Raw genomic sequence first — 53,903 nt, 5'->3', positions numbered from 1 at the left:
CTTCGTTGGCGCCGAGGCGGAAGTCGTTGGATGCCGAGGCGATGGAGGCACGCAGCAGGTCGGCGTAGTCGTGCACGGCCTTGATGGTGTTGACGAAGAAGGTAAGGAACATGAGGTTCGTCTTCGGCGTCTTGCCGGGAGCCAGCAGGTTCACACCGGTGTCGGTGGCCAGGCTCCAGTTGTTGTGCTTGCCCGAGCCGTTGATACCGGCAAAAGGCTTCTCGTGCAGCAGCACGCGGAGGCCGTGGCGGGCGGCAACGCGGGTCATCACGTCCATGAGGAGCGTGTTGTGATCCACGGCGATATTGCACTCTTCGAAGATGGGCGCGCATTCAAACTGGGCGGGCGCTACCTCGTTGTGGCGGGTGCGCAACGGGATGCCGAGCCGGTACGACTCCTGCTCGTAGTCGCGCATAAAAGCATAGATGCGCTCGGGGATGGAGCCGAAGTAGTGGTCTTCGAGCTGCTGGCCCTTGGCGGGCGAGTGGCCGAACACGGTGCGGCCGCACAGCATCAGGTCGGGACGGGCGTTGAAGAGGCCTTCGTCCACTACGAAATACTCCTGCTCCCAGCCGAGGGTCGGCGTTACGCGGGTAACGTTCTTGTCGAAGTAGTTGCAAACGTCCACGGCCGCGCGGTTGATTGCCTCCAGGGCCTTTACCAGCGGGGCTTTATAGTCGAGCGATTCGCCGGTGTAGGAAATGAAAATCGTGGGGATGCAAAGGGTCTTACCCGTTCCGATATCCATGATAAAGGCGGGCGAGGAGGGATCCCAGGCGGTGTAGCCACGGGCCTCGAAGGTGGCACGGAGGCCGCCGTTGGGAAAGGAGGAGGCGTCGGGCTCCTGCTGGATGAGGGCATCGCCGTCGAAGGTCTCGATAGGAGTGCCGTCGCTCTTCAGCGTAAAGAAGGAGTCGTGCTTCTCAGCCGTAGTGCCGGTGAGGGGCTGAAACCAGTGGGTGAAGTGGGTCACGCCCTTGCTTTCGGCCCATGCGCGCACGCCGTTGGCGATCTGGTTGGCCATGCTGCGATCGATCTTCTGGCCATTCTTTACGGAGGCCATCAGGCTTTTGTAGGCTTCGTCGGCCAGGAATTGCCGGGCTACCGCGTGGGTAAACACGTTTTCGGCAAAAATGGCGGTCACTTTCGTGGTAGCGGATACTTCCGCTGCCTGGGCGTTGATTTTCTTCAATGCCTCAAATCGTAGCGATGACATAAATTGAAAGATTTTGTGCAAAAAAAAGGAAAGACCGGCAGAAATCGGTCAAATATTCAGCCAGTTGCACAAAAATTTTGCTCATCAGGACGAAAAAACAAGGTTTTTAGGAAAGGAGCTCCCGGAAAAATAATACATATATTTTATTTATATATGTTTTTTGGTGACACCTGGTAAACGAAGGGTAGCCAGGAGCGGGGTAACCAGCAGCGGCAGCAGCAGGCCCCGGTAGCGCACGAGCGCCCCCAGGAAATTGACCGTAAACCCGATCATCAGGAATACCGACAGGCTGAAGAAGAGGCAGAACGCAATAAAGGGAACGGGACGGCCCATGGGGCGGTGCCGGAAGATCCACCAGGCAAAGAGGGCCAGCAGGACATAGGTTTCGATGCAGGCAACCGCGATAAATTCATTGTATACATCGCCGGGCCAGGGGCGGAACAGCGTCAAAGCAAGGGCATGTGGCGTATTGGCCAGGAAGGAGGCTACCGTGGGCTTCAGGTGGGGCACGTCTACCCGCGAGCTGCCGATGAGGTTGAAAAAGTCTTCCTGCTTCTCAGCTACGATCCGGGGAAAGTCGAGTGCCGGGTGCAGGTAGCGCAGTCCGAAAAACAGCAGTGCATAGCCCGCGTAGAACGCCCCGAATACCAGGAAGGGATGCCGCCCGCTGCGGTGAGCGGCAATCCACGCCGCAAGTGCCGGCAGCAGGATCACCAGCATCGTGTTGCGGAAGAGCAGCAGCAGCAGCAGCGCGGCCAGGAGCCCGGCCACATATTTCGCCTTCCAGCCGTTTTTCAGCGCAGAGTACACCGCCAGCAGCGCGCCGGCAAAGGCGAGGGCGGCGGGAGCGTCGCGGAAGAGGCCGGAGGTCCAGAACAGGTAGGAGGGAAGCAGGAACGTACCCGCGATGACCGCCTTTTCAGCCCCGGGGTATACCTGCCGGAACACGCGGTAGAGCGCTGCCGAGCCCGCCATGGCCAGCATGGCGAAAAAGACGGTATTGACGGAATAATGCGCGCCGGTGAACAGGTTGAGCACGGCCAGGAGCTTTATGAAAAGCGTGCTGTGCAGGTCGTTCCACCACGACTCGCGGCTCGACAGAAAGCGCCCGTAGCCGTGCGGGTAGGGGTTGTGCAGCAGCTGGGCGAAAAACTGCCCGGGATGCTGCTTGAGCTGCGCAAATTCCTCCTGCCCGAAAAAATGCATCCACCACGAATCGGTGATGGTGCCCCGCCGCATATAGATAATGCCCACATATCCGTAGGCCAGGCTCGCGGCCGTTTTGATCAGAAAAAGTACCCGAAGCTGGAGCTTGCTGAGCCCGGAAGCACCGAAGAAACGGATACGCGGCAAAAGCCACAGGAAAACGCTGACATAGAATACGAACAGCAGGTACTTCAATCACACGATTTAGGGCTGCAATGTAAAAAATTAACCGGCTTGCCCCCGGATTTTGAAAAGACAATGGGCGTCGCCCGGTACATTTGTGCCCTCACCTCGAACACATGGAAATTACCGCCAAGACCGCCCAACAGCTACGCCTGACCGAAGAAGAATTCAACCTGATCTGCGAAAAGCTCGGACGCACACCCAACTTCAACGAGCTCTGCGCCTTCTCGGGCATGTGGAGTGAGCACTGCTCTTACAAAAACTCCATCAAGTGGCTCAAAACGCTCCCGCGCGAAGGTGGCCGCATGCTGGTAAAAGCCGGCGAGGAAAATGCCGGTCTTATGGATATCGGCGATGGCTACGGCGTTGTATTCAAAATTGAAAGCCACAACCACCCCTCCGCCATCGAGCCCTTCCAGGGCGCCGCCACCGGTGTCGGCGGCATCCACCGCGATATCTTCACCATGGGTGCCCGTCCCATCGCGGCGCTCAACTCGCTCCGCTTTGGCCGCCTCGAGGAAGAAAAGACCCAGCACCTGCTGGCCGGTGTGGTGCATGGCATCGGTCACTATGGCAACTGCTTCGGCGTGCCTACCGTGGGCGGCGAAATCTACTTCGAGCAATGTTATCATACCAACCCGCTCGTTAATGCTATGAGCGTGGGCATCGTGCCGGCCGGCAAAACCGTTTCGGCCACCGCCGAAGGCACCGGCAACCCGGTGATGTACGTGGGCTCGGCCACCGGCAAAGATGGTATCGGCGGCGCTTCGTTTGCTTCCGCCGACATCACCTCCGAAAGCGCCCAGGAGCTGCCCGCCGTGCAGGTAGGTGACCCCTTCCAGGAAAAAAAGCTGCTCGAGGCCTGCCTCGAGGTACTCGCTACCGGCGCCGTGGTGGGTATGCAGGATATGGGTGCCGCCGGCATCATCTGCTCCACCGCCGAGATGAGCGCCAAAGGCGAAGTAGGGATGCGCATCGACCTTGACAAAGTACCCATGCGCCAGCAGAACATGAAGGCCTGGGAACTGCTGCTTTCCGAAAGCCAGGAGCGGATGCTGCTGGTGGTGGAAAAAGGCCGCGAGGAAGAAGTGAATGCCGTCTTCCGCAAGTGGGACCTCGAAAGCGCCGTGATCGGCGAGGTGACCGACGACGGCCTCCTCAAATTCTATATGCACGGAACCCTCGAAGCCGAGATCCCCGCCCAGGAGCTCGTGCTGGGCGGTGGCGCTCCGCAATACAGCCGCGAGTACCGCGAGCCGAAATACCTGGAACAGATCAATGCCTTTAACCCGGAGTCGGTGCCGGTGCCGCAGGACCTGCGCGCCGTGGCACAGCAACTCATCGTTCTGCCCAGCATCGCCAGCAAGCGCTGGATCTACCACCAGTACGACTCGATGGTGGGTACCAACAACGCCTCCACCAACGCGCCTTCCGATGCGCCGGTGGTGGTGGTGAAGGAAACCGGCAAGGGCCTCGCCGTCACTGTTGACTGCAACAGCCGCTATGTGCATGCCGATCCCTATAAAGGCGCGCAGATCGCGGTGGCAGAGGCCGCGCGCAATATCGTATGCAGCGGTGGCCAGCCGCTGGGTGTGACCAACTGCCTCAACTTCGGCAACCCCTACGACCCGGAGGTTTATTACCAGTTTGTGAATGCCATCAAAGGCATGGGCGACGCCTGCCGGCGTTTCGAAACCCCGGTGACAGGGGGTAACGTTTCGTTTTATAACCAGAACCCCGATGGTCCCGTGTTTCCCACGCCTACGATCGGCATGGTGGGCCTTGTGGATGATCTTAAAAAGAAGATGTCGCTCGACTTCAAAAATGAAGGCGACCTGCTGTACATCGTCGGCAGCTCGCGCAACGACATCAGCTGCTCCGAGTACCTCCATAAGATCGTGGGAACGGAACTCAGCCCCGCGCCCCATTTCGACCTGGAAGAAGAATACGCCCTCCAGCAAAGCGTTGCGGGGCTTATCCGCGACGGGCTTATCGCTTCGGCGCACGACCTCAGCGAAGGCGGTCTTTTCGTGGCGCTCTGCGAGAGCGGCTTCACCCGCGGACTTGGCTTCGCGGTCAATACCAACAAAGCGCTGCGCGCCGATGCCTTCCTCTTCGGCGAGGCGCAGAGCCGCGTGCTGGTGAGCGTAAAACCCGCGCAGCAGGGAGCTTTTGAGGCCGCGCTGAAAGGTGTGTCATTTGAGGCGATCGGTGCTGTGACCAAAGGCGGCATCCAGGTGGACGGCCAGTTCTGGGGCAATATCTCCGAATGGAAGGAGCGCTACGATACCGCCATCGAGCGCATCCTGCACCCCGAGCCCGCCATCGCCGGTCCTACGGACCCGTTTTAACAAAACAGATTTTTTTACGAAAAGAGGGCCTGCGGCCCTCTTTTTTCGCGAAGGCAGGACTGCGCAACGGCACGATGAAGAAAAAATATAGATGATCACCATCTCTGAATGTCGTGCCTTCGTGCCGTTGCGCCGTCGCGATCAGCGGCCGCTTGCGGCCGTGACTCCACCGAACAGGCGGAATTATCCTGGTCTGCGCCTTTCTGCACAGATGTGGATAACCAACCCGTTTTCCCCGCGGCACGGCCCTTTTTTTGCCCCCGAAGAAAACCGGCGTAAATTTGCATGACCTCCCTGAAAGTCAACTTTCTTTCTACGCTGGTCGCGCAGCTTCTTTTCTAAAGCATTATTGAAACACGAGACAACTATCTGAACGATGGCTAAGTATATTTTTGTTACCGGCGGCGTTACTTCTTCTTTGGGCAAAGGCATCATTGCGGCTTCGCTGGCCAAGCTCCTGCAGGCCCGCGGCCTCCGCGTGACCATCCAGAAATTCGACCCCTATATCAATGTCGACCCGGGCACCCTCAACCCTTATGAGCACGGTGAATGCTTTGTAACCGAAGACGGCGCCGAAACCGACCTCGACCTCGGTCACTACGAGCGCTTTCTCAACATCTTCACCACCCAGGCCAATAACGTGACCACGGGCCGCATTTACCAGACCGTGATCAACAAGGAGCGCGAAGGCGCCTACCTCGGCAAAACGGTGCAGGTGATCCCGCACATCACCGACGAGATCAAACGCCGCATGCTGGCGCTGGGGCTGAAGAATGAATATGATATCGTGATCACCGAGCTGGGCGGAACGGTGGGCGACATCGAGTCGCTGCCCTATATCGAGGCTGTGCGCCAGCTGCAGTGGGACCTTCCGGAAGAAGACCTCCTGGTAGTGCACCTGACGCTGATCCCGTATCTCAAGGCGGCCAAGGAGCTCAAGACGAAGCCGACACAACACTCGGTGAAAATGCTGTCGGAGCAGGGCGTTTTCCCCGACGTGATCGTGTGCCGCACCGAGGAGCCGATCAACAACGATATCAAGCGCAAGATCGCGCAGTTCTGCAACGTCAAGGTGGAGGCGGTGATCGAAGCGCCCGACGCGAGCACCATTTACGAAGTGCCCCTGCTGATGCAGAATGAGAAGCTCGATGAGATCGTGCTGAAGAAGCTGCAGATCGCCAACGATAAAGAGCCCGAGCTCGAAAAATGGAAGGTTTTTCTCAACAAGCTGAAATACCCCAAGTCGCGCATCACCATCGGCCTTATCGGCAAGTACGTGGAGCTGCAGGATGCCTACAAATCCATTCTTGAGTCTTTCATCCACGCCGGCGCCATCAACGAGTGCAAGGTGCAGGTGGTGCCGATCCATTCCGAGTTTCTGCAGGAAGACAATATCTCCGAAAAGCTCGCCAACCTTGATGGCCTGCTGGTGGCGCCCGGCTTCGGGCACCGCGGCATCGAAGGCAAGATCACCGCGGTCAGGTATGCCCGTGAGAGCGGCCTGCCTTTCTTCGGTATCTGCCTCGGCATGCAGATGGCCGTGATCGAATACGGAAGAAACAAATTAGGCATCAAAGGCGCGCACAGCACCGAGATGGATCCCGAAGCCACCGACGCCGTCATCAACATGATGGAGGAGCAGAAGGCCGTAACCATGAAGGGCGGCACCATGCGTCTCGGCGCCTATCCCTGCACCATCACGCCGGGCACGCTGGCCCACCGCATCTATGGCAGCACCGAGATATCGGAGCGCCACCGCCACCGTTACGAGTTCAACAACGAGTTCCTGGAGCAATATGAAAAAGGCGGCATGGTGATGAGCGGCCGCAACCCGCAGACCGGTCTCGTAGAGATCGTGGAGCTGCCCGATCACCCTTTCTTCATCGGTGTGCAATATCACCCCGAGCTCAAAAGCACGGTGGAAAGCCCGCAGCCCATCTTCGTGCACTTCGTGGCCGCTGCGCGCAAGTACAACGAGGATCGCCAGAGCTCGAAGAACCCGCTGCTGCAGAGTGAGATGATTTGACCGGGGGAATATCGAATAGCGAACAAGGAATAGCGAATATCGAAATAAGGAGCGGCTGCCACAGGCATCCGCTCTTTGCTTTTGGGAGTGAGGTCTGCAGCGCAAGAATGCATCTAGGCAGGCAGCAGGCTTTCATACAACCTTAAATTCTCTTCGTCAAAACAAACAAAAACTACCTTTTCGATCTTCACATTTTCTTCCAGGAAGTCACGAACCGTTTCCACCGCGATCCGCGCCGCTTCTGCTTTCGGGAAGCGGTATACCCCCGTGCTGATATTCGGGAACGCGATGCTGCGGATCCCGTTTTCAACCGCCAGCCTTAACGAGTTGCGGTAGCAGGCTGCAAGCTTTTCGCGCTCGCCCGAATGGCCGCTGTTCCACACCGGGCCCACGGTGTGAATGACGTAGCGGGCGGGCAGCCGGCCACCCGAAGTGATCACGGCTTCGCCGGTGGGGCAGCCGCCCTGCCGGGCCACGATGGCGCGGCATTCTTCGAGTATCTGCGGACCGCCGGCGCGGTGGATGGCACCATCAACGCCGCCGCCGCCCATAAGGGAGGTGTTGGCGGCGTTCACGATGGCGTCAACGTTCATTTTGGTGATATCGCCCTGGACTACCTGTATGCTACCCATTTAAGGAAGGTACACCATGGCGTGCAACCCCTCCGCCAATATTGGCGGAGGGGTTGTCAACGTTGGCGGACGGGGCGCCATAGTTGGGGGAGGGCTTGTCTTCGTTGGTTTTGCCTCCGTCAATGTTGGATTTGTTTCTGTCAATGTTGGATTCGTCGTTGTCAACTTTGGCGGAGGGGGTGTCAATATTGGTTTTGCCGTTGTCATCGATGGTTTTGGCTCCGTCAATATTGGTTTTGACTTTGTCAACTTTGGAAACCGGGCGGTCAATGGAGGTTTTGGCCTTCCGTACCCGGTAGGTCCCGCTTACCAATTAACCAATAGACCAATGAACCAATCAACTGCCCTCCCCGGGCATCCACCGAAAACTCACCGGTTTTCCGCTTTCGGTCAGCCCCCTTGCGCGGGAACGCTTACCTTTGCCGCCTTTAAACGAGGTTCGAATGAATTTTGACCGGAATACGATAATTGGATTTGTAGCCCTGGCCGTGCTCTTCCTGGGTTATTTCCTGTATATGAACAAGGAGCAGCGCGCCTACGCCGAGCAAAAGGCCATTGAGCAGCGCAAGCAGGACTCTCTTGCTAAACTGAAAGGGCCCGATCCCGCCACTGCACGCCTCGATTCGCTCCGTGCCGACTCCGCGCAGAAAGCAGGGGCCGCCGGCGCGCAGATGGCGACCCAGATCGGTGGTCCGGAGCAGACTGTTACCGTTGAAAACAATGTGATCCGCGTGGTATTCACCAGCAAAGGCGGACAGCCCAAGTACGTGGAGCTCAAAAACTACAAGGCGCCGGACAGCTCGCTCGTACGCCTCTCGGCCGCTCCCGGCGACCGCATCGATTACCACCTCAACACCGGCGGTACCGGCCAGGCGGCGATCTCCAGCTTCAACTTTACCCCCGGCCAGGCGGCACCCGTAGCGGGCGGCCAGCGCATCGCCTTTACCCTCAACACCCCGCAGGGGCCGGTGGTGCACCAGTACACCCTGCACGAAGGCGACTATATGATCGACTTCGACCTGCAGGTGCCCCCGGCGGCGGTGCCCAACAACGCCCTGGATATCGTTTGGACCAATAAGGCCCAGCAGCTCCAGCGCGACCTGAGCTACGAGCGCCAGCAGTCGGCCATCACGTTCCTTGAAGACGGCGACTACGATAATTACAACGTCTTCAAAGAGGGACCCAAGACCCTTGATAAGGCCGTCAACTGGGTGGGAGTGAAGCAGCAGTTCTTCAGCACCAACCTGATTGCCAAAAAGAACTTCGCCTCCGCCAACCTCACCTGGACGCCCCCTTCCAGCGAAGTGAAGCCCGGCGACAAGACCGTTGTGACCGCTGAAACGACCCTGAAGCTCCCGCTTTCCAACGGCGCAGCGCCGCTGGCGATCTATTACGGTCCCAACGATTACAAGCTCCTGAAAAAGTACGGCTACGGCCTCGAAAGCCAGGTGAACCTGGGCTCGGGCATGTTTGCCTTCGTGAAATACCTCAACCGCTGGGTCATCATCCCGGTGTTCGACTTCTTCCGTACCATGACGTCGAACATGGGCATTGTGATCCTGCTGCTGACTCTCTTTATCCGCCTGCTCATTTCGCCGCTGACCTACAGCAGCTACCTGAGCGGCGCCAAGATGAAGGCGCTTCGCCCCGAGATCGAGAAGCTCAAGGAAAAGAACCAGGGCGACCAGCAGGCCCAGAGCATGGCCCAGATGCAGCTGTTCCGCGAGGCCGGCGTGAACCCGATGGGCGGCTGTCTGCCGGCGCTCTTCCAGATCCCGATCTTCTTTGCGCTGTATAACTTCTTCAACTCGGCCATTGCCCTCCGCGGCGAGCACTTCCTGTGGTCCAAGGACCTGTCGCAGTACGATGCGCCGATCCAGTTTGGCTTCCACATCCCGATGCTGGGCGATCACCTGAGCCTCTTTACCATCTTCGCGGTGGTCACCTCCCTGCTCATCTCGCTGTACAGCATGAGCATGACGCCCACGCAGGACAACCCGATGATGAAGTACATGCCCTACATCTTCCCGGTGATCATGCTCTTCATCTTCAATAAGCTGCCTTCGGCCCTGACCTGGTACTACACCGTATCCAACGTCATTACCCTGCTGCTGCAGTTTGTGATCCAGAACTATATCATCAACCACGACAAGATCCTGGTGCAGATCGAGGAGAACCGCAAGAAGCCCAAGAAGACGGGCGGATGGGCCGAGAAGATGCAGCAGATGCAGGACCAGCAAAAGCGGATGCAGGAGCTGCAGAACAAGAACAAGAAACCGTAAGGGTTCGCGCGGAAAACGCGGAAACCACGGAATAAAAGCCAAAGGCGTCGCGAATGCGACGCCTTTGGCGTCATTGCGAGCGAAGCGAAGCAAACTCCAGCGTTACGCACGGTGATTGTGGTTGAAAGAGGTCGCGCGTTGACGCTCCTATCATCCACGGTCTGTCTTCAGGTCAGGGAGTTTGCTTCGCTGCGCTCGCAATGACAGCTTCGCTGTCGGCTTCGCTTGCCACCGGGCTCCTACATTTTATTAACATTCTCTTTTCCCGCCACTTATCCTTCCCAAAAGCAACTAACTTGTATCCGTCTCTCGTCTATTGTTGGAGAACTACGAATATGAAAACCCTGTTTACGATTCCCATCCTGGCATTGCTGGCAACGGCCGCCCAGGCACAAAAAAAGCTTTCGGAAGCCACGATCTCCTATGATATCGTGATCAATACCGGCACCGAGCGCCCGCGTGCGGCCGATTACCTCGACGGCGCCACCAACGTAGTGTACCTGAAAGGCAATAAAAGCCGCACCGAGATGGTCAGCGCCCTCGGTACGGAGGCTACACTCATCGATAATGCCGCCAAAACGGTGTACAGCATCAAAGACCTCGGCGCCCAGAAGTATATCATCCGGATGACGCCGGAAAACTGGAAGGAGGTCAACCGCCGTTACGAAGACGTGAAGTTTGCCTTCACCAATGAAACGAAGACAATACTTGGTTATAAATGTCTGAAAGCGGTGGCTACGCCCTCCAGCGGCCCGAGCTTTGTGGTGTGGTATACCCCCGACCTGGTGCCGGAGAACTATAATTTCCAGTACATGAACCGCAACCTTCCCGGCCTGGCGATGGAATATGAGTCCAACCTTGGCTCGCTGAAGGTGACCTGTACTGTTTCGAAGATCAATTTCAACCCCGTACCCGCCGCTAAGTTCGACCTGCCCAAATCTGGCTTCCGCATGCTTACTTATGAGGAAAGCAAGGGCCAGTAAGTGCTTGACCTATACTATCCGAGGGGCCCCGCGCAAGCGGGGCTTTTTAGTAAATTTTTCGATCTCCGATCTCCGATGTCGGATTTGCTGGAAGCCCGAAAACGAAAAATCCCCTCGTCGGGGAATCAAATCGGAGATCAGACATCGGAGATTAACAAATTCTCTCAGTAGGGGTTGAACTTCACCTTGTCGAGCAGTACCGGCTTCTTCTTCAGCGGAACGATGTAGGTGGTGTTGCCGCGCTGGTAGGTAATGGTCGCATTAAGGTTAATGCGTACGCGGGGCTCGTCTTCCGTCAGCAGGCGGTCGGCCGAATAGGTAAGGCCGGAGCGAAGCGAAAAACGCTGTGTCGCGCTATAATGGGAGCGGATGGAAAAGCTGCGGTTGGCCGAAACGCCCAGCGCGGGGTTACCCTTGCCGTCTCCAAGAGTAGCAAAAGCACCTACAGAGAACACGACACAGAGTGCCGTCAGGATCTGTTTGCGCTTATTCAACCATATGGAGTTCGTCTTCGACATTGCTGTTGCAAAGATAACGAAAACTTTTAACATTTATTATTTTTTCCGGGGAAATTTGTTCCCTAAGCTCTGGCAGAGCCGCCGTTATGGCAGAGATAAAAACTTGGTCCCCTTTTAGCAATAAGCTATATTGTACCTGATACCTATCGAATGAATACAGACCCATTGGAAAACGACAAGGAAACACTGAAGGAGCTGTTGAAGCACTACGATAACCTGCGGGCCGGAAAGAGCTCTACGTTTCTCGAGGAAGACTCATTTGAAAAGATTATCGACTACTTTGACGACCTGGAGGATTTCCCGAAAGCCCTGGAGGCCGCCGAGATCTCGATCGAATATTTCCCTTTCTCCGCCTCCCTGCTCCTGCGCAAGGCCGACGTGCTGCTTTCGGTACGCAAGTACCAGGAAGCGCTCGACATTCTCGAAAAGGTGGAGCTGCTCGACGCTACCGATATCAACCTTTATATTCTTAAGACCGATACCTACCTCGCCCTCGACCAGCCCGAAAAGGCCGCCGAGCTGCTTGAAGAATCCATTGCCCTCTTTGAAGGCGAAGACAAAATGGAGCTCCTCTTCGAGCTGGCCGATGTGTACGACGACTACGAAGAATTTGAAAAGGTATTCGACTGCCTGAAGCTGGTGCTCCAGGAAGACCCGGTGAACGAAGAGGCGCTTTACAAGATCTGCTTCTGGGCCGACTTTACGGGCCGCTACGAAGAAAGCATCCGCCTCCACACCGCCATCATCGACGAGCAGCCCTACAGCGAGCTGGCCTGGTTCAACCTCGCCGCCGCCTACCAGGGACTCAAGCTCTACGAGAAGGCAATCGATGCCTACGAATACGCGCTGGTGATCGACGAGAAGTTCGACTTTGCCTACCGCAATATGGGCGATGCCTATATCCGCCTGCGGAAATACAAGGAAGCCATCGAAGCGCTCGAGAAGGTGCTGGAGCTGTCGAAGCCGGAAGACGTCATCTACGAAGCCATCGGGCATTGTTACGATAAGCTGCGCAACTGGGCACAGGCCCGCTTCCACTACCGCAAGGCCGTGCACCTCAACCAGGAGGATAGCCGCCTGCATTATAAAATCGCCTGCACCTATTATAACGAGCAGCAGTGGCAGTCGGCCGCCCGCCAGCTGGAGAACGCCCTGCGCCTCAACCGGCAGCAGAACGAGTACAACCTGTTGATGGGTGAATGCCAGCTGCAGCTCGGCGCCTTTAAAGAAGCGATCCATTTCTTTTCAACCGTGGTCGGCAACAAGCCGCGCAACAAGAGCGGCTGGGAAGCGCTGATCCGCTGCCTTTACCAGGCCGAGTTTTACGAGGAAGCCTACGAGCAAACGCTGGTGGCCCTCGATCAAACGGAGCGCAAGCCGCTGTTCTATTATTACCAGGCCGCGGTGTTGCTGGCCCTCGGCCGTACCAAGGAGGCCCTGCTGATCCTCGAAAATGCCATTCAGAAGGCGCCCAAGCTGCTCAACCGCTTCGTGGCCCTGAGCCCCGAGCATCTGCAAAACCAGCAGGTGGTAGAGGTGATTGCCCGGAACAAGCGTACCCGTAAGAAAGGGAGCGCGGACTCGTGAGCCGTCAGCCTTGAGTGGCTTACGCCAGATTTTTCAGAACGGATGCCATTGGCATCCGTTCTTGTAGCCACCCGCCGCGGGTTCACGGTTGGCGGCTGACGGCTCATGTCTTTGGCCGTCCCATTTCCAGTCTACCTTTTCTGTCGCCTTCCGGCGTACTTTCTTACTTTTGCGGCCAATTCCACCATCCACAAATTGCTTCGCATGAATTTCAACCTGACGCAGATCCCTGAGCGCAATAAAAAACCCCGCACTTCCGGCCTTACCATGGTGATGGACAAAGGCATGAGCAACGACGAAGTGAAAAACTTCCTGAGTGTTTCCGGCCCGCACGTAGACATTGTAAAGCTCGGATTCGGTACTTCCTTTGTTACTCCCAACCTCGAAGACAAGCTGAAGCTCTATGCCGATTACGGTATGCCGATCTATTTTGGCGGTACGCTTTTCGAGGCCTTCCTCATCCGCAACCAGTTTGAAGACTATATCTCTGTTTGTAAGAACTACGGCATCAAGTGGGTCGAAGTGAGCGATGGCTCCATCGAGATCCCGCATGCCGAGAAGTGCGGCTACATTGAAAAGCTGACCCAGCATGCCACCGTGCTGAGCGAAGTGGGCTCCAAAGACGCTGCCCATATCATTCCCCCGTATAAGTGGATCGAGCTGATGCGCGCCGAGCTCAATGCCGGCTCTACCTACGTGATCGCCGAAGCCCGCGAGGCCGGCAACGTAGGTATCTACCGCGGCTCCGGCGAGGTGCGCGAAGGTCTGGTTCAGGAGATCCTCACCCAGATCCCGGGCGAGAAGATCATCTGGGAAGCCCCGCAAAAGGCGCAGCAGCTTTATTTTATCGAGCTCCTGGGCTGCAATGTCAACCTCGGTAATATCGCACCCACCGAAGTGCTGCCCCTCGAGGCAATGCGCATCGGCCTGCGCGGCGATACGTTCCACCTGTACCTGAACAAGGAGAAGGCCTGATGCGGCGGTTCGGTCTTATCGGCCGGACGCTGGGCTATTCCTTTTCGAAGGGATACTTCACCGACAAATTTCAAAAAGAAGGACGCACGGACTGCGTGTACGAGAACTACGAGCTCGACACGGTCCGTGCGTTCCCGCTTTTGCTGGAGCGCCATCCCGATATCGCGGGACTCAACGTCACTATCCCGTACAAGAAAGAGATCCTCCAATATCTCGATACCCGCGACGCCGCGGTAGCGGCGATCGGTGCCTGCAACACCATCCGGGTGCGGAACGGCAGGCTCGAAGGCTTCAACACCGATGCCATCGGCTTCCGCGACTCGCTTCAGCCGCTGCTGCGCCCGGGTCACCGCCATGCGCTTGTGCTCGGCACCGGCGGCGCGGCGGCCGCCATCCACTACGTGCTGGGACAGCTGGGAATCAGCGTCACCCCGGTCTCCCGGCAGCGAAGCCCCGGGAATATGAGCTATGCCGATCTGGATGCGGAAACCATGGAGCGCTGCCGCGTCATCATCAACACCACCCCGCTCGGCACCTGGCCCGATGTGGGGAGCTGTCCGCCCATTCCTTATCAATTGCTCGGGGAGGGACACCTGTTATACGACCTTGTATACAACCCGGAAATAACCACTTTTTTGCGAAAAGGGCAGGAGCGGGGCGCCGCCATTAAAAACGGTTACGAGATGCTGTTGCTGCAGGCGGAGGCTTCGTGGCGAATTTGGAACGGCGAGTAGTTTGCTAGTTTGCTGGTCAATTAGTGTGCTGGTAGGTACCGGGTACTAGCACACTAACCCACTACCCCACTAACGCCGTTTTCGCCTCCTCCGGCACCGCCACCACTTTCCGGGCATCGTAATTAAAGCACACCATCCCGGTCTTTGCCAGTGCGATCAGCGTTTTTCCGGCGTCTTTTGTAACGCGGTAATACAGCTCGAAGCCGACGCGCGAGATCTCCGCGGCGCCCACTTCAAATTGCAGCTGGTCGCCAAAGAAGGCTTCTCCCTTGTATTCGATCGCCGAGTCGCTCATAATGAGCGCGACGCCGAAAAAACAAAGCTCCGTGGCTCCAAGCGATGCGAGGTACTGCATGCGGGCCTCGTGCATCAGCCCCAGCAGGGCATGGTTGCCCAGGTGGTTGCCGTAATTGAGGTCGGTAACCCGCACGGGAATGGTGGTGGAAAAAGGCAGCTTTTCGGGAAGCTCGATCCGGATACGGGGCATAGGGCTAACGGCTCGCTTTTTCAAGGTCCTGCAGGCGCTCGATGAGGCTGCCGAAATCAGTGGTAAGGGCCGCCGCCACTTTGTCCTGCACGGCACCGATGCTTACGCGGCAAAGACTTTGGGTAAAGCCCGAAGAGTTCTCGGCACAGTCTACCACCGGTGAAACTTTCTTGGAAAAACGCACCACGCTGCCATCGTTGTAGGCGCGCACGAGGTAGCGCTCGTCGTCTACATGGTGGGGATGGTTGCTTACCGATGCCACCGCCGCATTATCTGTAGCGCGAGGCGGAGCGATAGCTCTTGTGGCAGCTGTACGGTTATTACGTTCGGTGTGGGCTGCGGCATCTGCTTTTTCGACACGCGATTTTGCCACATCCGGCACGCTCACAGGAGCTTCCGGCTGCGCAACCGCGGCTTCATTGCCCGTGGATTCCGACGCTGGAGTTTCCGTGCGGCGAACGGGCGTATCCGTCCGGGCCAGCTGGCCGCCTGTATTATCGTTGAAAGGACGGTTGAAAAGGAGAGAGGCGCCCACGAGCAGGATGCCGATAAGGGCGGCTGCGGCGATATAGGGGGCAAAGGAGCGCCGGCGCTTCAATTCCACCACGGGAGCAACTTCCGGTTCGGCGGCTTCCAGTTGCCGGGCGATCCGGTCCCAGGCCGCGGGCGGCGGCGTGGCCTCGAAGTCGTGGAGCTTGCGGGCAAAGGGAGCTTGTTCCGCCCCGTCGAGGGCCGACTCAAGGCGGTCCCACAGCCCTGCGGGCGGCTGCGCCTCAAAATTTTTCAGCTTATCAATCCACTTCTGTTCCATTCGCTAGGGTAGCTGTGTTTTTTGTTCCAGGTGGGTGCGTACCAGGTCTTGCAGGATGGCTTTGGCCCGGGAAAGCTGCGACTTGCTCGTTCCTTCCGAAATGCCCAGCAGCTCCGAGATCTGCTTGTGCGTGTAGCCTTCCACCACGTACATGTTGAACACCGAGCGGTAACCCGGCGACAACTGCTGCACGAGGCCGATGATGTCCTTCTCGGCAAGGCTGTCGAGCACCGACAGGTAGTCCGACTGGATCGTTTCTTCCTCGCGCTCGGTTACCGGCGCCAGGTAGGTTTTCCGGCGGAAATGCTCGATGGCCGTATTCACGATGATGCGGCGGATCCAGCCTTCGAAGGAGCCTTCGCGGCGGAATGAACCGATCTTGCCAAAGACCTTTACAAATCCTTCCTGAAGGATATCTTCTGCTTCCTCGGCGGAGCCGGCATAGCGCAGGCAAACGCCGTACATCTTGGGCGCGAAGCGCTCGTACAGCTCACGCTGCGCTTTGCGGTCGCCCTGGAGGCACCCATCTATTAAGTCGCTTTCGGTGGTCATTTGGTTGCGTGCCGCGCCTGGGGCGCGTCTATTTTTTTGGCGGGTTGGTCAAAAATGCTACCAGTTTGTCGAGTGCCTTACGCCGGTGGCTGAAGCGGCCTTTTTCGGCCAGGGACATTTCGGCAAACGTGCGGCCGTCGCCGCCGTCGGGGATGAATACCGGGTCGTAGCCGAAGCCGCCGGTGCCCGATGGGCTTTCGGCGATGGTGCCGGTGCAGATCCCTTCAAACTCGTGGTAGGTGCCCTCCAAACATAAGCAAATAATGGTTCGGAAGCGGGCGGAGCGGTCGGCGCGTCCCTGCAGCTCGCGGAGCAGCTTTTCGGAATTGGCGGCCGGCGAGCGGTCGTCGCCGGCATAGCGGGCGCTTTTCACCCCGGGGGCGCCGCCGAGGGCGGCCACTTCCAGGCCGGTATCCTCGCTGAAGCAGTCGCCGCCGGTAAGGCGGTGGATGACCTCGGCCTTTTCGCGGGCATTGGCCTCGAGGGTGTCGTGCGGCTCGGGGATATCCTGGTCGATGCCGGCCTCGCGGAGCGGGCGGATGCTGAAGCCGGCGGGGAGCACGGCCCGCAGCTCGTCGACCTTATGGGCGTTGTTGGTAGCGAAAATGAGTTCCATAAGTATTTAGGCAAGCCAGGCCTGGAAGGCATTCCAGAAATTCTTTTTAACGGAGGCATCGGCGGTGGCCAGCTCGGCCACGGGCGGCGCGCAGAGGTAGCTGCGACCGGCCAGTTTCTGTACCTGGAAGTGCGGAAATACGGCCGGAAGGCCGAAGCGCTCCGGCGTAACCCCGAAAAGCAGTACGCGGCTGCTGTTGAGCCCGCTGACCAGCGCGGGGCCGTCGGTATGGCCGAGCCGTGCCCAGTTAACGATCGCGATTTCCGCGAGACCGGTGCCGGCGCGGTCCATGATTTTCGTTAAAACTTCGAGGTCGGCGTCGGCGATGAAAACATTTTCCGGGTCTTCGTTGACCATCAGGATGCCCTTGCCGTGCTGCCCGAGGAAGGGGGGCGGCGAGGCCGGTTCGGGGGCTGCAGTCCTTGCCGGTGGCGCTTCTTCGGGCGGCGGGGCGGCGTTCGCCGAAGGCAATTCCACCAGCGTTTTGCCGTAGAGCCCGACGAGCTGCGTATCCCGTAATTGTATATGGTTGAGGTCCATTAGAATATTTTGAAAAAGGAGGGTTGGTGGGGGTTTTTTCGTTTCTTTGCTGCGCTAAATTAAGCCTTCCCCCGGTGCCGGAAAAATGGCCCGGACGCCGGCCTTTCAGCACCGTGAAAAGCACTTAAGAAGGTAGAAAAAACGATTAACGATATGCTTGCTTCAACGACTATGGACATTACCATTCACAAGGCCGAGCACACCAAGCTCAACGACCTCAACTTAGAGAACATTCCCTTCGGAAAGTATTTCAGCGACCACATGCTGGAGGCCGACTACGAGAACGGGGAGTGGAAGAACATTGAGATCAAGCCCTACCAGCCCCTGCTGCTGAGCCCCTCGATCGCCGCCCTCCACTATGGCCAGGCTATTTTTGAAGGTGTTAAAGCCTATAAGGACGCCGAAGGCCATGCCTTCATCTTCCGCCCGCAGGACAACTTCCGCCGCTTCAACGTTTCGGCCGAGCGCATGCAGATGCCCGAAGTTCCCGAAGAGATCTTCATGGAAGGCATGAAGCAGCTCGTTGCCCTCGACAGCAACTGGATCCCCAACAAGGAAGACCACTCCCTTTATATCCGCCCGTTCATGTTCTCCTCGGATGAACTGATCGGCGTGCGCCCTTCGGAGAGCTATAAATTCATGATCCTCCTGAGCCCCACGGGTCCGTACTACAATGCCCCGATGCGTATCTATGTTGAGGAGCAGTACGTACGCGCCGTGCCCGGTGGTATCGGCTACGCCAAGGCCGCCGGCAACTACGGCGCTTCGATGTACGCCACCGCCCAGGCCAAGAAGAAAGGCTACGACCAGGTACTGTGGACCGATGCCTTCGAGCACAAGTACGTGCAGGAGATCGGCACCATGAACGTGATCTTCATCATCGGTAACAAAGCCGTGACACCGGATCTCGGCGCGGGCACCATCCTGGCCGGCGTAACGCGCGACAGCGCCCTCACCCTGCTGAAGGAAGCCGGTTTCGAGGTCGAAGAGCGCATGATCTCGGTGGACGAACTCATTGATGCCTACAAGGCCGGCCAGCTCCACGAGGTGTTCGGCACCGGTACCGCCGCTACCATTTCCTATATCAAGGAGCTGCGCTACAAGGATTTCGTAATGACCTTCAACACCGACGAGTGGAAGACCGCCCCGACCATCAAGAAGTGGCTCACCGACATCCGTGAAGGCCGCCGCGAGGACAAGTACGGCTGGATGACCCAGGTTAAGTAAGTACGCAGAAACCGCGGAAAACGATATCAGAAGACCGCCGCCCGGCGGTCTTCTGCATTAAAAGTGGGTGGGGAGAAGGGGCGGTTCAGCCAAGAAAACCAAAAAAAATCGGCGTTTTCCGGTGTTTTAGTGTGCAACCCCCAAAAAATCTGAGATCAGAGATCCGAGATTGAAAGATTTTTTCCCTACCTTTGCCGTCCCAAAATTGGGGTATAAACAGAAGTTCGTAATGCCTACTATTCAACAACTCGTTCGTAAAGGAAGAGAAATCATCCGCGCCAAGAGCAAATCCCGCGCTCTGGACAGCTGCCCGCAGCGTCGCGGCGTTTGCACCCGTGTATATACCACCACCCCCAAGAAGCCGAACTCGGCCCTGCGTAAGGTTGCCAAAGTGCGCCTGACCAACAAGGTGGAAGTTATCGCCTACATCCCCGGTGAAGGCCACAACCTCCAGGAGCACTCCATCGTGCTGATCCGCGGCGGTCGTGTTAAGGACCTTCCGGGTGTTCGTTACCACATCGTTCGTGGCTCCCTCGATACTGCCGGTGTTAAAGACCGCAAGAAGAGCCGCTCGAAGTACGGTACGAAGAAGGAAAAGGCCGGTGCGAAGCCCGCAGCCGGTGGTAAGAAGAAGTAAATAAAGTATTTAACCGATCAAGAAGCTCAGCACCACGCCTGAGAACCTGATGATCGAATAAAAGAACATCATGCGTAAAGCACAAGCCAAAAAACTCCCGTTAGCTCCGGACCCGCGTTATAACGACAAACTGGTCACCCGCTTTGTCAACAACCTCATGTGGGAAGGTAAGAAAAGCGTAGCCTTCGAAATCTTCTACGATGCCATGGAGAAAGTCTCCAAGACCACCGGTGAAGAAGGTTACGAGATCTGGAAGAAAGCCCTTCAGAATGTTACCCCCGCTGTTGAAGTACGCAGCCGCCGTATCGGTGGCGCCACTTTCCAGATCCCCTCTGAAGTGCGTCCCGACCGTAAGATCTCCCTTTCCATGAAGTGGCTGATCCGCTACAGCCGCGAGCGCAACGGCCGTTCCATGGCCGACAAGCTTGCCAACGAGATCGTTGCCGCTTCAAAAGGTGAAGGTGCCGCTTTCAAAAAGAAAGAAGATACCCACCGTATGGCCGAAGCCAACAAGGCCTTCGCCCACTTCAAAGTATAACGTAAGGCATTCGAAATACTACGAACAAAAGGCCCCGCTTCTGCGGGGCTTTTTTATTGCTGAAGAGAAATGCTCAATATTCAATGTTCAACGTACAAGGCTTAAGGTTTAGAGGCAGCCAACTTGAAAGTTGAATATTGAGCATTGAATATTGAACATTAGCCATTAAAAAGCCCCGCCATCGGCGGGGCTTTTTGTATCGCGTTTATCGCATGGATTACATGTTGTCCGAAGTGTCGTCCATACCGCCGCCGCCGATGTCGCCGGAAGTGCCGCCCGTGGCATCACCACCCAGGATGTCGGCATTGCTGCCCGTAACCACTTCGTCGGCCATCGGGCTGGAGGTGTTGGTGCGGGTATCCGAGAGGCCGTCGGTGTTCACGCTGCGTGTTTGCCCGGCGTCGTTGAAATGACCGGTGCCGCCGCTGCGGCCGCTAGAACCGCTTTGGGTGCGCTGGTTGGTGCGGGAGCCGGCGTTGTTGCGGGTACCGCCGCCACCTCCGGAGCTGCGGCGGGAAGCTGCAGCCTTCTGGGGAGCGCCTTTGGCAGCCGCAGCCGGTCCGCCTTTTTTAGCGGCGGCCTTTTTTGCGGGGGATGCTTTTTTAGCGGCCGCTTTCTTAGCAGGCGCAGCTTTTTTAGCAGGCGCAGCCTTTTTAGCGGGAGCGGCCTTTTTAGCGGCTTTTTTGGCCGGGGCGGCCTTTTTAGCGGCGGCTTTTTTTACGGGGGCTGCTTTTTTCGCGGCGGCTTTCTTTGCCGGTGCCGCTTTTTTCGGTGCTGCTTTTTTGGCTACAGCCTTCTTGATAGCTGCTTTTTTGGGCGCTGCTTTTTTAGCGGCCTTTTTGGGCGCCGCCTTCTTGGCTGCGGCTTTCTTCGGGGCTGCCTTTTTTGCGGCGGCTTTTTTCGGAGCCGCTTTCTTAGCGGGAGCGGCCTTCTTCGCAGCGGCCTTTTTGGGTGCCGCTTTGCGGGCCGGGGCGGCCTTCTTGGCGGCTTTTTTAGGAGCAGCTTTCTTGCTTGCTTTTGCCATGTTTAATGGGTTTTTGATGTGGGGTGAATCAATTTTCTGAACGAAAATTACAACAGTGTAAATGATTTGCAAAAATTATGCACACTGAAATGCCTAACCGATTTTAAGCAGGAAAAGCGTCGTTTTTGCCCCCTTTATTCTTAACAAACATTGTTTATCCACACGCGCGGTATTGCCCCAATTTCATTACCTTTGCGTGCCCGAACCGAACCCTTCCGGCAAGCCAACGGATGAGATCGGCCGGGACGCCCGCCCCGCAAGGGTTTGCGTAGAAAAAAGAAACAAAATTCGTTTAATCAAATACTCATGGCAGACTTAAAATTTCAACGCAACTTCGGTATTGCCGCGCACATCGACGCCGGCAAGACCACTACGACCGAGCGTATCCTGCGCTACACCGGTATGATCCACAAGATCGGTGAGGTGCACGACGGTGCCGCTACCACCGACTGGATGGAGCAGGAAAAAGAGCGCGGTATCACCATTACTTCGGCCGCCGTAAGCTGCCAGTGGAACTTCCCTACCGTAAAAGGTAAGGCGGATGCCAACACGAAGAAATACTATTTCAACATCATCGATACCCCGGGCCACGTGGACTTCACCGTAGAAGTGGAGCGCTCCATGCGCGTGCTCGACGGTCTGATCGCCCTGTTCTCCGCAGTGGACGGCGTTGAGCCCCAGTCGGAAACCGTATGGCGCCAGGCCAACCGCTACAACGTACCCCGCATCGGCTTCGTCAACAAGATGGACCGCTCGGGCGCCGACTTCCTCATGGTAGTGAAGCAGGTGCGTGAGATGCTGGGCTCCAAGGCGATTCCCCTGCAGCTCCCCATCGGCGCCGAAGATGATTTCAAAGGCGTGGTGGACCTGATCAAAATGAAAGGCATTATCTGGCACATGGAAACCGAAGGCATGACCTTCGACGAGATCGATGTGCCGGCTGACATGGTCGACGAAGCCAACGAATGGCGTGCTGCCCTCGTTGAGGCCGTTGCCGAATACGACGACAAGCTGATGGAAAAGTTCTTCGACGATCCGAACTCGATCACCGAAGACGAAATGCACGAAGCCATCCGCAAGGCTACGATCGACCTGTCGATCGTTCCGATGATGTGCGGTTCTTCGTTCAAGAACAAGGGTGTGCAGACCGCGCTCGACGCCGTTTGCCGCTACCTGCCTTCTCCCGTTGACATCGAGGCTGTAAAAGGCACCGATCCCAACACCGGTGAAGAGCTCATCCGCAGGCCCGATGCGAAAGAGCCGTTCGCGGCCCTCGCCTTCAAGATCATGACCGATCCCTTCGTAGGTCGTCTCGCGTTCTTCCGGGTTTATTCCGGCCACCTGGATGCCGGTTCCTACGTACTCAACGTGCGCAGCGGAAAGAAGGAGCGTATCTCCCGTATCATGAAGATGTTCGCCAACAAGCAGAACCCGATCGACTTCATCGAAGCCGGTGATATCGGTGCCGCCGTTGGTTTCAAAGAAATCAAGACCGGTGATACCCTCTGCCACGAAGATCACCCGATCACCCTCGAGAACATGTTCATTCCCGAGCCGGTAATCGCCATCGCCATCGAGCCGAAAACACAGGCCGACGTGGACAAGATGGGCCTGGCGATCTCCAAGCTCATTGAAGAAGATCCGACCCTCCGCGTAAATACCGACGAAGACACGGGCCAGACCATCCTGCGTGGCATGGGTGAGCTGCACCTCGAGATCATCGTTGACCGTATGCGCCGCGAATTCAAGGTGGAAGTAAACCAGGGCGCTCCCCAGGTTGCTTACAAAGAAGCCTTCACCAAGAACGTTGAGCACCGCGAGACGCTGAAGAAGCAGACCGGTGGTCGTGGTAAGTTCGCCGACATCATCTTCGAACTCGGTCCCATCGACGAGGAGTTTGCAAAAGAAAACCCCGACAAAAAGTACCAGTTCGTGAACGACCTGTTCGGTGGCTCGATCCCCCGCGAATTCGTTCCCTCGATCCAGAAAGGCTTTGAAAGCGCTATGGGTACGGGTGTTCTCGCCGGCTACCCGCTCGACAACATGAAGGTGCGCGTTTATGACGGTTCCTTCCACGCGGTTGACTCCGACGCCATGTCCTTCGAACTTTGCGCCAAGCAAGGTTTCCGCGAGGCCGGCAAGAAGTGTAAGCCCGTACTGCTCGAGCCCATCATGAAAGTAGAAGTGATCACGCCCGCCCAGTACATGGGTGACGTTACCGGTGACCTCAACCGCCGCCGCGGTATGATGGAAGGCATGGACAACCGTGCCGGCGCCGAGGTGATCAAGGCGAAAGTTCCGCTGAGCGAAATGTTCGGTTATGTAACCCAGCTCCGCTCGCTGTCTTCCGGCCGCGCCTCGTCTACCATGGAGTTCTCGCACTACGCCCCGGCACCGACCAACATCGCCGAGGAAGTAATCGCCAAGAACAAAGGCAAGATCAAGATCGAAGATTAATCAATCGTTTTTGCTTATAGTGAGTGAGCCCCCGTCCGCAAGGATGGGGGTTCTTTACATGTAGGGATGTCCGATCTCCGATGTCTGATTTGTTTGTCGATTTCGAAGATTGATCGATATGCCGGCGCCAGCCAAATCAGACATCGGACATCAGAGATCTTCACATTCCCTTATGATTTGGCACCATTATTGGTTTTGGCGGCCCAAACTACAAACCCGATGATGAAAACTACTCTGAACCGCCTGGCCGTTGCTACCCTTGTCACCACCTCCCTCATCGCCTGCAGTAAATCCGAGAAGTCAGCAAGTGCCGGTACCGGCGCCGGCCGCCTCGAAGTTTATCTCACCGATGCTCCCGCCAGCCTCGACTCCGTTTTTATCGACGTCCAGGACGTGCGGGTGAATTACTCTACCGATAGCACCAACGGCTGGCAAAGCCTCGGCAACGTGCGCGCCGGTGCCTATAATCTCCTGGCCCTCACCGCCGGCCACGATACGCTGCTGGGTGCCGCCGACCTCGCCAGCGGCCGCATCGAGCAGATCCGCCTCGTGCTCGGGCCCAACAACTACGTGGTGGCCGACGGGCAGCGCTACAGCCTCGAAACGCCCTCCGCGCAGCAGTCGGGACTCAAGCTGAATATTCACCAGGATGTAAACGAAGGCATTACCTACCGCCTCGTGATGGATTTCGACGCCGGGCGATCGATCCACCAGACCGGTAACGGCCGCTATATGCTGAAGCCGGTGATCCGCACGACGCTCCAGGCTGTCGGCGGCAGCCTCCGCGGCTATGTGCTGCCTTCGGCTGTTCGCACGGCGGTATATGCCGTTCGCGGCACCGACACCGCCGGCACCTTTACCAACAATGGCAGCTGGTCAATCAGCGGGCTCAGTGCCGGCACCTACAACCTGGCGTTCGTGCCTACCGATACGGCCTATGCGCCCGTCACCCGCATCGCCATCAATGTTACTACCAACAACGTAACCGTAGTGGATACGGTACGCCTGCGATAAGCTTACTTAGTAGGGTAGCATCCGCAACGGGCCGGTCATTATTGACCGGCCCTTTTTATTGCCGGGCTGCGTTCCCGACCCCGGAAGGAGGGCTTTCGCCGAAAAAGCCCGGTTTTTAGGCATTTATTTAAGAAAAAAAGCCAGTATCACTTGGAAAGATGCGCCGGGGCCGCTACCTTTGCACTCCCATTCCAAAAATGGCTATTTGAAATATGTCCCAGCGTATCAGAATCAAATTACAGTCTTACGACCATAATCTGGTTGATAAGTCGGCCGAGAAAATCGTGAAGACCGTACGCAGCACCGGCGCTGTAGTAACAGGACCGATTCCCCTGCCTACCCGCAAGAAGATCTTTACCGTACTGCGCTCGCCCCACGTGAACAAGAAGAGCCGCGAGCAGTTCCAACTGGCTACCCACAAGCGCCTGCTGGATATCTACACTTCCTCCTCGCGCACGGTTGACGCGCTGTCCAAGCTGGACCTGCCGTCGGGTGTTGAGGTAGAAATCAAAGCCTAACAGGGCCCGCCTTCGCCAAACGGTGTAAGGAACACGGGAACCAGGCAACGGGAACTTTCACAGGAAAGACCCGGTCCGAAAGGACAAACCAATTGAAATACGAATCATCTCTCAAAACTGGAACCGCATGCTTTGCGCTGCGGGGCCGGAGAAAAGAGCTCTGATCAATATACTGCAGATAGGAGGGAGGCCTGCCGAACTCAAATCTGTTATTACATATAAACAAGCCCTTCGAGGTTTGTTTGCCGGCGGTACTTCTGAATCCCGTAGCTGGGAACGTCCACAAGGGACGGATAAAGGAAAAGGTCGCCGGTGAACCAGGATTGAAGACCCGTGATACCATATGGGTCTGTCTTGCAGAACCTTGGGGGGGTAAACCCTCACAACATGAAAGGTATCATTGGTAAAAAAATCGGGATGACCTCCGTCTTCGATGCAAGCGGTAAGCAAACCGCCTGCACCATTATCGAAGCAGGTCCCTGCGTTGTAACGCAGGTTAAGACCGTCGACACAGACGGTTACAATGCGCTCCAGATCGCTTACGGCGACAAGAAAGAGAAGCATTCCATCAAAGCCGAGACAAATCACTTCGCAAAAGCCTCCACCGCTCCCAAAAAGGTGGTTAAAGAGCTCCGTAACACGACGCTCACCCAGGCACTCGGCGAATCCATCACTGTAGACATTTTTGAAGAAGGCGAAAAGGTTGAAGTAGTCGGCACCACCAAAGGCAAAGGCTTCCAGGGCGTTGTTAAGCGTCACGGCTTTTCCGGTGTGGGCGAGGCTTCGCACGGCCAGCACGACCGTCAGCGCGCTCCGGGTTCCATCGGTAACTCGTCGTTCGCTGCCCGCGTTATGAAGGGCATGCGCATGGCCGGCCGTATGGGCGCCGACCGCGTGAAGGTGAAAGGCCTGAAGGTGGTTAAGGTTTTCCCTGAGAAAAACTACATCCTCGTAAGCGGCTCGGTACCGGGCCATATTGGTTCAATCGTTTTAATCCAGAAGTAATCATGGAACTGAAAGTATTCAACATACAAGGTCAGGAGACCGGCCGCACGATCGAGCTGCCTGAGGAGATCTTTGGCATTGAGCCGAACAACCACGCGATCTACCTCGCAGTGAAGCAGTACCTCGCCGCTCAGCGCCAGGGCACCCACAAGGTGAAGACCCGCGCCGAGGTAAAGGGTTCCAGCAAGAAGCTGCACAAGCAAAAAGGTACGGGTGGCTCGCGTAAGGGCAACATCCGTAACCCGATTTTCAAAGGTGGTGGTACCATCTTCGGCCCCAAGCCCCACAAGTACGACATCAAGCTGAACCGCAAGGTGAAGGACCTCGCCAAGATGAGCGCCCTGACCCACAAGGCACAGGCCAACGCCATCTTCGTGATCGAAGACGTGAACATGGAAGCTCCGAAGACCAAAACCGTTCTGAACGCCCTCGGCGCGATGAAGGTTGCCGACAAGAAGCTGATGTTCATCACCCCCGAGTACAACGACAACCTGTACCTGAGCGTGCGTAACGTGCCCTCTATCCTCGGCACCCTGCTGAGCGACATGAACACTTACGACATCATGAACTCCGAAGCACTCGTTCTCACCGAGAGCGCTGCCAAGATGTTCGCCGCTACCGAAGAAGAGGCTACTGCCTGATTAACTAACGCATCAAACTAGAATTCAGATGAAACTCTCTGAAATACTGATTAAGCCCATCCTGACCGAGAAGGCCAACGGCCAGCAGGACAAACTGCGCCGCTATGCTTTCAAGGTTGCCCGCAAGGCCAACAAGCTGGAGATCAAGAAAGCCGTTGAGGAATTTTACGGGGTGAACGTGATCGACGTAAACACGTCGGTGGTTCCCGGAAAGAACAAAACCCGCTATACCAAGAAGGGTTTTATCTCCGGTGTAAAGCCCGCCTACAAGAAAGCCCTGGTAACGGTGGCTGAAGGCGAGAACATCGACCTGTATACCGCTTCGATCTAAACTAATTAAGTAAAGGCTGCAACAGCCGCAAATGTTGAAAAAGAAACAAGAGTCATGGCAGTAAAAAAATACAAACCGATTACCGCAGGTACACGCTGGCGCATCGGTAATGCTTATGCAGAAGTTACCACCAACGTACCCGAGAAGTCGCTGGTGGAGTACCTGAAGGCTTCGGGTGGCCGTAACAGCAACGGTCGCCGTTCGATGCGCTATATCGGTGGCGGTCACAAGAAAATGTACCGTATCATCGACTTCAAGCGTAACAAGAAGGACATTCCCGCGAAGGTTGCCGAGATCGAGTACGATCCGAACCGTACTGCATTCATCGCCCTGCTGAATTATGCAGACGGTGAAAAGCGTTACATCATCGCTCCCCAGGGCCTGCAGGTAGGCGCCACCGTTGTTAGCGGTGATGCTGTTGCCCCTGAACTGGGTAATGCGCTCCAGCTGAAGAACATGCCCCTCGGTACCGTGGTGCACAACATCGAAATGCAACCCGGACAGGGTGGCAAGATGGCCCGCTCCGCAGGCGCATCCGCTCAGCTGTCGAACAAGGAAGAGAAATATGCTGTTCTGAAAATGCCGAGCGGTGAACTCCGCAAGGTGCTGATCAACTGCTACGCTACTGTAGGTGTTGCTTCCAACAGCGACCACAGCCTCGAGTCGCTCGGTAAAGCCGGCCGCAACCGCTGGAAGGGCGTGAAGCCCCGCACCCGTGGTGTAGCGATGAACCCGGTGGATCACCCGATGGGTGGTGGCGAAGGCCGCGCCTCCGGTGGTCACCCCCGCAGCCGCACCGGCAAGATCGCCAAGGGCCTGAAGACCCGCACGAAGGGCAAAGGTTCCGACAAGCTGATCATCCAGCGCTCGAACGGCAAGAAGCTCTCCAAGTAAGGAGCATTAACCAATTCAATCAACAGAAACTAGAAGCACAATATGGCTCGTTCAATTAAAAAAGGTCCTTATGTGGCCCACCACGTCGAAGACAAGGTGTTAGCCATGAACGATGGCAAATCGAAGAAAGGCGTAATCAAAACCTGGAGCCGCCGCTCGACCATCACGCCGGATTTCGTGGGTCACACCTTCGCCGTGCACAACGGCAACAAGTTCATCCCCGTGTACGTAACCGAATTCATGGTTGGTCACAAGCTCGGTGAATTTGCCCCGACCCGCAACTTTAAAGGACACGCTAGCAAGAAGGGTTAATCGCTCCTTGCTGTAAAAAATTAATACAATGGAAGCAGTAGCTAAACTGAGAAATTATCCCACATCGCCCCGCAAGATGCGCCTGCTGGCGGACCTGATCCGTGGCATGCAGGTGGAGAAGGCGATCGCCGTGCTGGAGCACCACCCGAAGCACAACGCCGTTCCCCTGCGCAAGCTCGTTCTGAGCGCCATCTCCAACTGGAAGCAGAAGAACGAAGGCGGTGATGAAGGCGCCCTGGTTGTGAAGACCATCTTCGTTGATGGTGCCCGCACCCTGAAGCGCATGCGTCCGGCTCCCCAGGGTCGTGGTTACAAGATCCGTAAGCGCTCCAACCACGTTACTGTCATCGTAGACGCGAAAAACAACTAATCAAAAATCGTATCAACCAATAAACATGGGTCAAAAAGCAAATCCGATCGGCAACCGTGTTGGTATCATCCGTGGATGGGAATCCAACTGGTATGGTAACAAGAAAGACTTTGCCAACAAGCTGATCGAAGACAACAAGATCCGCACTTACCTGAATGCGCGCATCAACAAGGGTGGTGTTTCCAAGATCGTTATCGAGCGTACGCTGGGTAAGCTGATCGTAACCATCCACACCTCCAAGCCCGGTATCATCATCGGCAAGGGCGGTGGCGAGGTTGACCGCATCAAGGAAGAGCTGAAGAAGCTGACCGGCAAGGAAGACGTGCAGATCAACATCCTGGAGATCCGCCGCCCCGAGCTCGATGCCATGATCGTAGGCGACACCATCGCCCGCCAGATCGAAAACCGCATCAACTTCAAGCGTGCCACCAAGATGGCCATCGCTTCGACGCTCCGCATGGGCGCCGACGGTATCAAGATCAAGCTGAGCGGCCGCCTGGCCGGCGCTGAGATCGCCCGTAACGAAACCTTCATGCAAGGCCGTGTTCCCCTGCACACCTTCCGTATGGACATCGACTACGCCAACGTGTTTGCACAAACCGTTTATGGTAAGATCGGTATCAAAGTATGGATCTGTAAGGGTGAGGTACTTGCCAAGCGCGACCTGAACCCGAACATCATCGGCAACGAGCAGAACCAGGGACCCCGCAGCACCGGTGGCTTTGATCGCGATCGCGATCGTGGTGGCCGTGGTGGTGACCGTGGTGGCCGTGGCGGCGACCGTGGTGGCCGCTCGGGTGGCGGCGGTGGCCGTCGCTAAGAGATGTCAGATGTAAGATGTCAGATCTCAGATTTGGATCGAACATCAGGCATCAGACATCAGACATCGAATTGAAAACAATAACATAACGGGATCGGAGCGATCCGATCAAAAAGCTAAAAAATATGTTACAGCCGAAAAGAACGAAACACCGGAAAGTGCAAAAAGGCCGCATGAAGGGTAACACCAAGCGTGGCGCCACGATTTCCTTTGGTTCTTACGCACTGAAGGCGATGGAAGATCATTGGATCACCGACCGCCAGATCGAAGCGGCCCGCCAGGCCCTCACGCGTCACATGAAGCGTGAAGGTAACGTGTGGATCCGCATCTTCCCCGACAAGCCGATTACCAACAAGCCCGCCGAAGTACGTATGGGTAAGGGTAAAGGTAACCTCGAATACTGGGCAGCCGTGGTACAGCCGGGCCGCATCATCTTCGAGATTGACGGGGTGACGGAAGAAGTTGCAAAAGGTGCACTCGAGCTCGCAGCCGGCAAACTGCCGATCAACTGCAAGTTTGTAAAGCGCCGCGACCTCATCTCTGCCTAAGCAACCTGCCAGCACGGCGAAGGGAGTCCGAAGCCGTGAAGCATTGTAAACTGAATAAACAAACAGATCATGTCAAAGACAGCTGATTTCATCAAAAGCATCCAAGGACTGAGCACCGAAGACCTGGCTGCCCGCATCAAGGAAGACGAGATGCGCCTCCGCAAGCTGGAATTCGCCCACGCTATGTCTCCCCTGGAGAACCCGATGAGCATCCGGAACCTGCGCCGCGACGTAGCCCGTCTCAAATCCGAATTTCGCAAGAAACAACTTAGTGCATAACCAGCAGCAGGCTGGGCAACGGGCTCTTAAAGCTCAACGCCCGAAGCCCGATGCTCAAAGCTTATAACAATGGCCGAAACAGTAAATACCACCACCACAGAGACGCGCAACTTACGGAAGACCCGTATCGGTGTGGTTACCTCCAACAAGATGACCAAGACCATCACGGTGGCCGTCGAGCGTAAGGTAAAGCACCCGATCTACGGCAAGTTCGTGAAGAAGACGACCAAGTTCCACGCACACGACGAGAAGAACGAAGCCTCCATCGGCGACATCGTGCGCATCATGGAAACCCGTCCTATGAGCAAGACCAAGCGTTGGAGACTCGTGGAGATCGTAGAGAAGGTAAAATAAGCATCGTGGGTCGCCGCTACTGGCGGTGGCAGCCGGTACTACATTAACAATAATGTTTTTAATTCGGCCTCTTTCGCGCTTCCGGTTCCGGAAGGACGGGGAGGGGCCCAAAGCTTAAAGAAAATGATCCAGCAAGAATCCCGTTTGAACGTGGCGGATAACTCAGGCGCGAAAGAGGTGCTTTGCATCCGCGTACTGGGCAACAGCGGTCAGCGTTACGCTCGCGTTGGCGATAAGATCGTGGTGACCGTAAAGGACGCCATTCCCGCCGGCGGCATTAAGAAAGGCACCGTAGCCAAAGCGGTTATTGTGCGCACCAAGAACAAGCTGCGTCGTAAGGACGGTTCCTATATCCGTTTCGACGATAACGCCGTGGTGATCCTCAACGCATCCGACGAGCCTCGTGGTACCCGCATCTTCGGGCCCGTTGCCCGCGAGCTGCGCGACAAAGGCTACATGAAGATCATCTCCCTTGCTCCCGAGGTGCTTTAAGCACCGCAGGCGCACGGCGTGGTCCGGAAACGAAATAAAATGTATTCCTGGCAGTATCAGGAAAGTATAAACATCCCAAAGAGGAACAACAATGAAAACAAGATTCAAACCCAAGTACAACATCCGCAAGGGCGACCAGGTAGTTGTAATCGCAGGCGACGACAAGGACCTGACGAAGCCCCGCGTGGTTAAGGAAGTACTGGTAGAAAAAGGCAAGGTTATCGTGGAAGGCGTTGCAATCGTAACGAAGCACACGAAGCCTTCGGCCCAGAATACCAAAGGCGGCATCGTAAAGCAGGAGGCTGCTATCGCCATCTCCAACGTAATGCTGTGGGACGGTAAGCAAGGCACCCGCGTTAAGCGCCAGAAAGAAAACGGTAAAACGCTTCGTATCTCTAAAAAATCAGGGGAGGGCATTAAGTAATGGCAACGACAACAGCAACACCTCGTCTGAAGACGAAATACAAAGAAGAAGTGGTTAAGGCCCTCATGGCCCGCTTCGGTTATAAGTCGGTAATGCAGGTTCCCCGCCTGGAGAAAATCTCCATCAACCGCGGTGTGAACGGTGCCGTAAACGACAAGAAGCTGGTTGACATCGCCGTTGACGAGCTGACCACCATCACCGGCCAGAAGGCCGTAGCTACCTTCTCCAAGAAGGACATCTCGAACTTCAAGCTGCGTAAGCACATGCCGATCGGCGCACGCGTTACGCTGCGTGGCGACAAGATGTACGAATTCCTCGATCGTATGATCGCCGTATCGCTGCCCCGTGTACGCGACTTCAAAGGCGTAAGCGAGAAGAGCTTCGACGGCCGCGGTAACTACACCATGGGTGTTACCGAGCAGATCATCTTCCCCGAAATCGATATCGACAAGGTGAACAAGATCACCGGTCTCGACATCACCTTCGTGACTACTGCCGGTACCGACGAAGAAGCATACGAGCTCCTGAAAGAGCTGGGCATGCCCTTCAAAAACATCAAGAAGTAATTTGCTAATCTGCTGGAGTGCTGGTGTGCTAAGCCACTATCACCGAAGCGGAAAACAATAAAACAACTAATAAACAACTACAATGGCTAAAGAATCCGTAAAGGCAAGACAGCGTAAGCGTGAAGTGCTGGTGGCTAAGTTCGCTGAGAAGCGTGCTGCCCTGAAGGCTGCCGGCGACTACGCCGCCCTGGACCAGCTGCCCCGCAACGCTTCGCCCGTTCGCCTGCGCAACCGTTGCCAGCTGACCGGCCGTCCCCGTGCCTACAGCCGCTACTTCGGCATCTCCCGTATCGCCCTGCGCGATATGGCGCTGAACGGTACCATCCCCGGCCTGAAGAAGGCCTCCTGGTAAAAAGAATCTACTCATCTCGGATCTCGGATCGCTGATCTTAACATAGATCCGACATCTGAGATCCGAGATCTGAGATGTTCTTTGTACCTTTGCGCTCCTTTCCGCAAGGGGAGGGGTGTCGTAAACAAATAATTAACTCGTAAACTTATCCAATTATCCCGCCCCGGCGGGATGTAGGAGGGCCTTAATATGGTAACAGATCCTATCGCAGACTTCCTGACCCGTATCCGCAACGCGCAGATGGCCGGTCACCGCATCGTTGAGATCCCCGCTTCCAACCTGAAGAAGCGTATGACGGAGATCCTGTACAACCAGGGTTTTATTCTGAAATACAAATTCGAAGACGATAACAAGCAGGGCCTCATCAAGATCGCCCTTAAGTACAACGCCGACAAGCTGCCTGCCATCCAGAGCATGCAGCGCGTAAGCCGCCCCGGTCTGCGCCACTATGCCAAGCCCGAAGAGTTCCGCCGCGTGAAGAACGGTCTCGGCATTGCCATCATCTCCACCTCCAAGGGTGTGATGACCGACAAAGAGGCGAAGAGCCAGAATGTAGGTGGCGAAGTTCTTTGCTACATCTATTAATAAACGGTTGCCGGTACATTAAGCCCCCTTACCTGGGCTGACCGGCCGGCAACTTTTCTTTCATACTTATAAATAACAGACTATGTCTCGTATAGGTAAAGCTCCCATCACCGTCCCCGCCGGCGTCACCGTAACGGTTGGCTCCGACAACGTGGTGACCGTTAAAGGCCCTAAGGGTACCCTCACCCAGCCCATCGACCGTGATATCACCGTAAATGTTGCCGACGGCAATATCAACATCACGCGTCCCACCGACCAGATCCGCCACCGTGCCCTGCACGGCCTCAGCCGCGCCCTGGTTGCCAACCTCGTAAAAGGCGTAACCGAAGGTTATACCAAGAAGCTCGAACTCGTGGGTGTAGGTTTCAAAGCCGCCAACCAGGGTAACATGCTCGACCTCGCTCTCGGTTACTCGCACAATATCCTGATCGAGATCCCCAACGAGCTCAAAGTAGCTACGCAGCAGGAAAAAGGTCAGAACCCCATCATTACCCTCGAAGGTATCGACCGCCAGCTCATTGGCCAGGTTGCCGCCAAGATCCGCAGCCTCCGCAAGCCCGAGCCGTACAAAGGCAAAGGTGTTCGCTATGTGGGCGAGATCGTTCGCAAGAAGGCTGGTAAAGCTGCTGGTAAGTAATCTTAATCAAATCGTTGCCTTGGCAGTATCAAGGCTTCAAACTTCAATACAATGAGAACAAGTCAAAAGACGACCCGTAGACAAAATATCCGCTACCGCATCCGCCGCAAGGTGGCCGGTACGGCCCAGAAGCCCCGCCTGTCGGTGTTCCGCTCCAACGCAGACATCTACGTGCAGCTCATCGACGATGCCAATGCCGTTACCCTCGCCGCTGCTTCTTCGCGCGACAAGGATATCGCTGCGCAGGCCGGCAACAAGACCGAAAAGAGCAAGCTCGTCGGTCAGGCCATCGCCCGCAAGGCAAAAGACCTGGGTCTGGAGAACGTGGTATTCGACCGCGGCGGCAACCTGTATCATGGTCGCGTGAAGGCAGTAGCCGAAGGCGCCCGCGAAGGAGGCCTGCAATTCTAATCCAATCACTAACAGAGCTATTGAGCTGTCAATACAAAAAATAAAATGGCAAAAGCAATTATTAACCGAGTAAAAGCAGGCGACCTCGAACTGAAAGAGAAGGTTGTCGCTATTAACCGCGTGGTGAAGACGACCAAAGGCGGTCGTACGTTCAGCTTCTCTGCACTGGTGGTAGTGGGCAACGAGCAGGGTGTCGTTGGTCATGGTCTCGGTAAGGCAAAAGAAGTACAGGAAGCCATCACCAAAGGCATCGAAGATGCCAAGAAGAACCTCATCAAGGTTCCGGTGATGCACGGTACCATTCCCCACGACCAGCTGGCCCGCGTAGGTGCCGCCAAGGTGCTGATCAAGCCCGCCGCTCACGGTACGGGTGTGATCGCCGGTGGCTCGATGCGCGCCGTGCTTGAGAGCGCCGGTGTAACCGACGTTCTGGCCAAGTCGCTGGGCTCTGCCAACCCCCACAACGTTGTTAAGGCTACTTTCGAGGCCCTCGCCCTCCTGCGCGAGCCCATCGCCGTAGCCAAGCAGCGCAACGTGAACCTGAAGAAAGTATTCAACGGATAACACTTCGACTTCCGCTCAGGATGACAAACGCGAAAGCGTTGTCTGGCTGAGCTTGCCGAAGCCCAAACACATTATCATGAAAAAGATCAAGATCACGCTGGTTAAGAGCCCCATCGACCGCCCCGAGCGCCAGAAGCTCACGCTGCAGGCCCTGGGTCTGAACAAGATGAACGCCACCCGCGAAGTGGAAGGTACCCCCCAGATCCTGGGTATGATCCGCGCGGTAGAGCACATGCTCAGCGTAGAAGAAGTAGCCTAATTAAGTTTGGAAGTCGGAAGTAAGGAAGTCGGAATTGCCGGCCTTTACTTCCGACTTCCTTACTTCCGACTTTATTATTTTTTAAAAGCGAGGGGCGATTCCCCGAAAGTAAAAATCAACAAGTATGAAACTGCACGAACTGAAGCCTGCAAAAGGCGCCGTACACAAACAAAAGCGTCTTGGCCGTGGTGAAGCATCCGGTAAGGGTGGTACCTCTACCAAGGGTAACAAAGGCCAGCAATCCGACTCCGGCTACAAGCGCAAGATGGCCCACGAAGGCGGCCAGATGCCGATCCAGCGTCGTGTTCCGAAGCGTGGCTTCAAGAACATCAACCGCATCGAATACAAAGTGTTCAACCTCGGCCAGATCGACCAGCTGGTGGAGAAATACGGTATCACGGAATTCAGCCTCGAGAACCTCTACATGAACGGCCTCATTTCGCAGACCGACCGCGTAAAAGTTCTTGGCAATGGAGAGCTGAAGGCTAAGGTTACCTTCAAGATCAACGCAATCAGCGAGAAAGCAAAGGCAGCCGTCGAAGGCGCCGGCGGCTCCGTTGAGATCGTGAAGTAATTTTTCCTAAATTGCACAGGCGCATGATACCATGCGTCTTTTTTTCATTCTGGACCGTAAACATTTTCCGTGAAAAAGTTAATCCAAACGCTGAAGAATATCTGGAGTATCGAGGAGCTGCGCAGCAAGATCCTGGTTACCCTTCTTCTGATTTTCATCTACCGTGTCGGCACGCACATCGTGCTCCCTGGTATCAATGCCGCGCATATCGATACCAATAAGGGCGGCCAGGGCATGCTCGGGCTTATCGACGCCTTCTCGGGCGGCGCATTCAGCCAGATGTCGATCTTCGCGCTCGGCATCATGCCCTACATCTCGGCTTCAATCTTCATGCAGCTGATGACCGTTCTGGTGCCTTCCTTCCAGAAGCTCCAGAAAGAAGGTGAAAGCGGTCGAAAGAAGATCAACCAATGGACCCGCTACCTCACCGTGGCGGTGACCGCCGTTCAGGCTTCCGCTTACGTGGGATACCTGAACTCGATGTCCCAGACCAACCAGGGCCTCATCAACCCCGCTTACAGCTCCATGTTCTGGCTCTCTACCGTGGTTGTCCTTACCGCCGGCACCCTCTTCGTGATGTGGCTTGGCGAGAAGATCACCGACAAGGGCCTCGGCAACGGTACCTCGCTGATCATCATGATTGGTATCCTGGGCCGCCTGCCCCAGAACTTTACCCAGGAACTGGCCGCCAAGTCGATCCGTCCGGGTCTGATCCTGGTGTTCATCATCGAGCTGGCCATCCTCATCGCTATCATCATGGGCTGTATCCTGCTCGTTCAGGGTACCCGCCGCATCGCGGTGAACTACGCCAAGCAGATCGTGGGCAACCGCCAGGTAGGTGGTGGCGCCCGCCAGTACCTGCCCATCAAGGTAAACAGCGCCGGTGTAATGCCGATCATCTTCGCCCAGGCGATCATGTTCCTGCCCACGCTGTTCTTCCTCAACAAGAGCACTTCCGGTGGTTTCGGCGAAGCGTTTACCAACCACATGAACTTCGGTTACATGGCCATCTACTCGGCCGTCGTAATCGGCTTCACCTTCCTGTACACAGCGCTTATCTTCAACCCGAAGCAGATCGCCGACAACCTGAAGCAGAATAACGGCTTCATCCCCGGCGTAAAGCCCGGTCAGCCCACTGCCGACTATATCGGCGCCATCATGGACCGCATCACCCTCCCCGGTGCTGTCCTGCTGGCCCTCGTAGGCATCCTGCCCGGTATCGCACAGCGCCTCGGCGTAACGGCGGGCTTCTCCACCTTCTTCGGTGGTACCTCGCTGCTGATCATGGTGGGCGTTATCCTCGATACGCTCCAGCAGATCGAAACGCAACTGTTGATGCGCCAGTACGACGGCCTTATGAAAGGCGGTCGCATCCAGGGTCGTCAGACGGTGACACAAGCCTCTTACTAAGCTTTGATTTCATAGCAATAGAAAACCCGGCGCTTCGGCGGCGGGTTTTTCTTTTTTACACAAGTATCTTCGCGCTTCCCATGATCTATTACAAGACCGACGAACAAGTGGAGCTGATGCGCAAAAGCGCGCTGCTCGTGAGCAATACCCTCGCCGAGATCGCCGTGCTGCTGAAGCCCGGGATCACGACGCTTTCCATCGACAAAACGATCGGCAGCATCATCCGCGACAATGGCGCCGTGCCTTCTTTCCTGGGTTATAACGGGTACCCGTTCAATTCGTGCATCTCCGTCAACGACGTGGTGGTGCACGGCTTTCCCAACGGCCATGCGCTGAAGGAAGGCGACGTGGTTTCGGTTGACGTCGGCGTCATCCTCAACGGCTGGCATGGCGACCATGCCTATACCTTCATGATCGGCGACCCGGGTCCTGACGCCGTGAAGCTGGTAAAGACCACGAAAGAGTCACTCTATAAAGGCATCGAAAAGGCGGTTGCCGGCAACCGCATCGGCGATATCGCATTTGCCATACAGGAGCATACCGAGAAAAAGAACGGCTACGGCGTGGTGCGCGAGCTCGTGGGCCATGGTCTTGGTCGCAGCCTCCACGAAGACCCGCAGGTGCCTAATTACGGCAAGCGTGGCTCGGGCCCGGTGCTCAAGGAAGGCCTCGTGCTTGCCATCGAGCCCATGATCAATATGGGCAAGAAGGACGTGTATACCGATGATGACGGCTGGACGGTGCGCACCAAGGACGGCAAGGTGTCGGTACACTTCGAGCACGACGTGTGCGTGCGCAAGGGCAAAGCCGACATTCTTTCCAACTATGCGCCCATCGAGGCAGCGGAAAAAGCCAACCCGGAGCTGTTCAGCGATTACTGATGGGGCCCGGAGAGAAAGAACGCAGACGACGCAGATCTTTTATGATTAGTGGGGATTTGTCTTCTGCGTTTGCTTCATCTGCGTCATCCTAACAAATCATAAAAAATCTGCGTTCTTTCGCTCCATGACCGCCCACGATTCTAAATCCCTCATCGTCATTGGCGGCGGCGCCGCCGGCTTCTTCTGTGCGGTGAATGCCGCGCGCATGGGTGCCCGGGTAACGCTGCTGGAGAAGACGGGCAAGTTGCTTTCCAAAGTGCGCGTATCGGGCGGCGGGCGCTGCAATGTCACCCACCAGCTTTTCGAGGTATCGGAATTCAGCCGGCGCTACCCGCGCGGGCAAAACTTTCTCAAGAAGACCCTGCACCACTTCGATGCCGCAGCCACAATTCGTTGGTTCGAAGAGCGCGGTGTGGACCTCAAGGCGGAAGCCGACGGCCGCATGTTCCCGGTTACCGATTCTTCCGAGACCGTCATCGCCTGCCTGCTTCGCGAGGCGGCCCGTTATGGTGTGGAGATCCGGATGAATGCCGAAGTGAAATCATTGCTCCACGTGGAATCAGGCTTCCGGCTGGAGCTGGCCGACGGGCGCCCGCTCGAAGCCGATGCTGTATGTGTGGCAGCCGGAGGCTACCCCAAGGCGGCGCAGTTTGCCTGGCTGCAGGCACTTGGCCACAGCATTGCCGAGCCGCTGCCTTCGCTTTTTACCTTCAACCTGCCGAAGCACCCGATCACGGAGCTGATGGGCGTGAGCACCACGGCCCGCGTCAAGATCGAGGGCAGCAAGCTTTCGGAGGAAGGACCGGTGCTCATTACGCACTGGGGCCTCAGCGGCCCCGCCGTGCTCCGCCTCAGCGCCTGGGGCGCACGCGAGCTGGCGCAGGGGCAATACAACTTCCGGGTGCACGTGCATTGGGCACCGCAGCACACCGAGGCCGATCTCAAAGCCGCCATCACAGATGCGCGACGGCAGCACCCGCAAAAAAAAGTGCACAACCAGAACCTGGCGGAACTGCCCGCCCGCCTCTGGCAGTTTTTACTCCGGCAATCCGGCATCGGCGAAGAACAGCGTTTTGCCGACCTCCCGGCCAAGGCCGAGAACGCCCTCATCCGCCACATCAGCGATTCGGTTTTTGAAGTAAAGGGCAAGACCACCTTTAAAGAAGAATTCGTTACGGCCGGTGGCATCCAACTGTCGGAAATCGACGCCAATACGATGATGAGCCGCAAGGTGCCGGGGCTTTATTTCGCGGGCGAGGTGATGGACGTAGACGGCATCACCGGCGGCTTCAACTTCCAGCATGCGTGGACCAGCGGCTGGATCGCGGCGAAGGCAATTGCCGGAACGTAAGGAGGCCTGCAATAACCACTATTTAGGGCGTTGCAATCAGCCGGCCGCTGCCGCGGTAGTCGGTAAAAAGCGCCGGCGTTCCCCGGAAGTAAATATTTCCATTTTGAAAGATGGTCGCCCGCAGGCTTTCGGTGGCCCACACCCGCGCGTCGCGCACCCCGGCGAAATCGAGGGCGAGCCGCTGCACGCGGAAATTCCTGTAGTCGACAGCCCCGCGCGAGGAGCACCAGGTGTAGCAGGAGTCGCTCCGGCCGGCAAAGACGAAGTCCGTTACCTCGTTGTTGATCAGGGCCGATGTAAAGCGGGTATCGAGCAGCAGGTTGACGGTACCGGCGCCATGGTCGGCTTCCACGGAAAGATAATCGAGGTGGAGCGTGTCGGCGCAGCTGACGGTGCCCGATCCCTGGTATTCGAGCCGGTTCAGGTCGGGCAGCGACACGGACACGTTGATGGTCTCACCCGGCCGGCGGATCCAGGCACAGGAGGCGGTGTTGCGTATGCTGAGCACACCGTTGGCTACTTCGGTGCTTACAGCCGCCTGCAGGTTCTCATCTGTTTCCACCTCGATGCGCCAGGTGCTTTCCTGCCGCAGCACCAGGTTGATATTATCCGACACAACGATATGGCTGAACGGCTCCGCGCCGCGTACGGTGCGGGTGGGGGCGCCCGCTTTCTGGGCGCAGCCGGGGCGGCTGCAGGAGGCAGCGGCGAGCACCAGTAGAAATACAGTCGTCAGGTAGATCGTTTGCTTCATTGCTTACCATTCATAGCCGATGCCGGCGTGGAAATAATCGGCCTTGCCCATATGGGTTTTGAGCTGTATGCCCGCCCGCCAGCGCCGGGCAACGCGGTAGCGGATGCCGAGGCTTTGGTACACGCGGTTGCTGTCGCGCCGGTTGAATACATACACGCCTGCCTGCAGCGGTATCTCGAGCCGCCCGATGCGGGGCGTATAGTGCGCGCCGAGGGCTGCCGCGAAGCCACCCGCCCCGGGGGCTTTGAGGGTGCTGTCGGTGGGTGCGTTGGGCGAGGCGTCGCGCAGCACCTGTGCCTGCGCGCCCCAGCTGCTGCCCCGGAGGGTGTAGCGGTGCCATTCGATGCTGAGTACCGACACCAGGTGGCGCCGGCTATTGACCAGGGGCCACTGTTTCAGCCCGGCGCTGGCCCAGAGCTGCCAGCGGTTGCGGCCATCCGGAAGGCTGTCGGCGGCCCCCTGTGGCATAGGCGGCGCGGCCCAGCGGTACAGGACGCCGGTATGCAGCGCCGGGATATTGAGTCCCAGGTTGGGCAGGGTGCTGAGGCCGTTGGAAAGATGCAGAAAAGAAACGCCGCTGTTCCAGGACCAATGCCTGCCGATGCGGAGCTCCTGGTAGACGGAGAGCTGCACCGCAGCGTTAAGGTGGGAGCCCAGCAGGGTGTTCTTGAAATTCGTTTCCGGGTCGTAGGGCTTGCCGATCCAGCCTAGGCCGGCGGCAAGGCGGCCGTGGAGGCGCCAGGCACGGTGGCCCAGCAGGGGGCGGTCGGCAAAGCCCAGGGCCGCGCTGACTGTGCCGAGGTACCGCTTTCCGCCCGAATTGCCATGCAGGAGCGTGGCGCCGAGCCGGGTGCGGGCCGAAAGGGGGGTGGACGCGCTCCATTCACCCTGGACAAAAGAGCTGTAGGAGTCTTTGAGCACATCGGCCTTGCTCATCTTGGTGATGAAAGAGCCGAGGTGGAAGGCGCCGCCGGCCGCGTATTCGGGTGCCTGGCTATGGCCGCGAAGGGCCGCCAGGAGGGGCAGGAGCAAAAGGCAGCAGTTTCGGAACATGAGCCGCCAAACTTAACGAAAAAGGCGCGCCTGCCGGGCTTCCGACCGGCCCTTTTTCTTATCTTTGCACCCCCGAATAAACCCCTCGGGAATTTTTATGGAAGAAAATATTGTTAACCAAAACGCGGAAGGCCAGGAGCAGGCTGCAGCAACCCCGGTTGCCGAAGCTGCTACCGCGACAACAAATGCACCTGCCGCAGAAGCAAAGCCGGCTCCCGCCCCGGTAGTGGAAACCGCTCACGATGACTTCGACTGGAGCATCGACAAGCGCAACGTAGCTACCTACAGCAAAGACGAGCAGCAGAAGTACGACAAAGTGTATGAAAGCACGTTTGTACAACTGAACGACGGCGAGCTCATCAAAGGTCTCGTGGTGGGTATCACCAAGACCGACGTAGTGCTGAACATCGGCTTTAAGTCGGACGGCCTCGTTTCCCTCAATGAATTCCGCGACATCCAGGGCCTGAAGGTCGGTGATGAAGTAGAAGTAATGGTTGTTGAGAAAGAAGACCGCGACGGCAACCTCAACCTTTCCCGCAAGCAAGCCCGCATCACGCGTGCCTGGGAGCGCATCGTTGAAGTACACAAGACCGGCGAAATCGTTACCGGTACCGTTACCTCCAAAACGAAGGGCGGCCTGATCGTAGACGTTTTCGGTATGGAGACCTTCCTGCCGGGTTCGCAGATCGACGTGAAGCCTGTAACCGACTACGACCAGTTCGTAGGCAAGACGATGGAATTCAAGGTGGTGAAGATCAACGAAGCCATCAAGAACGCCGTTGTATCGCACAAAGCCCTCATCGAGAGCGATATCGAAGCACAGCGCGCCCAGATCATCGGCCAGCTGGAAAAAGGCCAGGTACTGGAAGGTACCGTCAAGAACATCACCGACTTCGGTGCGTTCATGGACCTCGGTGGTCTCGACGGCCTGCTGTACATCACCGACATCAGCTGGGGTCGTATCAACCACCCGAGCGAAGTGCTCAAGCTCGACCAGAAGCTCAACGTTGTTGTGCTTGATTTCGATGACGAGAAGAAGCGTATTTCGCTTGGTCTCAAGCAACTCACCCCGCATCCCTGGGACGTACTTCCGGAGAACATCCACGAAGGCGCTACCCTCAAGGGCCGCGTAGTGAACATCGAAGACTATGGTGCTTTCCTCGAGATCATGCCGGGCGTAGAAGGCCTCGTGCACGTATCGGAAATTACCTGGGCCAATACCCCCATCAACGCGAAGGAGTTCTTCAAGCTCAACGACGAGCATGAAGCCAAGATCGTTACCCTCGACAAGGACAGCCGCAAGATGAGCCTCTCGATCAAGCAGCTGAGCCAGGATCCCTGGAACGATATCGAGATCAACTTCCCCGAAGGCAGCCGCCACACCGGCACGGTTAAGAACATCACTCCTTACGGCGTGTTTGTTGAGCTGAGCCAGGGCATCGGTGGTATGATCCACATCTCCGACCTGAGCTGGCTGAAGCGCTACAACCACCCCAGCGAGTTCACGAAAGTGGGCCAGCAGATCGAGGTTGTTATCCTTGGCATCGACAAGGACAACCGCAAGCTGCAGCTGGGTCACAAGCAACTGGAAGAAGATCCCTGGAATACGCTCCAGGACACCTTCGCCATCGGCACCGTGCATGAAGGCACCGTTATCCGCAAGGACGACAAAGGCGCCATCGTGCAGATGCCCTATGGCCTGGAAGGCTTCGCGCCCAACCGTCACCTGGCTAAGGAAGATGGTAAGAGCGTAGGCGCCGACGAGGTTGCTCCCTTCATGGTGATCGAGTTCGATCGCAATGAGAAGCGCATCGTGGTTTCGCACACCCGCACCTGGGAAGCTGCCAAGGCAGAGGAGAAGGACGCCGTCCGCAAGGAAGCGCGCGCCAATGCCGAGCAGACCAACAAGGCGGTGAAGAACCTCCAGAGCAAGGTAGAGAAGGCCACCCTCGGCGACCTGGGTGCCCTCGCCCAGATCAAGGAGCGCCTGCAGAAAGAAGAGAAGAACAACCCGGCTGACAACAAGCCCGAGGCTTAATTCTGAGCTTTCTTAAAATACAAAGCCCCGTCCGTAAGGATGGGGCTTTTTTTATTTGGGAATGTCTGATGTCCGATGTCTGATTTAGAGAGGCGTTTTTGTACCGGGGACGTCATTGCGAGCGCAGCGAAGCAATCTCCCCATCTATGGCTGCGTCATTCTTAAAAGGAATACCCCAGTGCTTTCTCTCATTTCAACGCAAACACAACCGTCACATCATACTTAAGCTTGATCTTGCGGAAGTCGGGCTGGTTGGAATCGTCGCCGCCGCCCATTTCAACCGCGGCGGTTTTGTAACGCACGTTGGCGGCTTGGTTGTATACGATGGGCCCGCCGAATTCTACCGGTTCATTGATCGTTACCGCTTCACCGATGCGCTCGCCGATGGGCTCGGCCAGGTACTTGGCTTTTTCCTTTGCCGCTTTTACGGCGGCAATCTTCAGCTGCTTGCGGTATTCGGCCAGGCGGCTGTGGTCAACGCGGGCGATATAAAAGTTCTGTGTGGCGTTGTCGTCGAGGCGGCCAACGAGATCGTCGAGCATGCGGCTGCTCCTGAGCTTCACCTGGTAGGTGATGGTCGCATAGAGCTCGTCTTTCTTTTTCTTGCGCTGCCACCACGGGTTAAGACCATCGTAGGCGGCGATGGTCACTGCCGAATCGGGCAGGCCAACGGCCCGTACGGCATTGAGGAAGTCGCGGCGGATGCCGTCGAGCGCTACCTTACCCTGGCCTTTCTTATCGTATTCCTTCAGGTCTACGTTCACATAGATCTCGTCGGGGATCACCTCCTGCTCGGCCGAGCCGTTGACGGTGATGGTGCGTGGGTAGGGGTTGGTACTCATGTTGGTTTGCGCAGACGCGCCCAGCAGGGTGGTGGCGGCGAAAAGAGCGAGGAACAGTTTTTTCATACAAAGAAGTTTTCTTACCGGTAAGACGGTCGAAGTAACGGAAATGCACAGCGTGCTGCCCCGTCGCGGCAATACTTAACAATTCCGAAACACGTACCTTTACCGCCAATTGCTTGACCAATGAGTATCTGGAAAAAACTAGCGGAGTTTACGCTCGTGCGTAAACTGCTTTATGCGCTGGTGGGTATCTTCACCTATCCTGGCCTGATGATCGTGAACAAGCTGCGGATCCGCGGTACCGAGCACATCCAGGACCTGCCGAAGCGCAACGTTCTTTTCGTGTCCAACCATCAGACCTATTTTGCCGACGTCATCACCTTCCTGCACATTTTCTGCGCGGTGAAATGGCGCAAGAAGAATAAGCTGGGCGTTCCCTATTACCTGCTCAATCCATTTACCCGCGTCTATTACGTGGCCGCCGAAGAGACGATGAAGAGCTCCTGGATCAGCCGGCTCTTTACCCTTGCCGGCGCACTCACGGTTAGGCGTACCTGGAAAAAGGACGGTAATGAAACGCGCCGCGGCCTCGATCCGTCCGATACGCGCAAGATCCAGCGCGCCCTCGACCGCGCCTGGGTGATCACCTTCCCGCAGGGCACCACCAAGCCCTTTGCGCCCGGCCGCAAGGGAACAGCCTATATCATCAAGCAAATGCGGCCCGTGGTGATCCCCGTGGTCATCCAGGGCTTCTGGCGCGCCTTCAACAAGAAAGGCCTCAAATTCAAGAAAAAAGGGACCCTGCTGAGCGTTACATTCAAGCCGCCGATGCAGATCAATTATGAAGACACACCGGAGCAGATCCTGGCACAGGTGATGGACGCCATCGAACAAAGCAAGCAGCACATGCTGCAGGGCGCACATCACTGGAAGACGGCGGAGAAACTGGCGTCGTGATCTGGGATCTCAGATCTGAACCTGGCGATGGATTGACTTTCTGACGAACCGCAATGCGGTTCTTTTTATTTTTTGCGGCCCGATCTGAGATCTGACATCTGAGATCTGAGATCCATGGTGCGGTCTTATTTTTGAAGCACAGGCAATAAATTCAGATCATGAATCGCATCGGACTCGATACGGAGCAATCGAAGAAGCTCTCGGAGCAACTGAACAAATTGTTATCGAATTACCAGGTGTTTTATATCAATGCCCGCGGCTTTCACTGGAACATTACCGGCGAGAAGTTTTTTGAGCTGCACGCCAAGTTTGAAGAGCTGTACAACGACCTGCTGGTAAAAGTGGACGAGATCGCGGAGCGTATTCTTACCCTCGGGAATACACCCCTGCACACCTTCCAGGACTATATCGCAACATCAGAGATCAAGCCCGCAAAAAATGTGTCTGGCGGCAACGAAGCGATGCAAAGCATCCTGGACTCTTTCCAGTCGTTGCTGGTGCTGCAACGCAGTATAGCCGAAGCAGCAGGTGAAGCGGGGGATGAAGGCACCGCCGCACTCATGAGCGACTATATCCGCGGGCAGGAGAAGCTGGTATGGATGTATTCCGCCTACTTAAAGTGATTAGTCTATTGGTAACCGGTTCGCGGCGAACAATAGGTCTACCGGCCTGCGATGGTATCATCATAAGGCTGGTCGGTAAAACAAGTAAGGGTCGTTGTGAAACGACCCTTACCAATTAACTAATAGACCAATTAACCAATTACTCTTTCACGAACAGCGCTTTCAATTCCACGGCATCGTCCGGCTTCATCTTGCCACCGAGGATCAGGCGTATCTGGCGGCGGCGCAGGGCGCCTTCGAATAGCTTCTGCTCTTCTTCGGTTTCCGGGGCGAGTTGGGGCACGACACGCGGACGGCGGTTGGGGTCGAGTGCCACAAACGTATAGTAGGCTTCGTTGCTTTTGTATTTGAACTGCTGGGTGAAGTCTTCCCCCCACACCTTGAGGTGCACTTCCATCGACGTGTTGAAGGCGCGGGTGACCACCGCTTCAATGTGCACCGTATTCCCGAGCTTGATCGGGTTTTCGAATGAGATATTGTCAACCGAGGCGGTTACCACCGGGGCGTTGCAATGACGCTGGGCCGCGATGGCCGCGGCGATATCCATCCAGTACATGAGGCGGCCGCCCATCAGGTTGCCGAACACGTTGGTATCGTTGGGGAGCACGAGCTCCGTCATCATGGTATAGCTCTCGGATGCTTTTCTGGTCTGCATTTTCGGGAATTTCCGCAAAGATACGAGAAGGGTTCCGGGCTTCCGAGGCGCTGAGGGTCCGTGGTTGTGCCCGGCGGTAATCAAACCAACGCTTAAACATAGAACCCTAGAAGCTTAGAACCTATCTTTGCGAAGCATATGAATTCCCCTTTATCCTTCGACAACACGACGATTGCATTCGCCTCCAAATCCGACAAGGAACTCAAACAGGCCCACTGGCTTTTCGGCATCATGGGCAAGCCCTGGCTGGTGCAGCTGGGTACGCGGCTGGCGCCCTGGAGCATCCGGGTGGGCCTGCCGGTAAAAGGCATTATCCGCAGCACCATTTTCCGGCAGTTTGTTGGTGGTGAAACCCTCGAGGAAACGGCCCGTGTGGCCAACAAGCTGGCTGAGGCCAACGTACAGGTCATTCTCGACTACGGCGTGGAAGGCAAGGAGGGCGAAGAGAGCTTCGAGCACGCCTGCCAGGAGTTTATCCGCGTGATCGATTATGCGGCTACGCAGCCCAATATTCCCTATATGAGCATCAAGGTCACCGGCTTTGCGCGCTTTGCGCTGCTGGAAAAGATCGACGACCTGATGGAGAAGACGCCGGCACCGTCGCTGGTGAAAAAATACGAGGCTGCCCTGGCGCAGCTCCCCGCGTCGGAGCAGGAAGAATGGCGCCGCGTAACCGAGCGCATGCTGCGCATCTGCGAGGCGGCGGTTCGCGGCAGGATCGGTGTGCTGGTGGATGCCGAGGAAACCTGGATACAGGACCCGGTGGATGCGCTCACCATGATCATGATGGACCGCTACAACCGTGGCACCGTAGTGCTGTTCAACACGATACAGTTGTATCGCCATGACCGCCTCGCGTTTCTCAAAGACTCCTTCAAGGCGGCGCAGGAGCGCGGCTTTACCCTCGGCGCCAAGCTCGTTCGCGGCGCCTATATGGAAAAGGAGCGCCGCCGTGCTGCCGAGAAAGGCTATGCCTCGCCGATACAGCCTTCCAAGGAGGCTACCGACCGCGACTACAACGACGCCGTTTATTTCTGCATCGAGCATCTCGACAATATATCGGTTATCATCGCCTCGCACAATGAGCGCAGTAACCTGCTGGGCGTGGAGTTGCTGGAAAAGCGGGGGCTGCCGCACAACCATCCGCACGTGCATTTCAGCCAGCTGTACGGCATGAGCGATAACATCACCTATAACCTGGCCGCCGCCGGCTGCAGCGTCAGCAAATATCTGCCCTTCGGGCCCATTGGCGACGTAGTGCCTTACCTGATGCGCCGTGCGCAGGAGAACACGTCGGTGGGCGGGCAAACGGGCCGCGAGCTGATGCTGCTGAAAAAGGAAATGCAGCGACGCGGTTTGTGATTCCGGATGTTAGATTTTTGATTTTGGATTTACCGCCGGGCCTTGAACGAAATCAAAAATCTGAAATCCCAAATCAAAAATGATTTGAACACTTATCTTTACACCCCCCGGGACGTTAGCTCAGTTGGTTAGAGTACTTCCTTGACATGGAAGGGGTCGGCGATTCGAGTTCGCCACGTCCCACCAAAAGCCTTGTTTGACAAGGCTTTTTTTATTCCGGGAACGCCCGGTATCCCGTTCCGTGCCATACCCGTAATCTTTCGCGTGGCATCATTTGTTGTATAGTCAGCAAACCAAAGCCTCCCACGACACGTATTAAAACAGAGAGAGCCCTAGGAATAGGGCTCTCGTTTGGTGTTGTTCAAGGTTAGACTCTCATCGGACAATCGCTAAATGAAACAACGTGTCGGTGTGGAACCGAGTAATTATTTTATGACCATGGACGAGCCGAGGCGTTCGTTCTTTTCGTTGCGGATTTCTACAAAATAGGAACCTGGGAGCAGTCCACCAAGGTTTCGCAGGGTAACCAGGTTGAAACCGGTACGAGTGGTCAAATCCTGTTTCAGCAGCACCTGGCCGGCCATGTTGACGAGGCGGAGCTGGGCGTGGCCGGCTGTTACCGCGTCGAAGGAGAGGTTGAGCTCGCTCTGCACCGGGTTGGGCCAGCCTTCCCAGCGGGGGCGCAGGGCCGTCTGCAGGCTCTTTACTTTCGAATAGTACCGCGTACCGTTGTTTTCGAGAACCTGGATGCGGTAAAATATGGTGGGACTAGCCAGCTCGGGTTGCAGGTCTTGGAATTGGTAGGTGTACCGGGCGTGATCGCCACTGCTCCGTACTTCGCCGATCCGTGAGAAATCGGTGCCGTTGCTGCTCCGCTCCACGGTATAACTGGCTATGTCCACTTCATCGATGACGTCCCACAACAGTTCTACCGTGTTGCCATTGCGCATTCCCCGGAGCTGAATGCTACGTAAAGGCAGGATGATGGCCTCGGGCACATCGGATAACGTTGAGGTGAATGGGAGGTACCGGATGACGGAGCTGGTGAGCGACAGGCTCTGTCCGATCACCTGGCCGAGCACGCCATCGGTATTGGTGAGGTTGATAGCAGCAGTGGGGGCAAATACGGTGCCGGCTACGACGCGGGTGCCATTTATTGCGAGCGACGAAGTGGTGTAAAAATTCCAAATCACATAGGCACCGTCGCTGCTGGAAAATGACGGAATCTGAGTGGGGGTCCAGGTGTAGGAGCCGGCGACATCAACGTTGATCACAAGAATACGGTTGGCGGCTGGCCGGTTGTCCAGGTGGAGGTTGGTGCTGGCCAGGCTGGTAAGCCGGGCACTGGAAAGGTTTAAATAATTGATTTTGTTAGAAACCAGGGTGATATGAGGATTGTTGCCGGCGGCAAGGGTGATTTTATTCAACCGAGAGTCGGTACTGTTCTTCCAGGAGCTGATGCGGGAATTGTAGTCGATAAAATTGTCGAAGGCACTGTTGAAATCAATGCCCGTGGAGCCGAGCACCGTTCCTGCTGTTTGCTGTTGCCCCGCCTGAATTGCGGGAGTCGATCCGAACGTTCCTGCAGCCGTTGTAAGTTTGGTATTGGTTGGGTTGCCCGACGTGTTGGTGTACCAGACCCGGGTGCCGGTTCCGTTTGTTATGCGGAAGTTGCCACCCCCCAGAGTGCTCAGCCCGCCGGAATTGTAAAATATCCGGCCGCCGATTGCGAGACTATAATTGGAATTGGAATTATTAGTATTGGTCGGGTATTTTCCAGTGCTCGAAGTGCTGACGGCGAATGTGCCGTTCAGCAAAAGATCGGTTCCGGTGGCCGACGGACCCTGGATGCTTCCGGATACTGCTGTTAGAGTTGTTCTCATAAACGTGTTAAAGTTGAGAGCGGATGCAGTTGGCGCAAATGTCTGAGCGAAGCCGGGGTACGAAATATATAGACAAGCTACGGCAATTCCTGCAATTCGTAAAAGTTTAGGCATGTGGTTTTTTTTAGGTTAGCAACGAGTCTATGTTCTACCGGTGGTTAGCCGGGCAACTGGTGTGTTTCTCCAACGCTTCAGGCCAAGGGGGCCATCCGTTTCATTCGGCGATTTAGCGGGTAGGGGAGAGTTGCGGGAGGAGGGGGAGGAGCGATTGAATCCAGGATGGAATAGCAATCGGTTTCAGATTTAAAGCACCAATTCATGTACCACAATCGTCGCTTTTCAGAGAAAACCCCTGCTCATCGATGCCGGAATATCCATAGGAGCATGTAATTGAAATAGTTGTCGCGGAATAATATTTTTGGCGACCGTATTTTCCAAAATGACCCGCTACCGGTAAGCTGCACGGCATCAAAATTTTTTGTGGGATTTTTTTCGCGCTCTGTTTTTCGGTTTGTTCCCGGCCCGTAATTCTACAATCGATTGAATTATAGAAGGGTTCATGCGTAGAGTCGGTACGGGGCCGCTTATCCCGGGGGCTCCTCCGGAAAAAAAAGTGCCGGAAGCATAAAAAAAACCGGAAAAAAATTTCGTTGTAACGATAGAATTATAATATCTTTATAACACTCTCATCTCCCCAAACTTTTCTTATCCCTTTCCTACGTTCCCTGCGCCTTTTTTCTTTTGCAATAATCCTTATTTGCAGAAGTTGAAAAGAGGTCTTGCGCCCGTATACTCAGGCCCACAGCGGCTTTCAGAGTTTCAGGTGACGTAGCGGAGCTATGGAATGCTAACGAACTAAAAACTGACTCCGTATGAATAAGGACAGCGTATTATGGGCGGATGATGATGCAGACGACCTCCGTATTTTCAATGAAGCCGCCGACGAAATCAACAACGAGCTGGAGATCATTACCGTTAATAACGGGCGCGAACTTTTGGACTTTCTCCGGGATGCGGTTGCGCAGGATGATCTTCCTTCCATGATCATTATGGACATGAACATGCCGCTGGTTAGCGGACGTGAAGTGCTTGCAGAAATCAAGAGGGATGAACGGCTCCGGGAGATACCGGTTGCCGTATTCACCACCTCCAACAGTTCCATCGACCTGATGTACTGCAGCAAGTTTCATGTGATGATGTTCACCAAGCCCTGGACCTTTCCGCGCGTAAAAGACGTCGTGCGGGAGATCCTCCAGTTACGTCGCGCTCACTGAGCATTTCACATACCTAGACAAACTCAAACCTGCAAACGAATGCAGGCTATTGCAAACTTTCCGCAACTCAATGCGGGATTTTGCGGAAACCAACTGTCACTGCTCCGTTAATAAGCGGTTTCACGCTTATTTTGCCCGCAAATGAAGACTGCTTCCCGCCGATGCTGAAACGCGAAAGACAGGAATTTATCATTCACCAGTTACGTCTGCACAACAAGGTGCTGTCGGCCGACCTGAGCCAGAAAATGAGCGTATCGGAAGATACAATCCGGCGCGACCTGCAGGAGCTTGCCGACATGGGCAAGATCATCAAGGTGCATGGCGGCGCGCTGGCGCCATCTTTCCGGCCGGTGCTGCAATCGCACGACATCTATTCCCTTGAGAAAAAACAAGTGATCGCCCAGAAAGCCGTGCGCCTGCTGCGCGATGGTATGTTTGTTTTTTCCGGTGGCGGAAGCACCGTGGTCGAGCTGGCGCGCAGCCTGCCTGAAGGACTGCGTGCTACCTTCATTACCGCTTCGCTGCCCGTGGCTTTTGAGTACCTTCGCCACCCGGGCATCGAGGTGATCTTTATCGGCGACCGCATATCGCGCACGGCACAGATGGCGGTTGGCGGCGATGCGCTGAACCGCATCCGCAGTTTCAACGCAGACCTTTGCATCCTCGGCACCAACGCGCTCGACCTGCACCACGGGCTTACCGACAATGACCTCGAGGTGGCTCAGGTGAAGCGGGCCATGATCGAGCGGTCGGCCAGGGTGGTGTCGCTGAGCATCGCCGAAAAGATCGGCACCGTGCAAAACATCCAGGTTTGTCCCCTGGAACGGATCAACACCCTGATCACCGAACTGCCGCCCGCCGATCCCCGGTTGCGTTTTTTCCGGGAAGCGGGTTGCAACGTGCTGTGATCTTTCAATAAACCTGAAATCGTACCCAAGCTGTACTAAATGAAACCAAGCAATACGTCTTTTCTCCGCATCACCGAATCAACTTCCCCGCATCGTCACCTGGAGCAACGTTCCGTAGCCGAGCTGCTGCGCCTCATCAACGAAGAAGACCAGGGCGTGCCTGCGGCGGTAGCGAAAGCAATACCGCAGATAACCGCGTTTGTGGAAGCCGCCGCTGAAAAAATGCTGGCGGGCGGCCGCCTCTTTTACATAGGCGCCGGCACCAGTGGCCGCCTGGGCATCCTGGATGCCAGCGAATGCCCGCCCACCTACGGGGTGCCCGCCGGCCTCGTGGTCGGCATTATCGCCGGCGGCGAGCAGGCTATTCAGAATGCGGTGGAAGGGGCCGAGGATGACAACGCCCAGGGCTGGAAAGACCTGGAGGCCCACCATGTTTCCGATCTCGACGTCGTTTTCGGTATCGCCGCCAGCGGCACCACGCCTTACGTGATCGGCGCCCTGGAAGCCTGCCGCGAACGCGGTATCGTCACCGGCTCGCTTTGCTGCAACCCGGGCGCCCCGCTCAGCGCCGCTGCCCGGTTCCCGGTGGAGGTAGTGGTCGGCCCGGAAGTGGTAACGGGCAGCACCCGCATGAAAAGCGGTACCGCGCAAAAGCTGGTGCTCAACATGATCTCCACGACCATTATGATCCGCATGGGCCGCGTGGAAGACAACAAGATGGTAAACATGAAGCTGGCCAATAAAAAGCTCGTCGACCGCGGCGTACAGATGCTGATGGAACGCAGCGGCATCGCCGACTATGGCGAGGCGCGCGATATCCTGCTGCAGCATGGCTCGGTGAAGAAAGCTCTGGAGCACCTGGCGGGCCGGTAAGGTCTGAAGCCGGTCTGCCGGCAGCGTTATCAGCTGATCCCGTAGTTCTACTGCCGACGTTGCAGCTCAACGCTGGCCAACTGTGGTATGATGCTTGTTTCACTCCCTGCTATTGTTTAACAAAATCAACTACGGATGAAAAAAGTATCAAAGATCCTGGCAGTAATCGGCGTGTCGGCATTTCTGGCGGTGTCCAACCCGGCATCTGCGCAAACGACAGATCATACCACAACGACTACAACTGCATCCACCGATCGCGACCACGATGACGATGATGGCGACTCCGGCAAGATCGGTCTCGCGGGCCTGCTGGGCCTGCTTGGCTTGCTCGGCCTCAAGCGTCGCGACACGCGCGATCACGTTCATACCACCAACACCAATGTGCGTTAAGCGGAATAAATGAAAAAAAACCGCCGTCTCACAGGACGGCGGTTTTTTATGTGCTGTTGGCCCATTTGCTTCCGGGTGCCTTCATCCCATGGAACGAACGGCCCGGCAGCCCAAGGACGCCGTTTGTCGACAACCGGCGCCCGGGCTTGGCTTCCTGCGCCGGATTTTGTATCATTACGCCCGCAACCAAAATCCACGCATATGCGCATCGTAAAAAGAATCTTTATCGCCATCGCCGTACTGCTGCTCCTGGCCCTGGTGGCTGCCCTTTTCGTTCCGAAAGAATACACCGTCGAGCGGAGCATCGCCATCAATCTCCCGGCCGACAGCGTCTTCACCTATGTCAAGTACCTGAAGAACCAGAACGATTACAGCAAGTGGGCCGGTATGGACCCCGCTATGAAGAAGGAGTTCCGTGGCACCGACGCACAACCCGGCTTTGTTTCGGCCTGGGAAAGCCAGCAAAGCGACGTGGGCCAGGGCGAGCAGACGATCAGGAGCATCGATGAGGTCAAGCGCCGCGTCGACTACGACCTGCACTTCATCAAGCCGATGAACACCCGCTGCGATGCCTGGATGCAGGTGGATCCGAAAGGCGGCAAATCCGAAGTGGTCTGGGGCTTCCATGGCCGTATGCCTTACCCCGTCAACATCCTGCTCCCCTTATTCGGTATGGAAAAGGCCATCGGCGACGACCTGAGTCTCGGCCTCCACAACCTGAAAGAGCGTCTCGAAACAAAATGACCGCGCACCACCATACACAAAAAGCCCCGACGCAATGGTCGGGGCTTTTTGTTGCCGGCTCTCGCCGCTTATTGCAGGTTGGAATTTATCGTCACCGCCACCACCTCGGCGATCTTCTTGAACACCATTTTCGGTATCGCGATCTTGTGGTCGGCCACGCGGATATTGAACTTGCTGCTGACCGAGGCAATGCCCTTGCGCACCGAAATGGTGGCCGGGATCGAGCGCCGCTGTGTCACGCCATGAATCGTGAGGTCGCCGGTGGTGACCACCGGGTAGTCGCCGTCCTTCGTCAGGTCTACGGGCCCTGAAATCGTGCCGCGGTAGGTGCAGTCGGGGTACTTGTCGCTCTCGAGGTAGTTTTCATTGA

62 protein-coding genes and 1 tRNA gene (2 of these 63 only partly in view) are annotated in these 53,903 nt (G+C 56.4%); 47 read left to right on the top strand and 16 right to left on the bottom strand.

Annotated features, from left to right (window positions below; all coding sequences use genetic code 11):
• Positions 1-1,216 carry the 5' portion of a glutamine synthetase III family protein gene (locus EPD60_RS05110; RefSeq protein WP_131447518.1) on the bottom strand. 971 nt of this gene lie to the left of the window's left edge, so 1,216 of the gene's 2,187 nt are visible here — the first part of the coding sequence; its start codon is at positions 1,214-1,216; its stop codon lies off the left edge, out of view.
• Between the two features lie 147 nt (positions 1,217-1,363).
• The gene (locus EPD60_RS05105; protein WP_131447516.1) at positions 1,364-2,617 is read right to left on the bottom strand and encodes a hypothetical protein; all 1,254 of its coding nucleotides are present in this window, start codon (positions 2,615-2,617) and stop codon (positions 1,364-1,366) included.
• Positions 2,618-2,721: 104 nt separating this feature from the next.
• Between EPD60_RS05105 and purL the strand changes: the two genes are divergently transcribed.
• Positions 2,722-4,956 (top strand): phosphoribosylformylglycinamidine synthase subunit PurL, encoded by a 2,235-nt coding sequence (gene purL / locus EPD60_RS05100; RefSeq protein WP_131447514.1) that lies wholly within the window; start codon positions 2,722-2,724, stop codon positions 4,954-4,956.
• A 376-nt stretch (positions 4,957-5,332) separates the two neighbouring features.
• Positions 5,333-6,982 carry a CTP synthase gene (gene pyrG / locus EPD60_RS05095; RefSeq protein WP_131447512.1) on the top strand — a complete coding sequence of 550 codons (1,650 nt, stop codon included), beginning with the start codon at positions 5,333-5,335 and terminating at the stop codon, positions 6,980-6,982.
• A 113-nt stretch (positions 6,983-7,095) separates the two neighbouring features.
• Here pyrG and EPD60_RS05090 read toward each other — a convergent pair whose 3' ends face one another.
• Positions 7,096-7,614 (bottom strand): O-acetyl-ADP-ribose deacetylase, encoded by a 519-nt coding sequence (locus tag EPD60_RS05090; protein ID WP_131447510.1) that lies wholly within the window; start codon positions 7,612-7,614, stop codon positions 7,096-7,098.
• A 16-nt stretch (positions 7,615-7,630) separates the two neighbouring features.
• On the opposite strand from EPD60_RS05090, the gene EPD60_RS05085 reads away from it, so the two are divergent.
• The 3 genes from EPD60_RS05085 to EPD60_RS05075 all read left to right on the top strand — a co-directional run bounded on the left by EPD60_RS05085 (position 7,631) and on the right by EPD60_RS05075 (position 10,879).
• The gene (locus EPD60_RS05085; protein WP_131447508.1) at positions 7,631-8,068 is read left to right on the top strand and encodes a hypothetical protein; all 438 of its coding nucleotides are present in this window, start codon (positions 7,631-7,633) and stop codon (positions 8,066-8,068) included.
• Positions 8,058-9,896 carry a membrane protein insertase YidC gene (yidC, locus tag EPD60_RS05080; protein WP_131447506.1) on the top strand — a complete coding sequence of 613 codons (1,839 nt, stop codon included), beginning with the start codon at positions 8,058-8,060 and terminating at the stop codon, positions 9,894-9,896. Before EPD60_RS05085 ends, yidC begins: the two co-directional genes overlap by 11 nt.
• Before the next feature lie 335 nt (positions 9,897-10,231).
• The gene (locus EPD60_RS05075; protein WP_165871416.1) at positions 10,232-10,879 is read left to right on the top strand and encodes a DUF4412 domain-containing protein; all 648 of its coding nucleotides are present in this window, start codon (positions 10,232-10,234) and stop codon (positions 10,877-10,879) included.
• Between the two features lie 164 nt (positions 10,880-11,043).
• Here the strand turns inward: EPD60_RS05075 and EPD60_RS05070 are convergent, their stop codons facing one another.
• Positions 11,044-11,397, bottom strand: coding sequence for a hypothetical protein (locus tag EPD60_RS05070; protein ID WP_131447502.1), 354 nt, complete (start codon positions 11,395-11,397; stop codon positions 11,044-11,046).
• 150 nt (positions 11,398-11,547) lie between these two features.
• Between EPD60_RS05070 and EPD60_RS05065 the strand changes: the two genes are divergently transcribed.
• The 3 genes from EPD60_RS05065 to EPD60_RS05055 all read left to right on the top strand — a co-directional run bounded on the left by EPD60_RS05065 (position 11,548) and on the right by EPD60_RS05055 (position 14,693).
• On the top strand, positions 11,548-12,984 hold the full coding sequence (locus EPD60_RS05065; RefSeq protein WP_131447500.1) for a tetratricopeptide repeat protein: 1,437 nt from the start codon (positions 11,548-11,550) through the stop codon (positions 12,982-12,984).
• A gap of 204 nt (positions 12,985-13,188) precedes the next feature.
• Positions 13,189-13,959: a phosphosulfolactate synthase gene (locus EPD60_RS05060; protein WP_131447498.1), complete on the top strand. Its 771-nt coding sequence runs from the start codon at positions 13,189-13,191 to the stop codon at positions 13,957-13,959.
• A complete protein-coding gene (locus EPD60_RS05055; RefSeq protein ID WP_131447496.1) occupies positions 13,959-14,693 on the top strand; it encodes a shikimate dehydrogenase family protein in 735 nt (244 codons plus the stop codon). The genes EPD60_RS05060 and EPD60_RS05055 overlap by 1 nt, the downstream gene beginning before the upstream one ends.
• Before the next feature lie 61 nt (positions 14,694-14,754).
• Here the strand turns inward: EPD60_RS05055 and EPD60_RS05050 are convergent, their stop codons facing one another.
• From EPD60_RS05050 to EPD60_RS05030, 5 genes are read right to left on the bottom strand one after another with little or no spacing between them, the layout of a single operon-like run.
• Entirely contained in the window at positions 14,755-15,180 is a 426-nt protein-coding gene (locus tag EPD60_RS05050) for an acyl-CoA thioesterase (RefSeq protein WP_131447494.1), read from the bottom strand.
• 4 nt (positions 15,181-15,184) lie between these two features.
• On the bottom strand, positions 15,185-15,991 hold the full coding sequence (locus EPD60_RS05045) for a hypothetical protein (RefSeq protein ID WP_131447492.1): 807 nt from the start codon (positions 15,989-15,991) through the stop codon (positions 15,185-15,187).
• Positions 15,992-15,994: 3 nt separating this feature from the next.
• The gene (locus EPD60_RS05040) at positions 15,995-16,543 is read right to left on the bottom strand and encodes an RNA polymerase sigma factor (RefSeq protein ID WP_131447490.1); all 549 of its coding nucleotides are present in this window, start codon (positions 16,541-16,543) and stop codon (positions 15,995-15,997) included.
• Between the two features lie 28 nt (positions 16,544-16,571).
• Positions 16,572-17,159, bottom strand: a complete 588-nt coding sequence (rdgB, locus tag EPD60_RS05035; protein ID WP_131447488.1) for an RdgB/HAM1 family non-canonical purine NTP pyrophosphatase — start codon at positions 17,157-17,159, stop codon at positions 16,572-16,574.
• Between the two features lie 6 nt (positions 17,160-17,165).
• The gene (locus EPD60_RS05030) at positions 17,166-17,699 is read right to left on the bottom strand and encodes a hypothetical protein (protein ID WP_131447486.1); all 534 of its coding nucleotides are present in this window, start codon (positions 17,697-17,699) and stop codon (positions 17,166-17,168) included.
• A 153-nt stretch (positions 17,700-17,852) separates the two neighbouring features.
• Here EPD60_RS05030 and EPD60_RS05025 point away from each other — a divergent pair, with 153 nt between their 5' ends.
• From EPD60_RS05025 to rpsG, 3 genes are all read left to right on the top strand, one after another.
• Positions 17,853-18,926: a branched-chain amino acid aminotransferase gene (locus EPD60_RS05025; RefSeq protein ID WP_131447484.1), complete on the top strand. Its 1,074-nt coding sequence runs from the start codon at positions 17,853-17,855 to the stop codon at positions 18,924-18,926.
• Positions 18,927-19,155: 229 nt separating this feature from the next.
• The gene (rpsL, locus tag EPD60_RS05020; RefSeq protein ID WP_131447482.1) at positions 19,156-19,563 is read left to right on the top strand and encodes a 30S ribosomal protein S12; all 408 of its coding nucleotides are present in this window, start codon (positions 19,156-19,158) and stop codon (positions 19,561-19,563) included.
• 70 nt (positions 19,564-19,633) lie between these two features.
• Positions 19,634-20,101 carry a 30S ribosomal protein S7 gene (gene rpsG, locus EPD60_RS05015; RefSeq protein WP_131447480.1) on the top strand — a complete coding sequence of 156 codons (468 nt, stop codon included), beginning with the start codon at positions 19,634-19,636 and terminating at the stop codon, positions 20,099-20,101.
• A 217-nt stretch (positions 20,102-20,318) separates the two neighbouring features.
• Here the strand turns inward: rpsG and EPD60_RS05010 are convergent, their stop codons facing one another.
• Positions 20,319-21,125: a histone H1-like repetitive region-containing protein gene (locus EPD60_RS05010; protein WP_131447478.1), complete on the bottom strand. Its 807-nt coding sequence runs from the start codon at positions 21,123-21,125 to the stop codon at positions 20,319-20,321.
• Between the two features lie 306 nt (positions 21,126-21,431).
• Between EPD60_RS05010 and fusA the strand changes: the two genes are divergently transcribed.
• The 26 genes from fusA to EPD60_RS04880 all read left to right on the top strand — a co-directional run bounded on the left by fusA (position 21,432) and on the right by EPD60_RS04880 (position 39,174).
• Positions 21,432-23,582: an elongation factor G gene (fusA, locus tag EPD60_RS05005; RefSeq protein WP_131447476.1), complete on the top strand. Its 2,151-nt coding sequence runs from the start codon at positions 21,432-21,434 to the stop codon at positions 23,580-23,582.
• Positions 23,583-23,801: 219 nt separating this feature from the next.
• Positions 23,802-24,596: a DUF4382 domain-containing protein gene (locus tag EPD60_RS05000; RefSeq protein WP_131447474.1), complete on the top strand. Its 795-nt coding sequence runs from the start codon at positions 23,802-23,804 to the stop codon at positions 24,594-24,596.
• A 212-nt stretch (positions 24,597-24,808) separates the two neighbouring features.
• Positions 24,809-25,114, top strand: coding sequence for a 30S ribosomal protein S10 (rpsJ, locus tag EPD60_RS04995; RefSeq protein ID WP_028787065.1), 306 nt, complete (start codon positions 24,809-24,811; stop codon positions 25,112-25,114).
• A 387-nt stretch (positions 25,115-25,501) separates the two neighbouring features.
• Positions 25,502-26,119: a 50S ribosomal protein L3 gene (rplC, locus tag EPD60_RS04990; RefSeq protein ID WP_131447472.1), complete on the top strand. Its 618-nt coding sequence runs from the start codon at positions 25,502-25,504 to the stop codon at positions 26,117-26,119.
• 2 nt (positions 26,120-26,121) lie between these two features.
• Positions 26,122-26,760, top strand: a complete 639-nt coding sequence (rplD, locus tag EPD60_RS04985) for a 50S ribosomal protein L4 (protein WP_131447470.1) — start codon at positions 26,122-26,124, stop codon at positions 26,758-26,760.
• A 28-nt stretch (positions 26,761-26,788) separates the two neighbouring features.
• Positions 26,789-27,091 carry a 50S ribosomal protein L23 gene (rplW, locus tag EPD60_RS04980; protein WP_131447467.1) on the top strand — a complete coding sequence of 101 codons (303 nt, stop codon included), beginning with the start codon at positions 26,789-26,791 and terminating at the stop codon, positions 27,089-27,091.
• Between the two features lie 54 nt (positions 27,092-27,145).
• Positions 27,146-27,985: a 50S ribosomal protein L2 gene (gene rplB / locus EPD60_RS04975; protein ID WP_131447465.1), complete on the top strand. Its 840-nt coding sequence runs from the start codon at positions 27,146-27,148 to the stop codon at positions 27,983-27,985.
• Between the two features lie 42 nt (positions 27,986-28,027).
• Positions 28,028-28,297 carry a 30S ribosomal protein S19 gene (gene rpsS, locus EPD60_RS04970; protein WP_131447463.1) on the top strand — a complete coding sequence of 90 codons (270 nt, stop codon included), beginning with the start codon at positions 28,028-28,030 and terminating at the stop codon, positions 28,295-28,297.
• A gap of 28 nt (positions 28,298-28,325) precedes the next feature.
• Positions 28,326-28,667, top strand: coding sequence for a 50S ribosomal protein L22 (gene rplV, locus EPD60_RS04965; RefSeq protein ID WP_131447461.1), 342 nt, complete (start codon positions 28,326-28,328; stop codon positions 28,665-28,667).
• Positions 28,668-28,692: 25 nt separating this feature from the next.
• The gene (gene rpsC / locus EPD60_RS04960) at positions 28,693-29,487 is read left to right on the top strand and encodes a 30S ribosomal protein S3 (protein WP_131447459.1); all 795 of its coding nucleotides are present in this window, start codon (positions 28,693-28,695) and stop codon (positions 29,485-29,487) included.
• A gap of 125 nt (positions 29,488-29,612) precedes the next feature.
• Complete coding sequence (gene rplP / locus EPD60_RS04955) at positions 29,613-30,035, top strand: 50S ribosomal protein L16 (protein WP_131447457.1); 423 nt, start codon at positions 29,613-29,615, stop codon at positions 30,033-30,035.
• 69 nt (positions 30,036-30,104) lie between these two features.
• Positions 30,105-30,314: a 50S ribosomal protein L29 gene (gene rpmC, locus EPD60_RS04950; RefSeq protein WP_131447455.1), complete on the top strand. Its 210-nt coding sequence runs from the start codon at positions 30,105-30,107 to the stop codon at positions 30,312-30,314.
• 69 nt (positions 30,315-30,383) lie between these two features.
• Positions 30,384-30,668: a 30S ribosomal protein S17 gene (rpsQ, locus tag EPD60_RS04945; RefSeq protein WP_131447453.1), complete on the top strand. Its 285-nt coding sequence runs from the start codon at positions 30,384-30,386 to the stop codon at positions 30,666-30,668.
• 123 nt (positions 30,669-30,791) lie between these two features.
• Positions 30,792-31,160 (top strand): 50S ribosomal protein L14, encoded by a 369-nt coding sequence (gene rplN / locus EPD60_RS04940; protein WP_131447451.1) that lies wholly within the window; start codon positions 30,792-30,794, stop codon positions 31,158-31,160.
• 91 nt (positions 31,161-31,251) lie between these two features.
• Positions 31,252-31,584, top strand: a complete 333-nt coding sequence (rplX, locus tag EPD60_RS04935; protein ID WP_131447448.1) for a 50S ribosomal protein L24 — start codon at positions 31,252-31,254, stop codon at positions 31,582-31,584.
• Positions 31,584-32,150 carry a 50S ribosomal protein L5 gene (gene rplE / locus EPD60_RS04930; RefSeq protein ID WP_131447446.1) on the top strand — a complete coding sequence of 189 codons (567 nt, stop codon included), beginning with the start codon at positions 31,584-31,586 and terminating at the stop codon, positions 32,148-32,150. Before rplX ends, rplE begins: the two co-directional genes overlap by 1 nt.
• A gap of 82 nt (positions 32,151-32,232) precedes the next feature.
• The gene (rpsN, locus tag EPD60_RS04925) at positions 32,233-32,502 is read left to right on the top strand and encodes a 30S ribosomal protein S14 (RefSeq protein ID WP_131447444.1); all 270 of its coding nucleotides are present in this window, start codon (positions 32,233-32,235) and stop codon (positions 32,500-32,502) included.
• Positions 32,503-32,691: 189 nt separating this feature from the next.
• A complete protein-coding gene (gene rpsH, locus EPD60_RS04920) occupies positions 32,692-33,087 on the top strand; it encodes a 30S ribosomal protein S8 (RefSeq protein ID WP_131447441.1) in 396 nt (131 codons plus the stop codon).
• Between the two features lie 82 nt (positions 33,088-33,169).
• Positions 33,170-33,724 (top strand): 50S ribosomal protein L6, encoded by a 555-nt coding sequence (gene rplF / locus EPD60_RS04915; RefSeq protein WP_131447439.1) that lies wholly within the window; start codon positions 33,170-33,172, stop codon positions 33,722-33,724.
• 51 nt (positions 33,725-33,775) lie between these two features.
• Positions 33,776-34,135 carry a 50S ribosomal protein L18 gene (rplR, locus tag EPD60_RS04910; RefSeq protein WP_131447437.1) on the top strand — a complete coding sequence of 120 codons (360 nt, stop codon included), beginning with the start codon at positions 33,776-33,778 and terminating at the stop codon, positions 34,133-34,135.
• Positions 34,136-34,180: 45 nt separating this feature from the next.
• Positions 34,181-34,699: a 30S ribosomal protein S5 gene (gene rpsE, locus EPD60_RS04905; RefSeq protein WP_131447435.1), complete on the top strand. Its 519-nt coding sequence runs from the start codon at positions 34,181-34,183 to the stop codon at positions 34,697-34,699.
• Between the two features lie 76 nt (positions 34,700-34,775).
• Positions 34,776-34,958 (top strand): 50S ribosomal protein L30, encoded by a 183-nt coding sequence (rpmD, locus tag EPD60_RS04900; protein WP_131447433.1) that lies wholly within the window; start codon positions 34,776-34,778, stop codon positions 34,956-34,958.
• 124 nt (positions 34,959-35,082) lie between these two features.
• A complete protein-coding gene (rplO, locus tag EPD60_RS04895) occupies positions 35,083-35,532 on the top strand; it encodes a 50S ribosomal protein L15 (protein WP_131447431.1) in 450 nt (149 codons plus the stop codon).
• 69 nt (positions 35,533-35,601) lie between these two features.
• A complete protein-coding gene (gene secY / locus EPD60_RS04890) occupies positions 35,602-36,942 on the top strand; it encodes a preprotein translocase subunit SecY (RefSeq protein ID WP_131447429.1) in 1,341 nt (446 codons plus the stop codon).
• An 80-nt stretch (positions 36,943-37,022) separates the two neighbouring features.
• Positions 37,023-37,823 carry a type I methionyl aminopeptidase gene (gene map / locus EPD60_RS04885; protein WP_131447427.1) on the top strand — a complete coding sequence of 267 codons (801 nt, stop codon included), beginning with the start codon at positions 37,023-37,025 and terminating at the stop codon, positions 37,821-37,823.
• Between the two features lie 124 nt (positions 37,824-37,947).
• Positions 37,948-39,174, top strand: a complete 1,227-nt coding sequence (locus tag EPD60_RS04880; RefSeq protein WP_131447425.1) for a BaiN/RdsA family NAD(P)/FAD-dependent oxidoreductase — start codon at positions 37,948-37,950, stop codon at positions 39,172-39,174.
• Between the two features lie 22 nt (positions 39,175-39,196).
• On the opposite strand, the gene EPD60_RS04875 is transcribed toward EPD60_RS04880, so the two are convergent.
• Together EPD60_RS04875 and EPD60_RS04870 are read right to left on the bottom strand one after the other, a co-directional pair.
• Positions 39,197-39,928 carry a head GIN domain-containing protein gene (locus tag EPD60_RS04875; RefSeq protein ID WP_131447423.1) on the bottom strand — a complete coding sequence of 244 codons (732 nt, stop codon included), beginning with the start codon at positions 39,926-39,928 and terminating at the stop codon, positions 39,197-39,199.
• A 3-nt stretch (positions 39,929-39,931) separates the two neighbouring features.
• Positions 39,932-40,960, bottom strand: a complete 1,029-nt coding sequence (locus EPD60_RS04870) for an acyloxyacyl hydrolase (RefSeq protein WP_165871415.1) — start codon at positions 40,958-40,960, stop codon at positions 39,932-39,934.
• 118 nt (positions 40,961-41,078) lie between these two features.
• On the opposite strand from EPD60_RS04870, the gene rpsA reads away from it, so the two are divergent.
• Complete coding sequence (rpsA, locus tag EPD60_RS04865; protein WP_131447419.1) at positions 41,079-43,019, top strand: 30S ribosomal protein S1; 1,941 nt, start codon at positions 41,079-41,081, stop codon at positions 43,017-43,019.
• Between the two features lie 188 nt (positions 43,020-43,207).
• Here rpsA and EPD60_RS04860 read toward each other — a convergent pair whose 3' ends face one another.
• Complete coding sequence (locus EPD60_RS04860) at positions 43,208-43,927, bottom strand: SIMPL domain-containing protein (RefSeq protein ID WP_131447417.1); 720 nt, start codon at positions 43,925-43,927, stop codon at positions 43,208-43,210.
• 120 nt (positions 43,928-44,047) lie between these two features.
• Here EPD60_RS04860 and EPD60_RS04855 point away from each other — a divergent pair, with 120 nt between their 5' ends.
• Complete coding sequence (locus EPD60_RS04855; RefSeq protein ID WP_131447415.1) at positions 44,048-44,821, top strand: lysophospholipid acyltransferase family protein; 774 nt, start codon at positions 44,048-44,050, stop codon at positions 44,819-44,821.
• A gap of 158 nt (positions 44,822-44,979) precedes the next feature.
• A complete protein-coding gene (locus EPD60_RS04850) occupies positions 44,980-45,444 on the top strand; it encodes a Dps family protein (protein ID WP_207896545.1) in 465 nt (154 codons plus the stop codon).
• A 139-nt stretch (positions 45,445-45,583) separates the two neighbouring features.
• Here the strand turns inward: EPD60_RS04850 and EPD60_RS04845 are convergent, their stop codons facing one another.
• Complete coding sequence (locus EPD60_RS04845) at positions 45,584-46,099, bottom strand: acyl-CoA thioesterase (RefSeq protein WP_131447411.1); 516 nt, start codon at positions 46,097-46,099, stop codon at positions 45,584-45,586.
• Positions 46,100-46,237: 138 nt separating this feature from the next.
• Here EPD60_RS04845 and EPD60_RS04840 point away from each other — a divergent pair, with 138 nt between their 5' ends.
• Together EPD60_RS04840 and EPD60_RS04835 are read left to right on the top strand one after the other, a co-directional pair.
• Positions 46,238-47,461, top strand: coding sequence for a proline dehydrogenase family protein (locus EPD60_RS04840; RefSeq protein ID WP_131447409.1), 1,224 nt, complete (start codon positions 46,238-46,240; stop codon positions 47,459-47,461).
• Between the two features lie 109 nt (positions 47,462-47,570).
• Positions 47,571-47,647: transfer RNA gene (locus EPD60_RS04835), tRNA-Val, on the top strand.
• A gap of 239 nt (positions 47,648-47,886) precedes the next feature.
• On the opposite strand, the gene EPD60_RS04830 is transcribed toward EPD60_RS04835, so the two are convergent.
• Positions 47,887-49,458: a collagen-binding domain-containing protein gene (locus EPD60_RS04830; protein ID WP_131447407.1), complete on the bottom strand. Its 1,572-nt coding sequence runs from the start codon at positions 49,456-49,458 to the stop codon at positions 47,887-47,889.
• Between the two features lie 758 nt (positions 49,459-50,216).
• Between EPD60_RS04830 and EPD60_RS04825 the strand changes: the two genes are divergently transcribed.
• From EPD60_RS04825 to EPD60_RS04805, 5 genes are all read left to right on the top strand, one after another.
• Positions 50,217-50,618 (top strand): response regulator, encoded by a 402-nt coding sequence (locus tag EPD60_RS04825; RefSeq protein ID WP_131447405.1) that lies wholly within the window; start codon positions 50,217-50,219, stop codon positions 50,616-50,618.
• Positions 50,619-50,779: 161 nt separating this feature from the next.
• A complete protein-coding gene (locus EPD60_RS04820) occupies positions 50,780-51,526 on the top strand; it encodes a DeoR/GlpR family DNA-binding transcription regulator (RefSeq protein ID WP_131447403.1) in 747 nt (248 codons plus the stop codon).
• Positions 51,527-51,565: 39 nt separating this feature from the next.
• Positions 51,566-52,399, top strand: coding sequence for an N-acetylmuramic acid 6-phosphate etherase (gene murQ, locus EPD60_RS04815; RefSeq protein ID WP_131447401.1), 834 nt, complete (start codon positions 51,566-51,568; stop codon positions 52,397-52,399).
• 135 nt (positions 52,400-52,534) lie between these two features.
• Positions 52,535-52,789: a WGxxGxxG family protein gene (locus EPD60_RS04810; RefSeq protein WP_131447399.1), complete on the top strand. Its 255-nt coding sequence runs from the start codon at positions 52,535-52,537 to the stop codon at positions 52,787-52,789.
• A 201-nt stretch (positions 52,790-52,990) separates the two neighbouring features.
• On the top strand, positions 52,991-53,533 hold the full coding sequence (locus tag EPD60_RS04805) for an SRPBCC family protein (protein WP_131447397.1): 543 nt from the start codon (positions 52,991-52,993) through the stop codon (positions 53,531-53,533).
• 68 nt (positions 53,534-53,601) lie between these two features.
• On the opposite strand, the gene EPD60_RS04800 is transcribed toward EPD60_RS04805, so the two are convergent.
• Positions 53,602-53,903, bottom strand: partial view of a YceI family protein gene (locus EPD60_RS04800; RefSeq protein ID WP_131447395.1) — the 3' portion only. 250 nt of this gene lie beyond the right edge of the window; 302 of the gene's 552 nt are visible here — the last part of the coding sequence; its start codon lies beyond the right edge, outside the window; its stop codon occupies positions 53,602-53,604.

This window comes from Flaviaestuariibacter flavus, assembly GCF_004337505.1.
Classification (GTDB): Bacteria; Bacteroidota; Bacteroidia; order Chitinophagales; family Chitinophagaceae; genus Flavisolibacter; species Flavisolibacter flavus.
The sequence above is the reverse complement of the archived record's forward strand: the minus strand, read 5'-3'. Positions and strand labels throughout refer to the sequence as shown.

What these genes read in the sequence shown, in the direction of transcription:
- purL (WP_131447514.1), top strand. Translation starts at nt 2,722, where the DNA reads ATGGAAATTACCGCCAAGACCGCCCAACAGCTACGCCTGACCGAAGAA.
- pyrG (WP_131447512.1), top strand. Translation starts at nt 5,333, where the DNA reads ATGGCTAAGTATATTTTTGTTACCGGCGGCGTTACTTCTTCTTTGGGC.
- EPD60_RS05090 (WP_131447510.1), bottom strand. Translation starts at nt 7,614, where the DNA reads ATGGGTAGCATACAGGTAGTCCAGGGCGATATCACCAAAATGAACGTT.
- EPD60_RS05085 (WP_131447508.1), top strand. Translation starts at nt 7,631, where the DNA reads ATGGCGTGCAACCCCTCCGCCAATATTGGCGGAGGGGTTGTCAACGTT.
- yidC (WP_131447506.1), top strand. Translation starts at nt 8,058, where the DNA reads ATGAATTTTGACCGGAATACGATAATTGGATTTGTAGCCCTGGCCGTG.
- EPD60_RS05075 (WP_165871416.1), top strand. Translation starts at nt 10,232, where the DNA reads ATGAAAACCCTGTTTACGATTCCCATCCTGGCATTGCTGGCAACGGCC.
- EPD60_RS05070 (WP_131447502.1), bottom strand. Translation starts at nt 11,397, where the DNA reads ATGTCGAAGACGAACTCCATATGGTTGAATAAGCGCAAACAGATCCTG.
- EPD60_RS05065 (WP_131447500.1), top strand. Translation starts at nt 11,548, where the DNA reads ATGAATACAGACCCATTGGAAAACGACAAGGAAACACTGAAGGAGCTG.
- EPD60_RS05060 (WP_131447498.1), top strand. Translation starts at nt 13,189, where the DNA reads ATGAATTTCAACCTGACGCAGATCCCTGAGCGCAATAAAAAACCCCGC.
- EPD60_RS05055 (WP_131447496.1), top strand. Translation starts at nt 13,959, where the DNA reads ATGCGGCGGTTCGGTCTTATCGGCCGGACGCTGGGCTATTCCTTTTCG.
- EPD60_RS05050 (WP_131447494.1), bottom strand. Translation starts at nt 15,180, where the DNA reads ATGCCCCGTATCCGGATCGAGCTTCCCGAAAAGCTGCCTTTTTCCACC.
- EPD60_RS05045 (WP_131447492.1), bottom strand. Translation starts at nt 15,991, where the DNA reads ATGGAACAGAAGTGGATTGATAAGCTGAAAAATTTTGAGGCGCAGCCG.
- EPD60_RS05040 (WP_131447490.1), bottom strand. Translation starts at nt 16,543, where the DNA reads ATGACCACCGAAAGCGACTTAATAGATGGGTGCCTCCAGGGCGACCGC.
- rdgB (WP_131447488.1), bottom strand. Translation starts at nt 17,159, where the DNA reads ATGGAACTCATTTTCGCTACCAACAACGCCCATAAGGTCGACGAGCTG.
- EPD60_RS05030 (WP_131447486.1), bottom strand. Translation starts at nt 17,699, where the DNA reads ATGGACCTCAACCATATACAATTACGGGATACGCAGCTCGTCGGGCTC.
- EPD60_RS05025 (WP_131447484.1), top strand. Translation starts at nt 17,853, where the DNA reads ATGCTTGCTTCAACGACTATGGACATTACCATTCACAAGGCCGAGCAC.
- rpsL (WP_131447482.1), top strand. Translation starts at nt 19,156, where the DNA reads ATGCCTACTATTCAACAACTCGTTCGTAAAGGAAGAGAAATCATCCGC.
- rpsG (WP_131447480.1), top strand. Translation starts at nt 19,634, where the DNA reads ATGCGTAAAGCACAAGCCAAAAAACTCCCGTTAGCTCCGGACCCGCGT.
- EPD60_RS05010 (WP_131447478.1), bottom strand. Translation starts at nt 21,125, where the DNA reads ATGGCAAAAGCAAGCAAGAAAGCTGCTCCTAAAAAAGCCGCCAAGAAG.
- fusA (WP_131447476.1), top strand. Translation starts at nt 21,432, where the DNA reads ATGGCAGACTTAAAATTTCAACGCAACTTCGGTATTGCCGCGCACATC.
- EPD60_RS05000 (WP_131447474.1), top strand. Translation starts at nt 23,802, where the DNA reads ATGATGAAAACTACTCTGAACCGCCTGGCCGTTGCTACCCTTGTCACC.
- rpsJ (WP_028787065.1), top strand. Translation starts at nt 24,809, where the DNA reads ATGTCCCAGCGTATCAGAATCAAATTACAGTCTTACGACCATAATCTG.
- rplC (WP_131447472.1), top strand. Translation starts at nt 25,502, where the DNA reads ATGAAAGGTATCATTGGTAAAAAAATCGGGATGACCTCCGTCTTCGAT.
- rplD (WP_131447470.1), top strand. Translation starts at nt 26,122, where the DNA reads ATGGAACTGAAAGTATTCAACATACAAGGTCAGGAGACCGGCCGCACG.
- rplW (WP_131447467.1), top strand. Translation starts at nt 26,789, where the DNA reads ATGAAACTCTCTGAAATACTGATTAAGCCCATCCTGACCGAGAAGGCC.
- rplB (WP_131447465.1), top strand. Translation starts at nt 27,146, where the DNA reads ATGGCAGTAAAAAAATACAAACCGATTACCGCAGGTACACGCTGGCGC.
- rpsS (WP_131447463.1), top strand. Translation starts at nt 28,028, where the DNA reads ATGGCTCGTTCAATTAAAAAAGGTCCTTATGTGGCCCACCACGTCGAA.
- rplV (WP_131447461.1), top strand. Translation starts at nt 28,326, where the DNA reads ATGGAAGCAGTAGCTAAACTGAGAAATTATCCCACATCGCCCCGCAAG.
- rpsC (WP_131447459.1), top strand. Translation starts at nt 28,693, where the DNA reads ATGGGTCAAAAAGCAAATCCGATCGGCAACCGTGTTGGTATCATCCGT.
- rplP (WP_131447457.1), top strand. Translation starts at nt 29,613, where the DNA reads ATGTTACAGCCGAAAAGAACGAAACACCGGAAAGTGCAAAAAGGCCGC.
- rpmC (WP_131447455.1), top strand. Translation starts at nt 30,105, where the DNA reads ATGTCAAAGACAGCTGATTTCATCAAAAGCATCCAAGGACTGAGCACC.
- rpsQ (WP_131447453.1), top strand. Translation starts at nt 30,384, where the DNA reads ATGGCCGAAACAGTAAATACCACCACCACAGAGACGCGCAACTTACGG.
- rplN (WP_131447451.1), top strand. Translation starts at nt 30,792, where the DNA reads ATGATCCAGCAAGAATCCCGTTTGAACGTGGCGGATAACTCAGGCGCG.
- rplX (WP_131447448.1), top strand. Translation starts at nt 31,252, where the DNA reads ATGAAAACAAGATTCAAACCCAAGTACAACATCCGCAAGGGCGACCAG.
- rplE (WP_131447446.1), top strand. Translation starts at nt 31,584, where the DNA reads ATGGCAACGACAACAGCAACACCTCGTCTGAAGACGAAATACAAAGAA.
- rpsN (WP_131447444.1), top strand. Translation starts at nt 32,233, where the DNA reads ATGGCTAAAGAATCCGTAAAGGCAAGACAGCGTAAGCGTGAAGTGCTG.
- rpsH (WP_131447441.1), top strand. Translation starts at nt 32,692, where the DNA reads ATGGTAACAGATCCTATCGCAGACTTCCTGACCCGTATCCGCAACGCG.
- rplF (WP_131447439.1), top strand. Translation starts at nt 33,170, where the DNA reads ATGTCTCGTATAGGTAAAGCTCCCATCACCGTCCCCGCCGGCGTCACC.
- rplR (WP_131447437.1), top strand. Translation starts at nt 33,776, where the DNA reads ATGAGAACAAGTCAAAAGACGACCCGTAGACAAAATATCCGCTACCGC.
- rpsE (WP_131447435.1), top strand. Translation starts at nt 34,181, where the DNA reads ATGGCAAAAGCAATTATTAACCGAGTAAAAGCAGGCGACCTCGAACTG.
- rpmD (WP_131447433.1), top strand. Translation starts at nt 34,776, where the DNA reads ATGAAAAAGATCAAGATCACGCTGGTTAAGAGCCCCATCGACCGCCCC.
- rplO (WP_131447431.1), top strand. Translation starts at nt 35,083, where the DNA reads ATGAAACTGCACGAACTGAAGCCTGCAAAAGGCGCCGTACACAAACAA.
- map (WP_131447427.1), top strand. Translation starts at nt 37,023, where the DNA reads ATGATCTATTACAAGACCGACGAACAAGTGGAGCTGATGCGCAAAAGC.
- EPD60_RS04880 (WP_131447425.1), top strand. Translation starts at nt 37,948, where the DNA reads ATGACCGCCCACGATTCTAAATCCCTCATCGTCATTGGCGGCGGCGCC.
- EPD60_RS04875 (WP_131447423.1), bottom strand. Translation starts at nt 39,928, where the DNA reads ATGAAGCAAACGATCTACCTGACGACTGTATTTCTACTGGTGCTCGCC.
- rpsA (WP_131447419.1), top strand. Translation starts at nt 41,079, where the DNA reads ATGGAAGAAAATATTGTTAACCAAAACGCGGAAGGCCAGGAGCAGGCT.
- EPD60_RS04860 (WP_131447417.1), bottom strand. Translation starts at nt 43,927, where the DNA reads ATGAAAAAACTGTTCCTCGCTCTTTTCGCCGCCACCACCCTGCTGGGC.
- EPD60_RS04855 (WP_131447415.1), top strand. Translation starts at nt 44,048, where the DNA reads ATGAGTATCTGGAAAAAACTAGCGGAGTTTACGCTCGTGCGTAAACTG.
- EPD60_RS04850 (WP_207896545.1), top strand. Translation starts at nt 44,980, where the DNA reads ATGAATCGCATCGGACTCGATACGGAGCAATCGAAGAAGCTCTCGGAG.
- EPD60_RS04845 (WP_131447411.1), bottom strand. Translation starts at nt 46,099, where the DNA reads ATGCAGACCAGAAAAGCATCCGAGAGCTATACCATGATGACGGAGCTC.
- EPD60_RS04840 (WP_131447409.1), top strand. Translation starts at nt 46,238, where the DNA reads ATGAATTCCCCTTTATCCTTCGACAACACGACGATTGCATTCGCCTCC.
- EPD60_RS04830 (WP_131447407.1), bottom strand. Translation starts at nt 49,458, where the DNA reads ATGCCTAAACTTTTACGAATTGCAGGAATTGCCGTAGCTTGTCTATAT.
- EPD60_RS04825 (WP_131447405.1), top strand. Translation starts at nt 50,217, where the DNA reads ATGAATAAGGACAGCGTATTATGGGCGGATGATGATGCAGACGACCTC.
- EPD60_RS04820 (WP_131447403.1), top strand. Translation starts at nt 50,780, where the DNA reads ATGCTGAAACGCGAAAGACAGGAATTTATCATTCACCAGTTACGTCTG.
- murQ (WP_131447401.1), top strand. Translation starts at nt 51,566, where the DNA reads ATGAAACCAAGCAATACGTCTTTTCTCCGCATCACCGAATCAACTTCC.
- EPD60_RS04810 (WP_131447399.1), top strand. Translation starts at nt 52,535, where the DNA reads ATGAAAAAAGTATCAAAGATCCTGGCAGTAATCGGCGTGTCGGCATTT.
- EPD60_RS04805 (WP_131447397.1), top strand. Translation starts at nt 52,991, where the DNA reads ATGCGCATCGTAAAAAGAATCTTTATCGCCATCGCCGTACTGCTGCTC.